57 protein-coding genes and 1 tRNA gene (1 of these 58 running past the window's edge) are annotated in these 53,828 nt (G+C 66.9%); 25 read left to right on the forward strand and 33 right to left on the reverse strand.

Features of this window, described 5'->3' with window-relative positions; genetic code table 11:
- On the forward strand, nt 1–333 hold a 333-nt coding region (locus tag MH112_RS02395; RefSeq protein WP_296563302.1), incomplete at its 5' end, for a phosphotransferase.
- 140 nt (nt 334–473) lie between these two features.
- Here the strand turns inward: MH112_RS02395 and MH112_RS02400 are convergent.
- From MH112_RS02400 to MH112_RS02415, 4 genes are all read right to left on the reverse strand, one after another.
- A complete protein-coding gene (locus MH112_RS02400) occupies nt 474–1,454 on the reverse strand; it encodes a small ribosomal subunit Rsm22 family protein (protein WP_296563305.1) in 981 nt (326 codons plus the stop codon).
- On the reverse strand, nt 1,451–3,391 hold the full coding sequence (gene acs / locus MH112_RS02405) for an acetate--CoA ligase (protein WP_296563308.1): 1,941 nt from the start codon (nt 3,389–3,391) through the stop codon (nt 1,451–1,453). Before acs ends, MH112_RS02400 begins: the two co-directional genes overlap by 4 nt.
- A 253-nt stretch (nt 3,392–3,644) precedes the next feature.
- On the reverse strand, nt 3,645–4,703 hold the full coding sequence (locus MH112_RS02410; RefSeq protein WP_296563310.1) for a deoxyhypusine synthase: 1,059 nt from the start codon (nt 4,701–4,703) through the stop codon (nt 3,645–3,647).
- A gap of 102 nt (nt 4,704–4,805) precedes the next feature.
- Nucleotides 4,806–6,059, reverse strand: coding sequence for a type III PLP-dependent enzyme (locus tag MH112_RS02415; protein ID WP_296563312.1), 1,254 nt, complete (start codon nt 6,057–6,059; stop codon nt 4,806–4,808).
- 297 nt (nt 6,060–6,356) lie between these two features.
- Here MH112_RS02415 and phnC point away from each other — a divergent pair, with 297 nt between their 5' ends.
- The 3 genes from phnC (at nt 6,357) to phnE (ending at nt 9,079) form a co-directional block, all read left to right on the forward strand.
- Entirely contained in the window at nt 6,357–7,151 is a 795-nt protein-coding gene (gene phnC, locus MH112_RS02420; RefSeq protein WP_296563316.1) for a phosphonate ABC transporter ATP-binding protein, read from the forward strand.
- Nucleotides 7,148–8,212 carry a phosphate/phosphite/phosphonate ABC transporter substrate-binding protein gene (gene phnD / locus MH112_RS02425; protein ID WP_296563319.1) on the forward strand — a complete coding sequence of 355 codons (1,065 nt, stop codon included), beginning with the start codon at nt 7,148–7,150 and terminating at the stop codon, nt 8,210–8,212. The genes phnC and phnD overlap by 4 nt, the downstream gene beginning before the upstream one ends.
- Nucleotides 8,213–8,299: 87 nt before the next feature.
- Nucleotides 8,300–9,079, forward strand: coding sequence for a phosphonate ABC transporter, permease protein PhnE (gene phnE, locus MH112_RS02430; protein ID WP_296563952.1), 780 nt, complete (start codon nt 8,300–8,302; stop codon nt 9,077–9,079).
- A 35-nt stretch (nt 9,080–9,114) separates the two neighbouring features.
- On the opposite strand, the gene lpdA is transcribed toward phnE, so the two are convergent.
- The 6 genes from lpdA to MH112_RS02460 form a co-directional block, all read right to left on the reverse strand.
- On the reverse strand, nt 9,115–10,515 hold the full coding sequence (gene lpdA, locus MH112_RS02435) for a dihydrolipoyl dehydrogenase (RefSeq protein ID WP_296563321.1): 1,401 nt from the start codon (nt 10,513–10,515) through the stop codon (nt 9,115–9,117).
- Nucleotides 10,516–10,586: 71 nt separating this feature from the next.
- Entirely contained in the window at nt 10,587–11,795 is a 1,209-nt protein-coding gene (gene odhB, locus MH112_RS02440) for a 2-oxoglutarate dehydrogenase complex dihydrolipoyllysine-residue succinyltransferase (RefSeq protein ID WP_296563324.1), read from the reverse strand.
- Nucleotides 11,796–11,840: 45 nt separating this feature from the next.
- Complete coding sequence (locus tag MH112_RS02445) at nt 11,841–14,792, reverse strand: 2-oxoglutarate dehydrogenase E1 component (RefSeq protein WP_296563327.1); 2,952 nt, start codon at nt 14,790–14,792, stop codon at nt 11,841–11,843.
- Nucleotides 14,793–14,867: 75 nt separating this feature from the next.
- Nucleotides 14,868–15,746: a succinate--CoA ligase subunit alpha gene (gene sucD / locus MH112_RS02450; RefSeq protein WP_296563330.1), complete on the reverse strand. Its 879-nt coding sequence runs from the start codon at nt 15,744–15,746 to the stop codon at nt 14,868–14,870.
- On the reverse strand, nt 15,746–16,945 hold the full coding sequence (gene sucC, locus MH112_RS02455; protein WP_296563333.1) for an ADP-forming succinate--CoA ligase subunit beta: 1,200 nt from the start codon (nt 16,943–16,945) through the stop codon (nt 15,746–15,748). The genes sucD and sucC overlap by 1 nt, the downstream gene beginning before the upstream one ends.
- Before the next feature lie 127 nt (nt 16,946–17,072).
- Nucleotides 17,073–17,639, reverse strand: coding sequence for a DUF2306 domain-containing protein (locus MH112_RS02460; RefSeq protein ID WP_296563335.1), 567 nt, complete (start codon nt 17,637–17,639; stop codon nt 17,073–17,075).
- Nucleotides 17,640–17,776: 137 nt separating this feature from the next.
- Here MH112_RS02460 and MH112_RS02465 point away from each other — a divergent pair, with 137 nt between their 5' ends.
- Nucleotides 17,777–18,565, forward strand: a complete 789-nt coding sequence (locus MH112_RS02465; RefSeq protein WP_296563338.1) for a LytTR family DNA-binding domain-containing protein — start codon at nt 17,777–17,779, stop codon at nt 18,563–18,565.
- Here the strand turns inward: MH112_RS02465 and MH112_RS02470 are convergent.
- Nucleotides 18,562–19,137: a GNAT family N-acetyltransferase gene (locus MH112_RS02470; RefSeq protein WP_296563340.1), complete on the reverse strand. Its 576-nt coding sequence runs from the start codon at nt 19,135–19,137 to the stop codon at nt 18,562–18,564. The genes MH112_RS02465 and MH112_RS02470 overlap by 4 nt on opposite strands.
- A gap of 98 nt (nt 19,138–19,235) precedes the next feature.
- On the opposite strand from MH112_RS02470, the gene MH112_RS02475 reads away from it, so the two are divergent.
- Nucleotides 19,236–19,964: a lysozyme inhibitor LprI family protein gene (locus MH112_RS02475; RefSeq protein WP_296563344.1), complete on the forward strand. Its 729-nt coding sequence runs from the start codon at nt 19,236–19,238 to the stop codon at nt 19,962–19,964.
- A gap of 91 nt (nt 19,965–20,055) precedes the next feature.
- Here MH112_RS02475 and MH112_RS02480 read toward each other — a convergent pair whose 3' ends face one another.
- Complete coding sequence (locus MH112_RS02480) at nt 20,056–21,045, reverse strand: malate dehydrogenase (RefSeq protein ID WP_296563348.1); 990 nt, start codon at nt 21,043–21,045, stop codon at nt 20,056–20,058.
- Between the two features lie 113 nt (nt 21,046–21,158).
- Here MH112_RS02480 and MH112_RS02485 point away from each other — a divergent pair, with 113 nt between their 5' ends.
- Nucleotides 21,159–21,596, forward strand: coding sequence for an HIT domain-containing protein (locus MH112_RS02485; RefSeq protein WP_296563351.1), 438 nt, complete (start codon nt 21,159–21,161; stop codon nt 21,594–21,596).
- Nucleotides 21,597–21,607: 11 nt separating this feature from the next.
- Here the strand turns inward: MH112_RS02485 and MH112_RS02490 are convergent, their stop codons facing one another.
- Both MH112_RS02490 and MH112_RS02495 read right to left on the reverse strand, forming a co-directional pair.
- The gene (locus MH112_RS02490; protein ID WP_296563354.1) at nt 21,608–22,348 is read right to left on the reverse strand and encodes a hypothetical protein; all 741 of its coding nucleotides are present in this window, start codon (nt 22,346–22,348) and stop codon (nt 21,608–21,610) included.
- A 32-nt stretch (nt 22,349–22,380) separates the two neighbouring features.
- Nucleotides 22,381–23,268 carry a CoA ester lyase gene (locus MH112_RS02495; protein WP_296563358.1) on the reverse strand — a complete coding sequence of 296 codons (888 nt, stop codon included), beginning with the start codon at nt 23,266–23,268 and terminating at the stop codon, nt 22,381–22,383.
- Nucleotides 23,269–23,319: 51 nt separating this feature from the next.
- Here MH112_RS02495 and MH112_RS02500 point away from each other — a divergent pair, with 51 nt between their 5' ends.
- Complete coding sequence (locus MH112_RS02500; RefSeq protein ID WP_296563361.1) at nt 23,320–23,700, forward strand: DUF2237 domain-containing protein; 381 nt, start codon at nt 23,320–23,322, stop codon at nt 23,698–23,700.
- On the opposite strand, the gene thpR is transcribed toward MH112_RS02500, so the two are convergent.
- Nucleotides 23,701–24,237, reverse strand: coding sequence for an RNA 2',3'-cyclic phosphodiesterase (gene thpR, locus MH112_RS02505; RefSeq protein WP_296563954.1), 537 nt, complete (start codon nt 24,235–24,237; stop codon nt 23,701–23,703).
- 147 nt (nt 24,238–24,384) lie between these two features.
- Here thpR and MH112_RS02510 point away from each other — a divergent pair, with 147 nt between their 5' ends.
- Complete coding sequence (locus MH112_RS02510; protein WP_296563365.1) at nt 24,385–25,137, forward strand: Bax inhibitor-1/YccA family protein; 753 nt, start codon at nt 24,385–24,387, stop codon at nt 25,135–25,137.
- A 107-nt stretch (nt 25,138–25,244) separates the two neighbouring features.
- Here MH112_RS02510 and MH112_RS02515 read toward each other — a convergent pair whose 3' ends face one another.
- From MH112_RS02515 to ftsY, 3 genes are all read right to left on the reverse strand, one after another.
- Nucleotides 25,245–25,862, reverse strand: coding sequence for a MarR family transcriptional regulator (locus tag MH112_RS02515; protein WP_296563368.1), 618 nt, complete (start codon nt 25,860–25,862; stop codon nt 25,245–25,247).
- 109 nt (nt 25,863–25,971) lie between these two features.
- Nucleotides 25,972–26,562, reverse strand: coding sequence for an inner membrane-spanning protein YciB (locus MH112_RS02520; protein ID WP_296563370.1), 591 nt, complete (start codon nt 26,560–26,562; stop codon nt 25,972–25,974).
- Nucleotides 26,559–27,494, reverse strand: a complete 936-nt coding sequence (gene ftsY / locus MH112_RS02525) for a signal recognition particle-docking protein FtsY (protein ID WP_296563373.1) — start codon at nt 27,492–27,494, stop codon at nt 26,559–26,561. The genes MH112_RS02520 and ftsY overlap by 4 nt, the downstream gene beginning before the upstream one ends.
- Before the next feature lie 95 nt (nt 27,495–27,589).
- On the opposite strand from ftsY, the gene MH112_RS02530 reads away from it, so the two are divergent.
- The gene (locus MH112_RS02530; protein WP_296563376.1) at nt 27,590–28,225 is read left to right on the forward strand and encodes a trimeric intracellular cation channel family protein; all 636 of its coding nucleotides are present in this window, start codon (nt 27,590–27,592) and stop codon (nt 28,223–28,225) included.
- 153 nt (nt 28,226–28,378) lie between these two features.
- On the opposite strand, the gene mtaB is transcribed toward MH112_RS02530, so the two are convergent.
- The gene (gene mtaB, locus MH112_RS02535; RefSeq protein ID WP_296563379.1) at nt 28,379–29,659 is read right to left on the reverse strand and encodes a tRNA (N(6)-L-threonylcarbamoyladenosine(37)-C(2))-methylthiotransferase MtaB; all 1,281 of its coding nucleotides are present in this window, start codon (nt 29,657–29,659) and stop codon (nt 28,379–28,381) included.
- A complete protein-coding gene (gene dapF / locus MH112_RS02540; protein WP_296563381.1) occupies nt 29,656–30,486 on the reverse strand; it encodes a diaminopimelate epimerase in 831 nt (276 codons plus the stop codon). The genes mtaB and dapF overlap by 4 nt, the downstream gene beginning before the upstream one ends.
- A gap of 368 nt (nt 30,487–30,854) precedes the next feature.
- Here dapF and MH112_RS02545 point away from each other — a divergent pair, with 368 nt between their 5' ends.
- From MH112_RS02545 to MH112_RS02555, 3 genes are all read left to right on the forward strand, one after another.
- Nucleotides 30,855–32,672 carry a prolyl oligopeptidase family serine peptidase gene (locus MH112_RS02545; RefSeq protein WP_296563384.1) on the forward strand — a complete coding sequence of 606 codons (1,818 nt, stop codon included), beginning with the start codon at nt 30,855–30,857 and terminating at the stop codon, nt 32,670–32,672.
- Between the two features lie 92 nt (nt 32,673–32,764).
- Nucleotides 32,765–32,854 (forward strand) — tRNA-Ser (locus MH112_RS02550).
- Between the two features lie 198 nt (nt 32,855–33,052).
- Nucleotides 33,053–33,655, forward strand: a complete 603-nt coding sequence (locus MH112_RS02555) for a hypothetical protein (protein WP_296563388.1) — start codon at nt 33,053–33,055, stop codon at nt 33,653–33,655.
- 532 nt (nt 33,656–34,187) lie between these two features.
- On the opposite strand, the gene MH112_RS02560 is transcribed toward MH112_RS02555, so the two are convergent.
- A complete protein-coding gene (locus MH112_RS02560) occupies nt 34,188–34,835 on the reverse strand; it encodes a class I SAM-dependent methyltransferase (protein WP_296563390.1) in 648 nt (215 codons plus the stop codon).
- Nucleotides 34,836–34,977: 142 nt separating this feature from the next.
- Here MH112_RS02560 and MH112_RS02565 point away from each other — a divergent pair, with 142 nt between their 5' ends.
- Together MH112_RS02565 and MH112_RS02570 are read left to right on the forward strand one after the other, a co-directional pair.
- Nucleotides 34,978–35,313: a thermonuclease family protein gene (locus tag MH112_RS02565; protein ID WP_296563392.1), complete on the forward strand. Its 336-nt coding sequence runs from the start codon at nt 34,978–34,980 to the stop codon at nt 35,311–35,313.
- Between the two features lie 40 nt (nt 35,314–35,353).
- The gene (locus MH112_RS02570; RefSeq protein WP_296563394.1) at nt 35,354–35,842 is read left to right on the forward strand and encodes an SRPBCC family protein; all 489 of its coding nucleotides are present in this window, start codon (nt 35,354–35,356) and stop codon (nt 35,840–35,842) included.
- Here MH112_RS02570 and MH112_RS02575 read toward each other — a convergent pair.
- Nucleotides 35,839–37,152, reverse strand: a complete 1,314-nt coding sequence (locus MH112_RS02575) for an NAD(P)/FAD-dependent oxidoreductase (protein WP_296563397.1) — start codon at nt 37,150–37,152, stop codon at nt 35,839–35,841. The two genes, MH112_RS02570 and MH112_RS02575, sit on opposite strands and share 4 nt — an antisense overlap.
- A 239-nt stretch (nt 37,153–37,391) precedes the next feature.
- On the opposite strand from MH112_RS02575, the gene MH112_RS02580 reads away from it, so the two are divergent.
- The gene (locus MH112_RS02580; RefSeq protein WP_296563398.1) at nt 37,392–39,893 is read left to right on the forward strand and encodes a TonB-dependent receptor; all 2,502 of its coding nucleotides are present in this window, start codon (nt 37,392–37,394) and stop codon (nt 39,891–39,893) included.
- A 30-nt stretch (nt 39,894–39,923) separates the two neighbouring features.
- Here MH112_RS02580 and MH112_RS02585 read toward each other — a convergent pair whose 3' ends face one another.
- Both MH112_RS02585 and MH112_RS02590 read right to left on the reverse strand, forming a co-directional pair.
- Nucleotides 39,924–40,739, reverse strand: a complete 816-nt coding sequence (locus tag MH112_RS02585) for a class I SAM-dependent methyltransferase (protein WP_296563400.1) — start codon at nt 40,737–40,739, stop codon at nt 39,924–39,926.
- A gap of 112 nt (nt 40,740–40,851) precedes the next feature.
- Nucleotides 40,852–41,406: a DUF1003 domain-containing protein gene (locus tag MH112_RS02590; protein WP_296563402.1), complete on the reverse strand. Its 555-nt coding sequence runs from the start codon at nt 41,404–41,406 to the stop codon at nt 40,852–40,854.
- Nucleotides 41,407–41,572: 166 nt separating this feature from the next.
- Here MH112_RS02590 and MH112_RS02595 point away from each other — a divergent pair, with 166 nt between their 5' ends.
- Nucleotides 41,573–41,995: a hypothetical protein gene (locus MH112_RS02595; RefSeq protein WP_296563405.1), complete on the forward strand. Its 423-nt coding sequence runs from the start codon at nt 41,573–41,575 to the stop codon at nt 41,993–41,995.
- A 32-nt stretch (nt 41,996–42,027) separates the two neighbouring features.
- Here the strand turns inward: MH112_RS02595 and MH112_RS02600 are convergent, their stop codons facing one another.
- From MH112_RS02600 to MH112_RS02610, 3 genes are all read right to left on the reverse strand, one after another.
- On the reverse strand, nt 42,028–42,318 hold the full coding sequence (locus MH112_RS02600) for a hypothetical protein (protein WP_296563407.1): 291 nt from the start codon (nt 42,316–42,318) through the stop codon (nt 42,028–42,030).
- A 96-nt stretch (nt 42,319–42,414) separates the two neighbouring features.
- Nucleotides 42,415–43,272, reverse strand: coding sequence for a transglutaminase family protein (locus tag MH112_RS02605; RefSeq protein ID WP_296563412.1), 858 nt, complete (start codon nt 43,270–43,272; stop codon nt 42,415–42,417).
- 16 nt (nt 43,273–43,288) lie between these two features.
- On the reverse strand, nt 43,289–43,417 hold the full coding sequence (locus MH112_RS02610) for a hypothetical protein (protein WP_296563415.1): 129 nt from the start codon (nt 43,415–43,417) through the stop codon (nt 43,289–43,291).
- 331 nt (nt 43,418–43,748) lie between these two features.
- Between MH112_RS02610 and MH112_RS02615 the strand changes: the two genes are divergently transcribed.
- The 3 genes from MH112_RS02615 (at nt 43,749) to MH112_RS02625 (ending at nt 46,350) form a co-directional block, all read left to right on the forward strand.
- Nucleotides 43,749–44,078 carry a hypothetical protein gene (locus tag MH112_RS02615; RefSeq protein ID WP_296563418.1) on the forward strand — a complete coding sequence of 110 codons (330 nt, stop codon included), beginning with the start codon at nt 43,749–43,751 and terminating at the stop codon, nt 44,076–44,078.
- A gap of 70 nt (nt 44,079–44,148) precedes the next feature.
- The gene (locus MH112_RS02620) at nt 44,149–44,919 is read left to right on the forward strand and encodes a TylF/MycF/NovP-related O-methyltransferase (RefSeq protein WP_296563421.1); all 771 of its coding nucleotides are present in this window, start codon (nt 44,149–44,151) and stop codon (nt 44,917–44,919) included.
- 93 nt (nt 44,920–45,012) lie between these two features.
- The gene (locus MH112_RS02625; protein ID WP_296563424.1) at nt 45,013–46,350 is read left to right on the forward strand and encodes an amidohydrolase family protein; all 1,338 of its coding nucleotides are present in this window, start codon (nt 45,013–45,015) and stop codon (nt 46,348–46,350) included.
- Nucleotides 46,351–46,381: 31 nt separating this feature from the next.
- Here MH112_RS02625 and MH112_RS02630 read toward each other — a convergent pair whose 3' ends face one another.
- Nucleotides 46,382–47,455, reverse strand: coding sequence for a PLP-dependent cysteine synthase family protein (locus MH112_RS02630; protein WP_296563426.1), 1,074 nt, complete (start codon nt 47,453–47,455; stop codon nt 46,382–46,384).
- A gap of 222 nt (nt 47,456–47,677) precedes the next feature.
- Here MH112_RS02630 and MH112_RS02635 point away from each other — a divergent pair, with 222 nt between their 5' ends.
- Together MH112_RS02635 and xth are read left to right on the forward strand one after the other, a co-directional pair.
- A complete protein-coding gene (locus MH112_RS02635) occupies nt 47,678–48,334 on the forward strand; it encodes an outer-membrane lipoprotein carrier protein LolA (protein WP_296563431.1) in 657 nt (218 codons plus the stop codon).
- A gap of 222 nt (nt 48,335–48,556) precedes the next feature.
- Nucleotides 48,557–49,363 (forward strand): exodeoxyribonuclease III, encoded by an 807-nt coding sequence (gene xth / locus MH112_RS02640; protein WP_296563433.1) that lies wholly within the window; start codon nt 48,557–48,559, stop codon nt 49,361–49,363.
- Here xth and MH112_RS02645 read toward each other — a convergent pair.
- The 3 genes from MH112_RS02645 to MH112_RS02655 form a co-directional block, all read right to left on the reverse strand.
- Nucleotides 49,360–49,776 (reverse strand): PIN domain-containing protein, encoded by a 417-nt coding sequence (locus tag MH112_RS02645; protein WP_296563436.1) that lies wholly within the window; start codon nt 49,774–49,776, stop codon nt 49,360–49,362. The two genes, xth and MH112_RS02645, sit on opposite strands and share 4 nt — an antisense overlap.
- The gene (locus MH112_RS02650) at nt 49,773–50,147 is read right to left on the reverse strand and encodes a hypothetical protein (protein ID WP_296563438.1); all 375 of its coding nucleotides are present in this window, start codon (nt 50,145–50,147) and stop codon (nt 49,773–49,775) included. Before MH112_RS02650 ends, MH112_RS02645 begins: the two co-directional genes overlap by 4 nt.
- Nucleotides 50,148–50,327: 180 nt before the next feature.
- A complete protein-coding gene (locus tag MH112_RS02655; protein ID WP_296563440.1) occupies nt 50,328–51,014 on the reverse strand; it encodes a response regulator transcription factor in 687 nt (228 codons plus the stop codon).
- A 57-nt stretch (nt 51,015–51,071) separates the two neighbouring features.
- Here MH112_RS02655 and MH112_RS02660 point away from each other — a divergent pair, with 57 nt between their 5' ends.
- Entirely contained in the window at nt 51,072–51,590 is a 519-nt protein-coding gene (locus tag MH112_RS02660) for a L,D-transpeptidase family protein (RefSeq protein WP_296563443.1), read from the forward strand.
- Nucleotides 51,591–51,594: 4 nt separating this feature from the next.
- On the opposite strand, the gene MH112_RS02665 is transcribed toward MH112_RS02660, so the two are convergent.
- Nucleotides 51,595–52,269: a YggS family pyridoxal phosphate-dependent enzyme gene (locus MH112_RS02665; RefSeq protein WP_296563447.1), complete on the reverse strand. Its 675-nt coding sequence runs from the start codon at nt 52,267–52,269 to the stop codon at nt 51,595–51,597.
- Between MH112_RS02665 and MH112_RS02670 the strand changes: the two genes are divergently transcribed.
- A complete protein-coding gene (locus MH112_RS02670) occupies nt 52,268–52,900 on the forward strand; it encodes a thiamine phosphate synthase (protein WP_296563450.1) in 633 nt (210 codons plus the stop codon). The two genes, MH112_RS02665 and MH112_RS02670, sit on opposite strands and share 2 nt — an antisense overlap.
- Before the next feature lie 7 nt (nt 52,901–52,907).
- Here MH112_RS02670 and MH112_RS02675 read toward each other — a convergent pair whose 3' ends face one another.
- Nucleotides 52,908–53,246, reverse strand: a complete 339-nt coding sequence (locus MH112_RS02675; protein ID WP_296563453.1) for an NtrZ family periplasmic regulatory protein — start codon at nt 53,244–53,246, stop codon at nt 52,908–52,910.
- Nucleotides 53,247–53,549: 303 nt separating this feature from the next.
- On the opposite strand from MH112_RS02675, the gene MH112_RS02680 reads away from it, so the two are divergent.
- Nucleotides 53,550–53,828, forward strand: partial view of a DUF3576 domain-containing protein gene (locus MH112_RS02680; protein ID WP_296563456.1) — the 5' portion only. 198 nt of this gene lie beyond the right edge of the window; only the first 279 of its 477 coding nucleotides appear in the window; its start codon is at nt 53,550–53,552; the stop codon falls past the right edge of the window.

The following is a 53,828-nucleotide window of genomic DNA, read 5'->3' on the forward strand; positions in this document are numbered from 1 at the left end:
TCCACCCACTGGAACCGCCCGCCGGTCTGGATCCACGGGGACGTGGCGCCGGGCAATCTGCTGGTCCGGAACGGCCGGCTGGCCGCGGTGATCGACTTTGGGACCTGCGGGGTGGGCGATCCGGCCTGTGACCTGGCGTTTGGCTGGACCTTCCTGGATGAAACCGCCCGCGAGACCTTCCGCCGGCGCCTAGGCCTCGACGACGCCTGCTGGCTTCGGGGCCAGGCCTGGGCGCTCTGGAAGGCGCTGATCGTCGTGGCCGGCGCCCCTGGTGTCCACACCCATGAGCGCGACCTGCACCTGCGGGTGCTGCGGCGGCTGGGGGTGATGTGAGGTGCCCGGCGCATAGCGCCGGAAGACAATCCACCACCAAGAACACAAAGTTCACCGAGGGTCCGTCGGCGCGGCGTCTTTGTGCCCTTCGTGTCCTTGGTGGTTCATTCCTTTTTGGTGCCTGCGGCGCGTGGGGCCCCTCAGATCGTGTCGCCCCAGTCGAGGCGGCGAGCCTGGGCGAAGGCGGGCTTATCGCGGCGGGGGACGAAGCGGGGCTCCAGGGCGCCGGTGTCGACGCAGAGCTTCAGGTCGATGCCGGGCTTGGCCTGGTGGGGCGGGGCAAGAACCCTGGCCGCGAAGGGCGCGATCGTCACACCCGCCCGCGCCGCAGCCAGCCAGATGAATTTCTCGTCCTCGAAGGGCGCCTCGGCCCCCTTGGCCAGGCGGTGATCGCGGGAGCGGGGCAGACGCTGAACGAAGTGGCACCAGTCGGGCTCCGTCAGCGGACAAGCCTGGGCGTGGGGGCAGGGTCCCGCCAGCCGGGCGCCGGCGTCGATCAGCTGGGCCCGCGCGTCCAGGATGCGCTGATAGCCCGCTGGTGTGCCCGGCTCCACCAGCACCAGCAGCCCCTCGCAGGCGTCCCATAACCGGTCCACCAAGGGGCCTTGAGCCTGCGCCGGGATCTCGGCCAGGACGTAGGAGGCCACCACCAGCTCAGCCCTTGGCCAGGGCTCGACCTGGGCCGCCGTGAGATTGGTCCGCCGCCGCTCAGCGCCGGCGATCACCGGGGGTCCGGCCTCCGCCAGAATACGGGCCAGATCCAGGAAGGGGCCGCTCTCGTCCAGCATCAGGGCCGCCTCGATCTGCGGCCAGACTTCGAGCGCAGCCCAGCTGGCGGTGCCGGGACCTGCGCCGGCATCCAGCAGGGTGGCCGGTGCAAAGTCTGGGCAGGCCTCTGCGACAGCGGAGAAGGCGGCGATGTCGGCAGCATAGGTGGCCGGCAGGCGGGCCAGGGCATAGGCCAGGGCGTCGTCCGGGGTCAGCACCACGCCGGCTGAGCCCCCGCCCCCACGATAGGCAGCCGAGACCCGGGCGGCCCGTTCGGCGAGATCGCGGCGGGAGACGCCCTCCAGCCGCACGGCGATGGCGGCCCTCAAGGGGCCGGGAAGGTCGGGGCTCAAACCGCGACGCGATTCTGCACGAGGTCGTCCACCACGCCGGGCTCCGCCAGGGTGGAGGTGTCGCCCAGCTGGTCGGTCTGGTTCTCGGCAATCTTGCGCAGGATGCGGCGCATGATCTTACCCGACCGGGTCTTGGGGAGGGACGGCGCAAACTGCAGGGCGTCCAGCGCCGCAAAGGCCCCGATCTCCCGGCGCACCCAGCCCTTGATGTCGGCGGCCAGGATGTCGGTGAGCTCCACATCGGACTTCAGCGTCACAAAGGCATAGATGCCCTGGCCCTTGATGTCGTGCGGATAGCCGACCACGGCGGCCTCGGCCACGGCCTCATGGCCGACGAGGGCGCTCTCGATCTCGGCGGTGCCCAGCCGGTGGCCCGAGACATTGATCACGTCGTCCACCCGACCGGTGATCCAGTAATAGCCGTCTTCGTCCCGGCGGCAGCCATCGCCGGTGAAATACTTGCCGGGATAGGTGGTGAAATAGGTCTGGATGAACCGCTCATGGTCCCCATAGACCGTGCGCATCTGGCCCGGCCAGGAGTCGGTGAGGCATAGATTGCCGCTGGTCGCCCCCTCGAGCACCTTGCCCTCGGCATCCACCAGCTGGAACTTCACCCCGGGCAAGGGCTTGGCGCAGGAGCCCGGCTTGGCCGGCGTCGCGCCGGGCAAGGGTGTGGCGAGGCAGGCGCCGGTCTCGGTCTGCCAATAGGTGTCCACCACCGGGCAGCGGCCCTCGCCCACCACCCGGTGATACCAGAGCCAGGCCTCGGGATTGATCGGCTCCCCCACCGTGCCCAGCAGGCGCAGGGACTCCCGGCTGGTGCTCTGCACCGGGGCGTCCCCGTCGCGCATCAGGGCGCGGATGGCGGTGGGCGCGGTGTAGAAGATCTCCACCTTGTGCTTGTCGATGACCTGCCAGAACCGGGAATTGTCCGGATAGGTGGGCACGCCCTCGAACATCACTGTGGTCGCCGCATTGGCCAGGGGGCCATAGACCACATAGGAGTGGCCGGTGACCCAGCCCACATCGGCGGTGCACCAGAACACCTCGCCGGGCCGGTAGTCGAACACCAGCTCATGGGTGTGGGCCGCCCAGGTGAGATAGCCGCCGGTGGTGTGCAGCACCCCCTTGGGTTTGCCTGTGGAGCCGGAGGTATAGAGGATGAACAGCGGGTCCTCGGCGTTCATCGGCTCCGGATCGCAGGTGTCGGCGACGGTCTTTTTCAGCTCGCCATAGAAGGCGTCGCGCCCCGCCACCATGGGCACATCGGCCTTGGTGCGGCGTACGACGATCACGTCGGTGACATCGGGGCAGGCCTTCAGGGCTTCGTCCACATTGGCCTTCAGCGGCACGATACGTCCGCCGCGCACGCCCTCGTCGGCGGTGATGACGATGCGGGAGTCACAGTCCTGAATGCGGCCGGCCAGGCTGTCGGGGGAAAAGCCACCGAACACCACCGAATGCACAGCCCCGATCCGCGAGCAGGCCAGCATGGCCACGGCGGCCGCCGGGATCATCGGCAGATAGATGGTGACCCGGTCGCCCTTTTTGACGCCCTTGGCCTTGAGCACATTGGCCATGCGGCAGACTTCAAGATGCAGCTGGGCATAGGTCAGGGTGTCGTAGATTTCAGGGTCATCGCTTTCCCAGATGATCGCCACCTGGTCGGCGCGGTCTGGCAGGTGCCGGTCGATGCAGTTGACGCTGACATTGAGCTCCCCGTCGGCGAACCAGCGGATATGCAGGTCATTGGCGGCGAAGGAGACGTCCTTGATGGTGGTGAAGGGCTTGGACCAGTCCAGGCGACCGGCGACCTTGCGCCAATAGCTGTCCGGGTCCTGGTCGGCCTGCAGGCAGGCCGCGTCATAGCCGGCCGCCGTCATGTGCGTCCGCGCAGCCCAGGCCTCGGGGACCGGAAAAATCTCGCCTTCACTCACGGCGCAACTCCCTCAATCGACTTTGGCGCGGAGTATGCGGAGTGAGGGGCCTGTGGCAACCGTTGAGCGCGAGCGCTCGGCCTGGACATCATCAAGGCGAGAGACGAAGACCACAAAGGGACGCGAAAACCACAAAGGGGAGGCCACCCATCCTTCCGGTCCTTGGCTGGCTTTGCGTCCTTTGTGTCCCCTCTGTTTTGAGGCAAGGCGACGCAGCCAAAGAAAAAGGCCCCGCCGGGGCGGGGCCTGATCCTTAGGCCGTCTTTTCGAACAGCTTGTTCCAGCGGCGGCGTTCGCGGGTCTTCCATGAACCCCTGTGCCAGGCGTCCGAAGCGATCAGGGGCACCACGGTGGTGGCTTCGGCAAACACCATCTGTTCCCAGGTGACGTCGACCTTGCCCCAGGAGCAGGCCTCCTGCAGCGTCGAGGACGAGCAGGCGCCGTCGCGCACATCGGCCACCGTCAGCTGGATGGCGTATTTGTGCATGTCGACCTCCTCCCCCAGGATCTCGGCGCAGACCACCGTGTCCTGGGCGAAGTTCTTCGGCACGCCGCCGCCAACCATGAACAGGCCCGTGGTGCCCGCGGCGATCTTCACATCGGTGAGCTCACGGAAGTCAGCGATGGAGTCGATGGTCAGGTAAGGCTTGCCGGCCTTCATCCGCTCCACCTGATGCTTGACCAGGCCAAAGCCCGCCGAGGAATCGGTGAAGGCCGGGCAGAAGATCGGCACGCCTTCTTCATAGGCGGTCTGGATGAGGGAGCCGGGCTTCTTGGCGTTGCCGGCCGCCAGCCACTTACCCATTTCCCAGATGAATTCCCGCGAGGAATAGGGCCGCGGCTCCAGCTGATCGGTGATGTCCTTGATCACCGCGTCGCAGGTCTGCAGGTCTTCCTCGTCGATATAGGTGTCGTAGATCCGGTCGATATAGAGGGCGCGCAGGTCCCGGTCGTCCACCGGCTCCTTGGCCTGGTAGTGCTTGAAGCCCAGGGCCTCGAAGAAATCCATGTCGACGATGGAGGCGCCGGTGGCGACCACGGCGTCGATCAGGCCGTACTTCACCATGTCGCGGTAGATGTGCATGCAGCCGCCGGCGCTGGTCGATCCGGCCAGCGTCAGCCAGGTGGAGCAGGACGGGTCTTCCAGGGCCATGGAGAAGATGTCGGCGGCCCGGGCGGTGTCGCGGCTGGTGAAGCTCATCTGACGCATGGCGTCGATGATCGGACGGGCGTCGTACTGGTCGATGGCCACATGCTCGACCGTGGACGACAGCAGCTCGGCCTTACGGTTGGACTGAACCTCAGCGTTCATTCTCTTGGAGTCCTAGAGTTTGAGCGCCCGTCCATGGATGAAGGACGCGACCGGGACGGAGCGACCGGTCGCGTCTTTGGGTCTGCGTGCAGTTCGAACGCCTTAACGTCGACGGCGCTTCTTGCCTCGGGCCCGCGACAGCTTGACGACATTGTGGTTCTCGGTGCGGGGCACCGGGATGGAGCGCCGGGCCAGGCCATACATCGACGCCATGGGCGCGTCATTGACCACCACGGTCTCGGTGTCGCCAAACCCGTTGAAGCGGGTGTTCATGGCCACGCCGTAGGCGCCGAGCATGCCGATTTCCACATAGTCGCCTTCGCGCACGTCCTCCGGCAGCCAGAAGGGGCCGGGCATGTGGTCGAGGGAGTCGCAGGTCGGGCCATAGAAGCGGTAGGGCTTGAGCGGCCCTTCGACCTCCCGGGCCACCCCGTCCTCGCACCGGATCAGCTTCACCGGGAAAGGCCACTTGGTGTGGGTGGCGTCGAACAGGCTGCCATAGGCACCGTCGTTCAGATAAAGCGCGTCGCCCTTGCGCAGCTCCACAGCCGTCAGCACCGAGGAGGCTTCCGCCACCAGGGCCCGGCCAGGTTCGCACCAGAGCTCGGTGGTCTCATGGACCATCATCTCGGCAAAGCCGCGGTCGATGGAATCCATGTAGTCGGCCAGCGCCGGGGGCACCATGCCGGGATAGACCGAGGGGAAACCCCCGCCCACATCCACCACATCGGCAAATACACCGGCCCGGACCAGGGCCCGGGAGGCCTGGCTCATGGCCGCCTGATAGGCGGTCGGCCGCATGCACTGGCTGCCCACATGGAAGGAGACGCCCATCAGATCCTGGGTCGCCCGCCGGGCGGCCAGCAGCAGTTCGGGGGCCTCGTGGGCATCGACGCCGAACTTGCCCGACAGGGAATAGGCCGCGCCCTCGGCGGCAACCCCCAGGCGGACCATCAGGTTGAGGTCCCGCGCATGGCCGGTGGCGTCGAGAATCTTGGCCAGCTCTTCGTGGGTATCGAGCGCAAAGGTGCGCACCCCATGGTCGAAATAGGCCGTGGAAATGGCGCGGCGGCTCTTGACCGGATGCATGAACGCCATGCGTGAGCCCGGCGCGTGCTGCGACACCAGCTCGATTTCCGGAATCGACGCCACGTCGAAAGCCCGCACGCCGTTCGCCGCGAGGGTTTCGAGCACCCACGGCGAAGGGTTGGCCTTCACAGCGTAGAAGACGTCGCCTTTGAAATTATCCTGGAACCAGCGCGCCGCTAGGGCCACGGCGTCCGGTCGCGCAAAGGCGACAGGACGTTCCGGTGACCGCTCACGGACCAGGTCCAGGGGCGTATGGTACGTTTGCACCTCACGCAGCCCCCAACAGATTGTTGAACCCAATCCGGCGTTAGCAGCGCTTAGGACAACGGGGTCCGCCGGAGCGGTGGCAGTTAGGGCAATGTCGCCCCGTTGTAAAGAGCCGGTGCCCAAAAACCTTGCAGGGCTTGGCCTCGCCCTACCCCTTTAGGGGGTCATGTGAGCGCACACACCCGCCGGGTTTGCTGGACCGCGCCGGGTGCCCATGCCATGAAACGCCCTTGGGGCTCGGCGCGCAAACGCGGCTGAGAGTTGGGCTGCCAAACGACCAGGGGATGTTCGCCATTCATGTCTGACGCTGCCGTTCTTTCGGTGCGCCAAGTGTCGAAGAGCTTCGGGTCCCGCCGCGCGCTGGATTCGGTCTCCCTCGATGTCGCCCGTGGCGAGATGATCGCCCTGATCGGTCCCTCGGGATCGGGCAAGTCTACCCTTCTGCGGGCCATCAACGGCCTGGCACCGATCGACAAGGGCCCCGGCCGTATCGAGGCCTTCGGCGGCGGGGTGCAGGCTGATGGCCGGGTGGACCGGGACGTGCGCCGCACCCGTATCCGCATCGGCATGATCTTCCAGCAGTTCAATCTGGTGGGCCGACTGACCCTGTTCACCAATGTGGCCATGGGGTCGCTGGGGCGGATCGGCTTCCTTCGCGGTCTTCTGGGATTCTGGCCCGCTGAGACCAAGGGTGCCGCCATGGCCGCCCTGGCCAGGGTCGGGGTCGCCGAATATGCCGGCCAGCGGGCGGGCACCCTCTCGGGGGGCCAGCAGCAGCGCGCCGCCATCGCCCGGACCCTGGTCCAGAAGGCCAAGATCATCCTGGCCGACGAGCCGGTAGCCTCCCTTGATCCCGTGGCCGCACGCAAGGTCATGGAGATCCTGCGGGAGCTGAACCGGGCCGACGGTCTGACCCTGATCGTCACCCTGCACCAGGTGGACTACGCCATGCGCTATTGCGACCGGGTGATCGCACTCAAGGCTGGCCAGGTGGTCTATGATGGCCCGCCGCAAGGCCTGACCCGCAAACAGCTTATCGACATCTACGGTCCGGAATTCGAAGACGTCTTCTGGGAAGGAGCTCCCCAATGATCCGTCGCAGCCTGATCGGCGCTGGCCTTACCCTGGCCCTGGCCTTGACCCTGTCGGCCTGTTCCGAACGTGAGCCCCAGGCCGGGGATCAGCCGGAGGTGCTGAACTTCTCGATCCTGGCCACCGAGAACTCCACCAGCCTGGACGCCTTCTGGCGGCCGATCCTGGACGACATGGAGAAGGAGATCGGCATTCCGGTGAAGCCCTTCTATGGGTCCAACTACACCGCCCTGATCGAGGCCCTGAGGTTTGGCCAGACCGATGTGGGCTGGTTCTCCAACCTGTCGGGGCTGGAAGCGGTCCGCCGGGCCGACGCCGAGGTATTTGCCCGTACCTTCGATCCCTCCGGCGAAGACGGCTATCGCTCCGTGGTGATCACTGGCGCCAATAGCGGCCTGACCATCGAGGACGTGCTCAAATGTGACGGGACCCTGGACTTCGGCATCGGCGACGCCAAGTCCACCTCGGGCACCCTGGCCCCCATGACCTATCTGTTCGCGCCCAAGGCCATCGAGCCCGAGCGCTGCTTTGCCCAGGTCAGGGCCGCCAACCATCAGGCAAATCTGTTCGCCGTGGCCAATGGCGTCCTGGACGTGGCCACAAACAACTCTACCGCCATCCGCCTGCAGACCGAGCGGGATGTGGATAACCGGGCCAATGGTCAGCCGACGGTCAGTGACAAGGTCAAGGTGATCTGGGAGTCGCCCAAGCTGCCGGAAGATCCCATCGTCTGGCGCAAAAACCTTGACCCTGTCGTCAAGGAGAAGGTCCGCCAGTTCTTCCTGACCTATGGCAAGGGCGAAGGTCCCGAGGCCGAACGCCAGCGCAAGCTGCTGGCCGCCATCTCCATCGGCGGGTTCCTGCCCGCTGACGCCAGCCACCTGCTGCCGGTGCGGGAAATGGAGGCCACAGAGGCCCTGATCAATGCTCAGAATAGCCGAGATCAGGCCGAGATCACCAAGGCCCAAGCGGCCTTGGACAGCGTTCGCGCCGAGCGCGAGGCCCTGGACGCCCGGGCCGGGGAAGCCCCCCTGGCACCAGTCGCCCCCGCAGCCAAGTGATCGCCGCCTCTGCAGCTTGAGACGCCCTGAAGTTCCGACGCCGAGAGTCAGACGCCTGTGACCGCCACCGCGCCCAGCGCCGCCGCCCTGAAGCCGCCCACGCGCCCGCTTGGCCAGTGGATTTTCGACGTGCTCCTGTGGGGCGGCATCGCCGTGGTCCTGGCCATCAGCTTTGGCCCCGCCGAGATCGAGAAGACGCCGCTGCTGTTCACCGGCTCGGACAATATGCGCGAGTTCGGGCGGGCCTTCGTCAATCCGGACTTCGAGCTTCTGCCCTTCTTCATCGCCCAGATGTGGCTGACCATTCAGATGGCCATGTGGGGCACGGTGCTGGCGGTGTTCCTGGCGGTGCCCCTCGGCCTGTTGGGGGCCCGCAACATCGCCCCGGCGGCCATCCAGTGGCCCGTGCGGCGGATCATGGACATCCTGCGCTCGGTGCCTGACCTGGTGATCGGCATGGTGTTTGTGGTCGCCGTGGGGCTTGGCCCCTTCGCCGGTGTCATGGCCCTGGCGCTCAACACCGGCGGGGTGCTGGGCAAGCTGTTCTCAGAGGCCGTGGAATCCATCGACAAGGGCCCGGTGGAAGGGGTTCGGTCCACCGGCGCGCACAAGCTGCAGGAAATCGCCTGGGGCGTGGTCCCGCAGGTTGCGCCGCTTTGGACCTCCTATGCCCTCTACCGGTTTGAATCCAACAGCCGGGCCGCCACGATCCTGGGCCTCATCGGGGCTGGCGGCATCGGGCAGATCCTGTTCGATAGCCTGAACAGCTTCAACTATTCCCGCGTCGCCGCCATCGCCGTGGTGATCGTCGTCGCCGTCACCCTTATCGACCTTCTGTCCCAGGCGATCCGGTCACGGTTGATCTAGGGACCGCCCCGTCCGCATGGTGATCGGGGAGTGCCCTAGGACTGCATGGTCCAGCCTTCGACGCCCATGGCGGCCTGACGGCCGGCTTCGGAGCGGGTCGGGTGGGGGTGGCTGGTGCGGGCGATGTCTTCACTGGCGGCCTTGAAGGCCATGGCCACGCAGTATTCGCCGATCAGTTCGCCGGCCTGGGGGCCGATGATGTGGACCCCGAGGATCTCGTCGGTCTTGGCATCAGCAAGAATCTTGGCGAAGCCGTCGGTCTCGTGATTGATCTTGGCCCGGCTGTTGGCGGTGAAGGGGAACTTGCCGACCTTGTAGGCCACGCCGGCCTCCTTCAGCTGCTCCTCGGTCTTGCCAACCCAGGCCACTTCGGGGGCCGTATAGACCACGCTGGGCACCAGATTGTAGTCCACATGGCCCGCCTTGCCGGCGATCAGCTCGATGCAGGCCACAGCGTCTTCCTCGGCCTTGTGGGCCAGCATGGGGCCGTGGACGGCGTCGCCGATGGCCCAGACGCCAGCCGCTGCGGTCTTGAAGTGGTCGGTATCGATGACCCCGCGCTTGTCGGTGGTGACGCCGACGCTCTCAAGGCCCAGGCCCTCGGTGTAGGGCCGCCGGCCGATGGCCACCAGGACGTAGTCGGCTTCCAGGGTCTCGGCCTCGCCGCCGGCCACCGGTTCGACGGTGAGCTTGACGCCGGATTTCGAAGCTACCGCCCCGGTCACCTTGGCCCCCAGCTTGAAGACGATGCCCTGTTTGGTCAGGGTGCGCTGGAAGGTCTTGGCCGTCTCGGTGTCCATGCCCGGCGTAATGCGGTCGAGGAACTCCACCACCGTCACCTCGGCACCCAGACGGCGCCAGACCGAGCCGAGCTCCAGGCCGATGATGCCGGCCCCGACCACGATAAGCTTCTTGGGGACTTCCGGCAGGGACAGGGCGCCGGTGGAATCAACGATCCGCTTGCCGTCAATCTGTACGCCCGGCAGCGGGGTGGGCTCTGAGCCCGTGGCGATGACGATGTGCTTGGCGTCCAGGGTCTGAACTGTCCCGTCAGCGGCGGTGACCTCGACCTTGCCGGGGCCGGTGATCTTGCCCGCGCCCTTGATCCAGTCGGCCTTGTTCTTCTTGAACAGAAACTCGATGCCCTTGGTCAGCTGGGTCACGGAGTCGGCCTTCTGGGCCATCATCTGCGACAGGTTCAGCTTGGGCTTCACCTCGATGCCAAGGGTGGCGAATTGTTTGCCCATGGCCGCGTCGTACAGCTCCGACGCATGCAGCAGGGCCTTGGAGGGCATGCAGCCGACGTTCAGGCAGGTGCCGCCCAGGGTCTCGCGCTTCTCGACGCAGGCGACCTTCAGCCCCAGCTGACCGGCCCGGATGGCCGCGTTGTATCCGCCGGGGCCGCCCCCGATGATGACGACGTCGTATTGGGACATGGGACTGCAATCCGTAGGTCAGAGGGTCTTCAGAGCCGAAAAGGGCGCGGTTCCCCGCGCCCCTGGCTGTCTTAGAGGTCCAGCAGCAGACGCTGGGGATCTTCGATGGCGTCCTTGACCTTGACCAGGAAGGTCACGGCCCCCTGGCCGTCCACCACGCGGTGATCGTAGGACAGGGCCAGATACATCATCGGGCGGATCACCACCTGGCCCTTTACGACCATCGGGCGGTCCTGAATCTTGTGCATGCCCAGGATGCCCGACTGCGGGGCATTCAGGATCGGGGTGGACATCAGCGAGCCATAGACCCCGCCATTGGAGATGGTGAAGGTGCCGCCTTGCAGGTCATCGAGGGCCAGCTGGCCGTCCCGGGCCTTCTTGCCCATGGCACCAATGGCCTTTTCCACGCCAGCCAGGCTCATGTCGTCGGCGTCGCGGATGACCGGAACGACCAGGCCCTTCTCGGTGCCGACAGCGACGCCGATGTCGTAGTGGTTCTTGTAGATGATGTCCTGGCCGTCGATCTCGGCGTTCACATCCGGCACCTGCTTCAGGGCGGCGATACAGGCCTTCACGAAGAAGCTCATGAAGCCGAGACGCACCCCGTGGCGCTTTTCGAACACGTCCTTGTATTCGTTGCGCAGGGCCATGACCGCGCTCATGTCCACCTCGTTGAAGGTGGTCAGCATGGCGGCGTTGTTCTGGGCTTCCTTCAGGCGGCGCGCGATGGTCTGGCGCAGACGGGTCATGCGGACCCGCTCCTCGCGCTGGTGCAGCTCGCGGGGCGCAGCCGGCGCAGGGGCAGCGGCCGGAGCGGCCGCGCGGGCTTCCAGGGCGGCCAGGGCGTCGCCCTTGGTCACCCGGCCGTCCTTGCCGGAACCGGCCACCTTGGCCAGGTCGAGCTGGCTTTCAGCCGCAATGCGCTGAGCCGACGGCGCAGCGGGCTTGGCCGCCTCGGCCTTGGCCGGCGCAGGCGCGGCAACCGGGGGGGGCGGTGCGGCTTGCGCCTTTGCGGCCGTCTTGGCCGGGGCGGCGGCAGCGGCGGCACCGGCCGCCATCTTGCCCAGAACCGTGCCGGGCTCCACCGTCTCGCCTTCGGCGGCGAGGATTTCGCTGAGCACCCCGTCGGCGGGGGCGGCGACTTCCAGGCTCACCTTGTCGGTTTCAAGCTCCACCAGGATTTCGTCCTTACGGACGGCATCGCCTGCCTTCTTGGTCCAGCGCGCCACCGTCGCCTCGGTGACGGACTCGCCCAGGGCGGGGGTCATGATGTCGGCCATAGTTGCAGATTCCTGTTCTTATTGTGGTCTTAGACAGACGACGCCCTAGGCGAAGGCTTCGTTGAGGAAGGTTTCAAGTTCGGCCAGGTGACGGCTCATCAGGCCTGCGGCGGTGGACGCCGAGGCCGGACGACCCACATAGCGAGCCCGGCGGGACTGGACATCCAGCCGCTCCAGGGTCAGCTCCAGCCAGGGGTCGACGAAGGTCCAGCCCCCCATGTTCTTGGGCTCTTCCTGGCACCAGACCAGCTCGGCCTCCTTGAAGCGCTTGAGCTCGTGGGACAGGGACTTCACCGGCCAGGGATAGAACTGCTCCAGGCGCAGGATATAGACATCGTCGATCCCCTTGGCCTCGCGGGCTTCCAGCAGGTCATAGTAGACCTTGCCCGAGCACAGGATCACCCGACGGATCTTGTCGTCGGGGACCAGACTGACCGTGGTGTTTTCGCCCCGCTCGGCGTCGTCCAGCAGCACCCGGTGGAAGGACGAGCCCTCCGACAGATCGGTGAGGCGCGACACCGCCTTCTTGTGCCGCAGCAGGCTCTTGGGCGTCATGATGATCAGCGGCTTGCGGAATTCCCGCAGGAGCTGCCGACGCAGGATGTGGAAATAGTTGGCCGGGGTGGTGCAGTTGGCCACCTGCATATTGTCCTCAGCGCAGGACTGCAGGAAGCGCTCCAGGCGGGCCGAGGAGTGCTCCGGACCCTGGCCCTCATAGCCGTGCGGCAGCAGCATGACGAGGCCGCTCATCCGCAGCCACTTGCGTTCGCCCGAGGAGATGAACTGGTCGATGACCACCTGGGCACCATTGGTGAAGTCCCCGAACTGGGCCTCCCAGAGAGTCAGCGTCCGGGGCTCGGCCAGGGAGAAGCCGTACTCAAAGCCCAGCACCGCCTCTTCCGACAGCGCCGAGTCCAGCACCTCGAAATGGGCCTGGTTCGGCGAGAGATTGCGCAGGGGGAAGTAGGTGTCTTCGGTCTCCTGGTCGACCAGGGCCGAGTGGCGCTGGGTGAAGGTGCCGCGGACGCTGTCCTGGCCCGACAGGCGGACGGGATAGCCCTCGTCGAGCAGGGTGGCGAAGGCCATGTGCTCAGCCGTGGCCCAGTCCAGCCCCTCGCCCGTTTCGATCGCCTCGCGGCGGGTTTGCAGAACCCGGGCGACAGTCTTGTGGATATTGATCCGCTCCGGGGCGGCGGTGATCTTCAGGCCCAGATCGACCAGCTTTTGAAGGGGTACAGCGGTGTCGCCCCGGCGGTCCTCGGTGGTGGGCAGGGTCAGACCCGACCACTTCCCGTCCAGCCAGTCGGCCTTGTTGGCCTTGTAGACCTTGCCCGCATCGAATTCCTTGTCGAGGAAATCGGCAAACTCGGCGATCCAGCCGTCGACCTCCTCGGCGGTGACCACCGCCTCGTCGACCAGGCGCTTGGTGTAGATCTCGCGGGTGGAGGGGTGGCCCTTGATCTTGGCGTACATCAGGGGCTGGGTCATCGTCGGGTCATCGCCCTCGTTGTGACCAAACCTGCGATAGCAGAACATGTCGATGACCACGTCCTTGCCAAACTGCTGGCGGAACTCGGTGGCCACCTTGGCGGCGAACACGACAGCTTCCGGATCGTCCCCATTCACGTGGAAGATCGGCGCCTCGACCATCAAAGCCACGTCCGAGGGATAGGGCGAGGAGCGGCTGTTCTTCGGGCTGGTGGTGAAGCCGATCTGATTGTTGACGATGAAGTGGATCGAACCGCCGACCCCGTAGCCCTTCAGGCCCGACAGGGCGAAGCACTCGGCCACAACGCCCTGGCCGGCGAAGGCCGCGTCCCCGTGCAGCAGCAAGGGCAGGACGTGGTGGCGGCCCGCATCGGGGTTTTCCCGCAGGGTGAAGGCCTGCTTGGCGCGGGCCTTGCCGATCACCACCGGATTGACGATCTCCAGGTGGCTGGGATTGGCGGTCAGGGACAGGTGGACGGAATTGCCGTCAAAGCTGCGGTCCGAGGACGCCCCCAGGTGATACTTCACATCCCCTGAGCCCTCGATGTCGGTGGGCAGGGACGAGCCCCCCTGGAACTCGTGGAAGATGACCTGGTAGGGCTTGCCCATCACCGCGGCCAGGACGTTCAGACGCCCCCGGTGGGGCATGCCAAGCACGATGTCGCGGACGCCGAGCGCGCCGCCACGCTTGATGATCTGCTCCAGGGCCGGAACCATGGCCTCGCCCCCGTCCAAACCGAAGCGCTTGGTGCCCGGGAACCGGCGGTGCAGGAAGCGTTCGAAGCCCTCGGCCTCGATCAGCTTCTTGAGGATGGCGACCTTACCCTTGGGGGTGAATTCGATTTCCTTGTCGCGGCCCTCGATGCGCTCCTGCAGCCAGGCCTTCTGGGCCGGATCGGAGATGTGCATGTACTGCACCCCCAGATCGCCGCAGTAGGTGCGCCGGAGGATGGCAAGGATCTCGCGGACCGTGGAGGTCTCCAGGCCCAGGACATAGTCCAGGAAGATCGGACGGTCGTAGTCAGACTCGGTAAAGCCGTAGGAGGCGGGGTCGAGCTCGCTGGCGTCGCCTGGGACGATGGCGATGCCCAGGGGATCGAGATTGGCCCGCAGATGCCCGCGCATCCGGTAGGCCCGGATCATCATGATGGCGCGCAGGGAATCCAGGGTGGCGGCGCGGACGGCGTCCACGGAGGCGGCCGGGGCACGCTCGGCGACCTTCTTTTCCAGCTTGGCCTCAACCGCTGGCCAGAGGCCGTCCAGGGCTGAAAGCCAGTCGGGGCGCGGGGCCGGCGCATCGGGGCGCACCCAACCGGGCTTGGCCGCCGCAGCCTTGATCTCCTCGGCCCGTTCCTGGAGCGAGGCGAAGAAGGCCCGCCAGGAGGGCTCAACCGAACCGGGATTCTCCGCCCACCGGGCGTAGAGGTCCTCTACGAAGGCGACATTGCCGCCATAGAGAAAAGAGGTCTCGGCGAGCACCTCGTTGATCAGACCTGCGTCGTCCGCCATGCTTCCGCTTCCAGACGGTCCGCGAAGCTTCTTGGTGAGAGGAGCCGACGGCGGACCGCCATACGCTTGATTGTGTCAGGCGCCCTTGAGCACCTGGAGCAAGGTTTCACCGAGTTTCGCCGGCGAAGGTGAAACGCGGATGCCCGCATCTTCCATCGCCGCGATCTTGTCCTCGGCGCCGCCCTTGCCGCCCGAAATGATTGCGCCTGCGTGACCCATCCGCCGCCCGGGGGGAGCGGTGCGTCCCGCAATGAACCCGACCATAGGCTTCTTCTTTGGTGAATTCTTGATGAATTCTGCCGCGGCTTCCTCGGCCGCGCCGCCGATCTCGCCGATCATGATGATCGATTCGGTCTCGTCGTCGTCGAGGAACATCTGAAGAATGTCGATGAACTCGGTGCCCTTGACCGGGTCGCCGCCGATGCCGACCGCGGTGGTCTGGCCCAAGCCCACCTGGGTGGTCTGGAACACGGCTTCGTAGGTAAGCGTGCCTGAGCGGGAGACAACACCCACCGAGCCGCGCTTGAAGATATTTCCCGGCATAATGCCGATCTTGCACTCGTCGGGGGTCAGCACGCCGGGGCAGTTGGGCCCGATCAGGCGGGACTTAGAGCCCGACAGGGCGCGCTTGACCTTGACCATGTCGGCCACGGGGATGCCCTCGGTGATGCAGATGATCAGGGGGATTTCAGCCTGGATGGCCTCCAGGATCGAGTCCGCAGCGAACGGCGGCGGGACATAGATCACGCTGGCTTCGGCACCGGTCTCACAGACCGCCTCGCCGACGGTGTCGAACACCGGCAGGCCCACATGGGTCGTGCCGCCCTTACCCGGGGTGACGCCGCCGACCATCTTGGTGCCATAGGCGATGGCCTGTTCGGAGTGGAACGTGCCCTGGCTGCCGGTAATGCCCTGGCAGATGACGCGGGTTTCTTTTCCGATGAGGATGGACATTAAGCGGCTCCCCGAACGGCCTTGACGATCTTTTCTGCGCCGTCCGACAGGTCGTTGGCGGACACAACGTTCAGGCCGCTCTCGGCGATGATCTTCTTGCCGAGCTCGACATTGGTGCCTTCCAGACGGACCACCAGGGGCACCTGCAGGCCGACTTCCTTCACCGCCTCGACCACGCCCTCGGCGATGATGTCGCAACGCATGATGCCGCCGAAGATATTGACCAGGATCCCCTTCACGCTGGGATCGGCGGTGATGATCTTGAAGGCCGCGATGACCTTCTCCTTGGTGGCGCCGCCGCCGACATCAAGGAAGTTGGCGGGTTCAGCGCCATAGAGCTTGATGATGTCCATGGTCGCCATGGCCAGGCCCGCGCCATTGACCATGCAGCCGATCTCACCGTCGAGGGCGATGTAGGAGAGGTCGTACTTGGACGCCTCGATTTCCTTCTCGTCTTCTTCGCTGGTGTCGCGCAGGGCCACCACGTCGGGGTGACGGTACATGGCGTTGCCGTCGAAGCTGACCTTGGCATCCAGCACCCGCAGGTGATCGTCAGCCGTGACGATCAGCGGGTTGATCTCGAGCATCTCCATGTCCTTGGCCACAAAGGCCCCATAGAGCTGACCGAGCAGGGTCGCGGCTTCCTTGGCGAGACCGCCGGTCAGGCCCAGGGACTTGGCCAGGTTACGCCCGTGGTGGGGGAATACGCCGGTGGCCGGGTCGATGGAGAAGCTGATGATCTTCTCTGGGGTCGAGGCGGCGACCTCTTCGATGTCCATGCCGCCTTCGGTGGAGGCGACCACCGAGACACGGCTGGTGTCGCGGTCCACCAGCAGGGAGAGATAGAGCTCCCGGGCGATGGCGGCCCCTTCTTCGATGTAGAGGCGGTTGACCTGCTTGCCCTTGGGCCCGGTCTGGTGCGTCACAAGCACCCGACCCAGCATTTCCTCGGCGTTGGACCGCACCTCGGCGGCGGACTTGACCACCCGGACCCCGCCCTTGGCGTCGGGACCGAGGCCTTCGAATCGGCCCTTGCCCCGTCCGCCGGCATGGATCTGGGATTTGACGACCCAGACCGGGCCCCCCAGCTGCTCGGCGGCCTTGGCGGCCTCGTCGACGGTGAAGGCGGCGAAGCCGCGCGGGACCGCCACGCCGAACTCTGCGAGGACGGCTTTGGCTTGATGCTCGTGGATGTTCATGAGGCCGCGATTTGTCGCTAAAATCGTCTCGCCCGGACCGGCGAGTTCTCGGGCTTATAGGCGCCGCCTCGGAGCGTGGCAACCCGCTAACCTGACGTCACACCCCAACGAAAGTGACATGAGCACCTCAGCCAAAGAATAGGCGCCACAGGGTCCGCCCGGGAATGAAGGTGAAGGCCAGATTAAAGACGAAGGCGCCGTAGAACAGACCCATCATCGCGCGACGGTGCGCGGCCACGTTTCGCCGCCTCGCCCACATCACCGCCATCGGTAAAATGATCAGGGTCCAGCCGGTGAGAAGATGGATCAACGACCAGCGGCCAGGGTTCAGGCTGGTGATGAACAGGGTCGAGACCGCCGTGGTCATGACCAGCGCCACCCACGTCCAGCCTGCGACCCGATGGAAGGTCCGGCCTTTGCGCATCACCATCAGCACAGCACCGAGCACCAGCGCAGCCAGGGCCGTGTAGAGGTGGACCTGGATGACCGGCGACAGGCTGGCCAGCAGGGCGAAGTCAGGGGCATGGAGCCGGGCTGTGATGAGGGCTCCCCAGATGGCCGGCCATATCCCCCCCATGGCACCGGCGAGGATTGCGAGCACCACCACCAGGCTCAGCGCGAAGCCGCGGCCGAAGGTCCAGCCCCCCAGCGTTGAACGGCTTTGCGGGAAGTGATCTTGCGGGGCGAGGGACATCGGGTATCTCCTGAGGCTGCGGCTAGGCCGCGATCTGGGGGAGACAAGGCTTGAGGACCGGCAAGCGACCAGTGCGGTTTCGTGGACTGACGTCTGGCCGTCGTGAAACGCCGCCCCTGGCCGTTGGCGAAACGTCGATGACGCGCCGGCCCTGGGCCTTTGGTCCCTATGAGGATTTGGCTGGCTGGCTCCGGGGGCTCGGCCTCGCCCTGGGGGTCGGCGGGTTCCTGGCCCTGTCAGGCGCCTTCGTCGATGAGGGGGCTGGGCTTGGCCTGCGCTTGGCCTACTGGCTGCCGGTGATGGGCATCGGCACCCTGTGGGGCGGATTGGTGGCCAGAGCCCTCTTTCCTGACCATGAGGGGCAGGAGGGCCCGCCCGACGGGGTGTGGCTGAGCTGCCTGTGGGCCGCCCTGGCCATGGCCGCGCCGTTCACCGGACTGGCCTGGCTGGCGACGTGGCTGGCCTTCGGACGCCAGATTCCCTTGGCTGGCGTACCCTACCTGTTTGGCAGCGTCTTTCTGCTGTCTCTGGCCATGACGGTATTGAACACCCTGGTGGAAAGCCGCCGGCAGGCGATGCGACGGCTAAGCATGGTTCCGGCCCCACCGCGGCCCATCCGGTTCCTCGAGCGGTTACCGCCGCGCCTCCGGGGGGCCGATCTTCATGCCATCGAGGCGCAGGACCACTATCTGCGCCTGCACACCTCCCGGGGTCAGGATCTGATTCTCATGCGCCTGGGCGATGCGATCGAGGAGCTGGAGGGCCTGGAGGGGGCTCAGGTCCACCGGTCCTGGTGGGTGGCACGGGCGGCGGTCGAAGACGTGCGCCGGAGCGATGGTCGCGCGGTCCTGACCCTGACTGGCCGTGTGGAGGTCCCCGTCAGCCGCACCTATTCGCGCCAGTTACGTTCAGCAGGCTGGTACTAGCCCAGCTTGCCCCGCCGGGCGCGCCAGGCGTCCCGACCCTGGCCCCACACATCGACCTGCACATCCATGGGCGCTGGCAGACGGGCCTGGCGAAGTATGCTGGACCCCAGCCGCCGGGCAACCGCCTGAGAATTGGCGTTGATCGGTTCGATGGTGTGGACCACCTCGTCCCAGCCCAGCTGGTCGAAGGCGAAGTCCATGGCCGCAGCCGCGCCCTCGGTGGCGTAACCCCGGCCCCAGCAGTCGCGGATAATCCCCCAGCCCACCTCAGGCCCGGGCCAGCCGTGGGGGCGCCAGGGGCCGAGCCGGCCGATCCAGCGACCCGATTCCTTCTCGATCACCGAGAACATGGAGAAGCCCTCCAGGGCCCAGGACCCGGCGATGGTCATCATGGAGCGCCAGACCTGAGCCGGGTTCATGGGCCCGCCGATGTAGCGGGCCGCCTCCTCGTCGGCGGAAAAGGCGCACCAGGCCTCGAAATCGGCCATGGCCGGCGGCCGCAGGACAAGCCGGGCGGTCTCCAGGGTTGGCCCGAGGGTCTGACCATCTTGCGACAGCGTCGTCTGGACCATGGATGACCCCTTTCGGTGGGTGGCGTTCAGCTGCAATTCAGGCCCAAGGGACCAGCCTTGTCGAGCCTGATCCGAACCCTCATAAGCGCGGCGCGCCCATGACCCAAGATGCCCCTGACCCCCCGGCCGAATCGAAAGTCTCTCCGCCCCCTGAGTCGGCGGCGGAAACCCTGAGCCTTGGACCCAGGGCCCCGCGCCCGCGACGCCGGGGCCTCTGGCTCACCGGGACCGCCGGCCTGGCCCTGGCGGGGATTGTCGCCCTCATCCTCATGGGACGGTCGCCGATGAGCCCGGCGCCAGGGGACCAGACCTTGAGCATCCAGGTGGCGGAGCGGTCGCAGGCGGCCGCCCCTGACCCCGCGCCCGGCGCCCCCCTCGAGGTCCTGCCAGAGGACATGGCCCAGGCGGCGCCCCACAGTCCGCCCCTGATTCCGGAGACCCCGCTGGAGACCGCCGCCACGTCCGCATCGGAGGATCTTGGCCCTTCGTCTGACACCATGAGCCTTCAGCCCGCCAGCCTGGCCTTCTCCCCCAGTTTTGACTGTCGCCAGGCTCGAACCCATGCCGAGCGGGTGGTGTGCGCCGATCCGGTCCTGGCCGAGGCCGACCAGAGGCTGGCCAGCGCCTATAGCCAAGCCCTGGCCGCCGGCGTGCCCGGCTGGCGACTGGAGCGCCAGCAGCGGCGCTGGCTGCGCGCCCGGGAAGATGCCGCCCACGCGGCACCCGCCGCCGTGGCGGAGGTCTATGCCGTCCGCATCGCCGAACTGGAGGACATGGCCGATATCTTTGCCCCAGAGGAGGGCCCGCCCTGGCCCGCCTCCTGGTGAACCCAACGCGGCGCGCGGCCAAAAGATAAGGGCGGCACCGGTCCCCCGGGCCGCCCTTTGTTCTGTTCAGATCTGTCCGCGCTGACGGCAATCAGCCCAGCATGTCCTTGACGGTGTCGCGCTCGCCCACCAGCTCGTCATTGGTCAGGGCGATCTTCGACTTGGCGAAGTCGTCCATCTCGTAGGTGGTGACCACCTCATAGGCACCCGGCGTCGTGGTCTTCACCGGCATGCCAGCCCAGAGCCCTTCGGCGAAGCCATAACGACCCTCGCTGTTGATCGCCACCGAGTGGACCTTGCCCGGGGTAACCAGGTCACGGATGTGGTCGATCAGGGCGTTGGCGGCCGAGGCGGCCGAGCTCTGGCCACGGGCCTCGATGATGGCCGCGCCACGCTTGCCGACTGCGGGCAAGTAGTCGTTCTTCAGCCACGTCTCGTCACCGATCACCTGGGCGGCGGGCTTGCCGCCGATCTTGGCGTGGGTGAAGTCGGCGAACATGGTCGGGCTGTGATTGCCGTAAATGTAAAGGTCGGAGACCTCATTGATCGACACGCCGGCCTTCTTGGCCAGCTGGGCGCGGCCACGATTCTCGTCCAGGCGCACCATGGCGGTGAAGCGATCGGCCGTGAGGCGCTTGGCCTGGCTGGCGGCGATCATCACATTGGTGTTGCAGGGGTTGCCGACCACCGCGATGCGGGCGTCATCGGCGGCCACTTCATCGATGGCGCGGCCCTGGGCGATGAAGATCTTGCCGTTATCCTTCAGAAGGTCAGCGCGCTCCATGCCGGGACCCCGGGGCTTGGAGCCCACCAGCAGGCTCCAGTTGGCGTCCTTGAAGGCCACCTTGGGATCGTCGGTCAGCACCATGTCGGCCAGCAGCGGGAAGGCGCAGTCGTCCAGCTCCATGGCCACGCCCTTCAGGGCCTTCTGGGCACCCTCGGTGGGGATTTCCAGCATCTGCAGGATGACCGGCTGGTCCTTGCCCAGCATGTCGCCCGAGGCGATGCGGAAGAGCAGGGCGTAACCGATATTGCCGGCCGCGCCGGTGACCGCGACGCGGATCGGGGTCTTGCTGGTCATGGGGATATCTCCTGGCTTGGGCCGACGGGTGTTGGCGGTCCCTAACCCAAGCAACGCCCCGGCGGCAAGGCCGCTGGCTTGTGGTCCTGGCCTCGGGGCGGCAGTCTTGGGCCATGTTCACCCTCGACCCGGCCTTTGTCGCCACCTCACACCCCCTGGCCGACCTGCCCCTGTGTACGGCCAGGCTGCAGGACGACGGCCGTTACAGCTGGATCGTCCTGATCCCGAAAAGGGCGGGTGCCCGGGAGCTGGAGGATCTGTCCTCCGATGATCGCACCCAGCTGATGGCTGAGATCCTGGCGGCCGGGCATGCTGTTCGGGCGGTGGGTGAGGCCCTGGGGCGAGCCGTGGAGAAGCTGAACATCGGGGCCTTGGGCAATGTGACCCCACAGCTGCACATTCATGTGGTGGGCCGCCGCTCGGATGATCCGGCCTGGCCAGGTCCTGTGTGGGGCCACAGCCCCGGGGTCGCCTACAGAACAGACGCCCTGGCCCTGGGTCTGGGGGCCGCGCAGAAGGCCTTTGCCGCGCGGCTGACGGTCCTCAGCTGAGCGAACGCGCCTCAGCGGCGACGCATGACCACGCTGCGCGGAACCCCATTTTCCGTCAGATCCCCCGACCAATGCCCATCAGGGGTGGCTGAAAGGGTGATGACCGTCGGCGGGGCCCCTTGACGGGGGCTGAACCGGAGGGTCACCGCGCCGCCACGGCGGTCCACTTCGTCAAGAAACCCGAACCCGTCATGGGCGCCGGGGCGCCGGGAGTCCCGCCAGGCCCCCTCCAGGGGGCCTGAACCCCGATCCACAAACCGGAGGGCATAGAGGTCCTGGCCGGCCAGGGTCAGCAGCACCCACCCCCCGTCCAGGGGCCCCTGCAGCCCTTGGGCGGAATTATAGGACGCCCGCAGGCGCTCCTCATAACTGCGCTCTTCGGCGCTGAGCTGACCGGCTACGGCCTGACGTTCGTCCAGGAACACCGGCTGTGACGCGATGGTGGCTTCTGGCCGACGCACGGCGGGCGGCGCGATCACTGGCGCTGGCGCGGGACTCGGGGCCGCCGCCGGGCGGGGCTGAGCCGGCGGAGGTTGGGCAACCGAGGTTGCGGGCGGCGGTGGCGAGCTTTGGGCAGGCAGCTCTGTGACGGTCGGCGGGGCAGTGGCCACCGGTCCGCCGGCACCGAGCAAATCACCGATCGGATCAGCCTCCTGGGCCTGAGCCGAGCCCGCCGCCAGGAGCGCGGTCAGCGCCGCGAGCATGGCTCCGCGACGGCGGAACAGGCGGTGGCGCGGGGCGGTCCATCCCATGGGGCGAGGCTCCTTGGTCCTGCGGACGAGGTTCAGGCCGCGGCGATGGCGTCAGCCACCGCCAGCAGACGGCGCGCCTGTTCCCAGTGCAGCCGCTCCACCATACGTCCCTCGACCCGAAGAACGCCCCTAGCCGCATTTTCCGGCATTTCAAAGGCCTCCGCCACCGTCCTCGCCCAAGCTACAGCCTCGGGACCTGGGGTGAAGGCGCGGTTGGCGGCCTCGATCTGGCTGGGATGGATCAGGGTCTTGCCATCAAAACCGAAGGCTTGGGCCTGATCACACTGGCGGGCGAGGCCCTCGGCGTCCTCGAGGGCGTTGAACACCCCATCCAGGATCACAAGTCCGTGCGCCCGGGCTGCGGCCACCATCAGCGAGAGGGGCCCCAGCAACGGCGCGCGCTCGGTATCGAGACGGCAGCCCATTTCCTTGGCCAGGTCATTGGTCCCAGCCACCAGAACACTCAGGCCGTGGGCCCGCGCGCCGGCCCCCAGGACGTCCAGACGGAACAGGACCTGGCAGGTCTCCACCATGGCCCAGAGCGCCACCCCATCTGGCAAGGCGCTGGCATAGGGGGCCAGATCGTCGGGCCCATTGATCTTTGGCACCAGGACCGCGTCTGGCCGCGCCTGGGCCGCAGCGGCCAGATCTGCGGGGCCCCACTCGGTGTCCAGGGCGTTGATGCGGATCACCACCTCCCGAGCCCCGAAGCCGCCCGCTGCGACCGCAGCGCAGGCGGCCTGCCGGGCCTGATCTTTGGCGTCAGGGGCCACGGCGTCCTCCAGGTCGAGGATCACTCCGTCACAGGGCAGGGTGCGGGCCTTGGCCAGGGCCTTGGGGTTGGCCGCCGGCATATAGAGCACGCTGCGCCGGGGGCGGGCCGGCGATGGCGGGGCTGGACTGGCGGAAGGCGGCCTCATGCTGCGGGACTCCCTTGGCGCAGCGCCCGTCTTAGCGTCTAGAATAGGGCCATGACCATCCGATACGACGCCGAAGCCAAGAACGTTCTGGGGGGCGAGCTCGTCCGCTGTTCCATGGACCCCGTTACGGGGTTCTTCCGCAACGGCTGCTGCGAGACCGGGCCCCACGACCTGGGCCTGCACACGGTCTGCGCCGTGATGACCGCAGAGTTCCTTCAGTTCTCCCGGTCCCGGGGCAACGACCTGTCCACCCCGGTTCCCGACAGCGGGTTTCCTGGCTTGCGCCCCGGGGATCGCTGGTGCCTGTGCGCCCCCCGCTGGAAGGAGGCCCTGGACGCCGGTTGCGCCCCGCAATTGGTGCTGGAGGCGACCCATGAGGAAACCCTGGCCATCGTGCCGCTGGGGGTCTTGCGGGACTATGCCGTCGCCTGATCAGCTCAGCCGATAGTCCCGCTCCAGCTGGTAGGCTGGGCCATCCTCCCCCCGGTGGCTGGAATAGAGACCAAAGCTCGTAACGGAAAAGGGCGGCGACTTCAGGAGGTTGTGCCGCTGGATCCAGGCCGCCACGGCGGGCGGCTCAGGGCGCGACAGATAGGCCAGCGTCACATGCGGCCGATAGTTGCGGCGATCAGGGGCCAGGCCCGCGCGCCGGGCGGCGGCCTCACACCGACGGGCCAACTGGCGAAGCTCTGGGTTTTCCGCCACGCCCGCCCAGACCGCGTGAATGTCCCGGCCTTCCCCAAAGGCCCCGGCCCCCTCCAGGGCGATCTGCAGCGGCCGCCCGGTGATCTGGCCCAGCTCGGCATCCAGATCATCGGCCTGATTTTCGGGAATCTCGCCGAAAAACCGCAGGGTGATGTGCAGGGCCTCCCGCGGGCGCCAGCGGGCACCGGCCAGATCCCTTTGCCGGGCGCTCAACGCAAGGGCGATGTCGTCGGGGACGGACAGGGCGGCGAACAGGCGAAGCATGATCCCGTGCATAGCCCAAGGGGCTCAGAGGCTCCAACCCAGGGCGTCAAAGGCCCGCTTTCCGGTTCTCCTTGTCAGAAGCCCCAAGGGCCACGATATTAGAGGGGCGTCCGATCTTGGACGCGCACAAGAAAGGGCTTTGCCTCGATGAGCGACTTCAACCGTGCCCACGCGCGCTCGATCCCCGCGGATCGCGCCGACATGTCGGTGGACGCGGGTCTTCGCGCTTTCATGCTTGGCGTCTACAACAAGGTGGCGCTTGGTCTTGTCCTGTCGGCCGCACTGGCCTTCGTGACCGGCCAATTCCCCCCTGTCCGCGACCTGATGTATTCGGTGACGCCGGACGGACGCCTGGCCGGAATGACCCTCCTGGGGATGATTGTGGCGTTTGCGCCGCTGGCCGTGATGCTGTTCGGGGCTTTTGCCCTGCGCAACGCCTCGCCCAAGACCTCCGGGATGCTCTACTGGACCATCGTCGCCCTGATCGGCGCCGGCATGGGCGTGCTGACCCTGGTTTACACCGGCGGATCCATCGCCTCGACCTTCCTGATCACGGCCACGGCCTTTGGCGGCCTGTCGCTGTTTGGCTACACCACCAAGAAGGACCTTACGGCCTTCGGCAGCTTCCTGATCGTTGGCCTGTTCGGCCTGATCATCGCTATGGTGGTCAATATGTTCATCCAGAACTCGATGATGAACTTCATCATCAGCATTCTGGGGGTGCTGATCTTCGCGGGCCTGATCGCCTTCGACACCCAGCGCCTGAAGATGACCTATTACGAACTGGGCGGCGACCAGGCGGCCATGAGCGTGGCCACCAACTACGGGGCGCTGAGCCTCTACATCAACTTCATCAACCTGTTCCAGTTCCTGCTGTCGATCTTCGGCGACCGTCGCTAGGCGGAAACAGGACAGCAAGACTGACGAAACCCCGGCGCTCCCCGCCGGGGTTTTTTCATGGCGCACACCTGGGTCTGACCGGCCGCGACCGCCGGCAGCCAATGCCGTCAGGCCGACTTCTTGGCCTTTTTCTTCTTCTTGCCTTCGCCCTTGGCCGTCTTGTCCTTGCCCGATTTCGCCGCCTTCGGAGGCTTGGGAATCTTCGGGGGCTTTGGCAGCTTGGGCGCCTTCGGCTCTGGGGGGGCCGCCTCGGCAGCAGGATCTCCGGCCGCCACCATCTGGCGCAGCTGGGCCAGGAAGGTCTCGCGCTTGGAGCCGCTCACCAGCCGCATCAGTTGCTCATCGGCCTGGGCCATCTTGGGGCGCGCGCCCTCAAGAACGGCGGCCCCAGTCTCGCTCAGCCGCACCGCATTGGCCCGGGCGTCGGACTGAGAGCGTTCGCGCACCAGCAGGCCCTTGGCGATCATCCGGGCGACCATGTCGGCCAGGGTGGAGCGGTCAATGCCGGTTGCCCTGACGAGATCGGTCTGGGTCAGCCCCTCCCGGGCCTCCACCGCCGACAGCACCGCATACTGTCTCTGGGTCAGGTCGCTGTCGCCGAAGATCTCGGCGTAAATGTCCAGGGAGACCTGCATCGCTCGGTGGAGCAGGTGGCTCGCCGAACCGTCCAGGGCCGGCACACCGGCGCTTTCGCCCGGCGATACTAGGGTCTTCGACTTCGCCATCGGCCCGCTCCGTTCGCGTCAAATCCGATCAACCGCCAGACTATAGGCGTTCTGCGTCGCTTTGACGACGGACGGTCCGTGGGCGGCGCAAGACCGCCACTGCGGCGCGTCAGCCGGGGGTCGGCGGGGGCGGGGGCTCGTCGGTCTTGGCGTACTTCATCATCAGCGGCACCTGGCTGAAGGAGAACACCAGGGTCAGGATCAGGATGCCGGGCATGCGGAACAGCACCCAGACCTCATCGCTCTGGGTGCGCCAGATGACTTCGTTAAGCGCAGCCAGAAAGGCGAAGAACAGGCCATAGCTGAGGGTCAGCTTGCGCCAGGCCTCATCGGGCAGCTGGATGCTGGAGCCCATGAGCATCTTCAGGGGGCTCTTGCCAAAGGCCAGCCCCCCCAGGAGCCCTGCCGCGAACAGCAGGTTCATGATGGTCGGCTTGATCTTCACGAAGATCGGGTCGTTGAACACCACCGTCAGGATGCCGAAGGCCAGGGCCGCACCGCCGGAAATGGCCGGCAGGGGCGCGATGCGTCGCTCGACGATCAGGCCGATCATCAGGGCCAGGGCTGAGCCGGCGATCAGCCACTTGGTGGCCTCCACCAGGTCGCGGCCCGACAGGAAGAAGCCGATCAGGAAGGCCACCAGGCCCCCATAATCGACAATGGAACGAACAGTGCGGCGCGCTTTGAGCGAAAGCCTCATGGGGTGTCCAATCCGACCAGGGACCTGGCGAAGGCCCGGGGCTCAAAGGGTTGCAGATCATCGACGCCTTCGCCAACCCCGATCAGCTTGATCGGCGAGTCAGATGCCTGGGCTACAGGCACCAGCACCCCGCCCCGGGCGGTGCCGTCGAGCTTGGTCATGACGATGCCCGACACCCCGATCTGGTTGCCGAAGATGTTCTCCTGGCTGAGCGCATTGCGCCCCACTGTGGCGTCGAGGACCAGCAGGGTCTCATGGGGGGCCTCGGGATCGACCTTCTTCAGCACCCGATTGATCTTCAGGAGCTCGTCCATCAGCCCCTGCTTATTCTGCAGACGCCCGGCGGTGTCGATCAGCAGCACGTCATAGTGCTCGGCCCGGGCCCGCTCCAGGGCGTCATAGGCCAGGCCTGCGGCGTCCGATCCCGTGGGTCTGGACATGAAATCGGCACCGGCCCGGCTGGCCCACACCGCCAGTTGTTCGACGGCGGCGGCCCGGAAGGTGTCGCCGGCCACGATCAGGACCTTGGCCCCGCGACGGGTGAGGTCGGTGGCGATCTTGCCGAGCGTCGTGGTCTTGCCCGAGCCATTCACCCCGATGAACATGACCACATAGGGCTTGGGGCCACTCAAGGGATCGAAGGTCCCGCGCCTGGCCGACAGCTCCTCGCCAATGGCTTGGGCCAGGGCTTCCTTGATCTCGGCCTCGTCGGCGGACTTGCCAAACCGGGTCTCGGCGAACCGGGCGGTGATCCGGGCAGCGGAATGGGGCCCGAGGTCGGCCTCGATCAGCATCTCCTCCAGCTCGTCGAGCTTGGCCTGGTCGAGGGGCTGTTTGACGAAGCCCGACACCACGGCCTCCGACATCTGCCGCGAGGAGCGCGACAGGCCGGTGGTGAGGCGCTGGAGCCAGGATGTCTTTTCTTCCGTCATGGGGGGCTTCTAGCCGCCGACGTCTCCGCCGTCACCTGGGCTCGCAGCCTGGGGCGTCCGGGTCTAGCATCGCGGTAAACCGAAGGGAGTCACACATGGAGGACGGCCTGGGCGCAGCCCTGACCTGGCTGGACTATGCCGCCGTGTTCGTCTTCGGCGCCTCGGGCGCCCTGGCTGCGGCCCGACGCAAGCATGACATCGTCACCTTCACCTTCTTCGCGGCGGTCACGGGGGTCGGAGGCGGCACCCTGCGCGACCTGCTGATCGACGCCCCGGTGTTCTGGGTCGGCCGGCCAGAATATCTGATTGCCCCGGTGGCGGCGGCGGTGGCCGTGTGGCTGTTCGGGGCTGGCCGGGCGCGGCTGTTGATCCTCACCTGGCTGGATGCCCTGGGGCTGTGTGCCTATGCGGTGGTCGGGGCGGCCAAGGCCCTGGCCTTCGGGGTTCCCCCCGGCGCAGCCGTAGTCATGGGGGTGCTGACCGCCACCTTTGGTGGGGTGCTGCGCGATGTGCTGGCCGAGGAGCCTTCGGTGCTTCTGAAGCGGGAGATCTATGTCACCGCCGCCCTGGTAGGTGCCGGCGTCTTCGTGATCCTGAACGTCCTGGGGGTCCCCCAACTGGCCGCCGCCCTGGCCGGGTTCGGCGCAGGCTTTGCCATCCGCGCCGGTGCGATCGTCTTCCGCTGGTCCCTGCCGGGCTTCCCCGGCCGCGCCGCGCCGGACGAGGACTAGGCGGCTCCCGTCTACGCGCCGCAGGCGCTTTCAAGAGGGGACACGAAGGACACAAAGGAGGCGCGAAGGACACGAAGACGAGGCCGCCGATCCCTTCGTGTCCTTGGCTACCTTCGTGTCCTTTGTGTCCGCTGTTTTTGAAGCGCTGCGCGCCTACTCCGCCGCCGCCAGGACGGGGACGACGGCGTGAGCCTTGCCGCCGGCGTGGCCGGTGATGCGCAAGGGCGTGATCTGGCCGACCACCGCCTCGCCCTCGTAATGGATTTCGGTGAAGTCCGGCGCGCGGGCCACGCCGGGACGCTCGATCAGGGCGTCCACCGTGCAGCCCACCTGGCGGTCAAGGTGACGAGCCAGAGCCGCCTCGCCGGCCGCGCGCAGGGCTGCGGCGCGGGCCTTGATCTCGGCTCTGGGAAGCTGCGGCATCCTCGCCGCCGGGGTGCCCGGCCGGGGGCTGAAGGGGAAGACGTGCAGGTAGGCCAGGCCCGCTTCCTCCACCAGGGCGAGGGTGTTGGCGAACATCTCGTCGGTTTCTGTGGGGAAGCCCGCGATCAGATCGGCGCCAAAGGCCACATCGGGGCGCACGGCGCGGACCTTGGCGATCAGGGCCAGGGCGTCGGCCCGGCTGTGGCGGCGCTTCATACGCTTGAGGATCATGTCGTCGCCGGCCTGCAGGGACAGGTGCAGATAGGGTGCCAGCCGCGCCTCGCCGGCAAACAGGGCCAGCAGATCAGCATCAATCTCGGCGGCATCAATGGAGGACAGCCGCAGGCGGGGCAGCTCTGGAACCAGCCGCAGGATCCGCCCCACCAGCTGGCCAAGGCTTGGCTGGCCCGGCAGGTCGGCGCCCCAACTGGTGACGTCCACCCCGGTCAGCACCACCTCGGCATAGCCCTCAGCCGCCAGGCGGCGGACCTGGTCGACCACCTCACCGGCCGGCGCCGAGCGGGAATTGCCCCGGCCAAAGGGAATGATGCAGAAGGTGCAGCGGTGGTCGCAGCCGTTCTGGACCTCCACATAGGCCCGCGCCCGGTCCTTCAGACCATCGATCAGATGGCCGGCGGTCTCGCGCACGCTCATGATGTCATTGACCCGCACCCGGCCCTCGGCCGGACGGTCGAGATAGGCGCCCGCCGCGCTCTTTTCGGCGTTGCCGAGCACGAGATCGACCTCGGCCATGGCGGCGAAGGCGGCCGGGTCGATCTGGGCCGCGCAGCCGGTGACGATCAGCTTGGCGCCGGGACGCGCGCGGCGGGCTTTACGGATCGCCTGGCGGGCCTGGCGCACGGCCTCACCCGTCACCGCGCAGGTGTTGAAGACGATGGCGTCGGACAGCCCGTCCTCAGCGGCCCGGGCGCGGATGACCTCGCTCTCATAGGCGTTCAGGCGGCAGCCGAAGGTGACGATATCCACGCCGGGCGTGGTCTCCCCGCTCACGGCAGGGTTCCGGAGTAGTCCAGGCTGGCCGCGCCCGTCATGATCACGTGGTTGTCGCTGGCCCGCCATTCGATGGTCAGGTCGCCCCCGTCCAGCTCCAGTCTGGCTGTCCGGTCGGTGAGGCCGCGACGGACGCTGGCCACCAGGGCCGCACAGGCGCCGGTGCCGCAGGCCTTGGTCAGGCCCGCCCCCCGCTCCCAGACCCGCAGGCGGATGCGGTCGCGGGCCTTGATCTGGGCGAAGCCCACATTGACCCCTTGGGGGAACAGCCGGTGATGCTCGATCATCGGGCCGACCTCGCGCACCGGGGCGATGTCGGCGTCCTCGACGAAGAACACCACATGGGGATTGCCCATGGAGACGCAGCCAGGCGTATGCAGCAGCGGCGCGTCGATGGGGCCGACCTGCAGTTCGATGCCCCGGGTGTCCATGGGCTCGTCCAAGGGGATATCGGTCCAGTCCAGCCCTGGCTCGCCCATGTCGACACTGACTAGTCCCTCCCCGGCCCGCTGGGTGCGCAACAGCCGGTCGCCCACCTCCAGCACAGCAGCGTCCCGGCCTGTGGCCTCCATCACCAGCCAGGCCACGCAGCGCGAGCCATTGCCGCAGGCGGTGATTTCCTCGCCGTCGGCGTTCCAGAACCGGACCCGGATATCGGCTTCCGTGGTCGCCGGCTCCAGGACGATCAGCTGGTCGCAGCCGATCCCGCGCTCGCGGTCGGCGATGGCGCGCACCTCTGCCGCGCTGGGCGCGAAGGGCTGGCTGCGGGCCTCGACCACGACAAAGTCGTTGCCGAGCCCGTTCATCTTCAGGAACGGACGGCTCATGGCGGGGGTCATATAGGGCAGAAGCCTCACCAAATCATCTTGCCTGCGCAGGAGGGGCAGACAATTTGGCCCCTCGGCCTCTAGATAAGGGGCATGAACCGTCTGCTTCCCCTGGTCTGCGCCGCCCTGCTCATGCCCACCGCAGCCCTCGCCCAGTCCGAAGGCCCGCCCCGCGCCGGCGCCCCCGACCCTTTCCTGTGGCTGGAAGAGGTGGACGGGCCCCAGGCCACGGCCTGGGTGGCGGGACAGAACGCCAAGGCTGAGGCCCGCCTGACCGGCGACCCCCGGTATGAGACCCTGCTGGGGAGGCCCGGGCGATCTTCACCGCCAAGGACCGCATCGCCACCCCGGGTTACCGGGCCGGCGGGGTGGACAATCTCTGGCAGGACGACGCCAACCCCCACGGCCTGTGGCGCCATGCGAGCCTGGAGACCTATGCGGCCGGCGCGGCCGCGTGGACCACGGTGCTGGACCTCGACGCCCTGGCCAAGGCCGAGGATCGCAACTGGTTCTTCCATGGCGCCAGCTGTCTGAAACCCGCCGAGACCCAGTGTCTGGTGGAACTGTCGGACGGGGGCGGCGACGCCGTCGAAATCCGCGAGTTCGACACCCTCGCCAAGACCTTCGTCGCCGGCGGCTTTTCCCTAGCCCAGGGCAAGCAGAGCGCGGTCTGGCTTGACCCCGACACCCTGCTGGTCGCCCGGGAATGGACGCCCGGCGAGGTCACCGAGTCCGGCTATGCCTATGTGCTGAAGTCCCTGGCCCGGGACGGGACCACCGTGGAGCTCTACCGGGGGGAAAGGACCGATGTGTCGGTGTTCCCCATCGTCCTGCGGGGCGAGGACGGTGCCCCCCTGGCGGTGATCGCCCGGCGGGGGATCACCTTCTATGAGAGCGACTTCCTGCTGCTTTCCGAGGGCGCGCCCGCCCGCCTGCCCCTGCCGAAAAAGGCCAATTTCGAGGCCTTTGTCTCAGGCCAGGTGGTGTTTTCCCTGCAGGAAGCCCACGGCGACCTGCCCCAGGGGGCCCTGGTGGCCTTTGACCTTGAGGCCCTGAAGGCCGACCCCGCCACAGCCAAGGCCCAGCTGATCTTTGCGCCGGGTCCCCGGCAGGCGATCCAGCAGGTGGGCGCCACCAAGGACCGGCTGGTCACCGCCCTCCTGGAGAACGTCAAGGGCGCTGTAGAGGTCTGGACCTTCAAGGACCGCGCCTGGACCTCGGCCAGGCTCCCCCTGCCCGGCGACGCCAATATCACCCTCACCGACCTGGCAGGCGCCGATGACACCCTGTTCCTCAAGGTCGAGGGCTTTCTCACCCCCACCAGCCTGTGGCTGGCCGACGCCGCCAGCCTCACCGCCCGTCAGGTGGCCGCCCTGCCCGACCGGTTCGATGCGTCCACCCATCTGGTGGAGCAGCATTGGGCCACCTCCAGCGACGGGACCCAGATCCCCTATTTCGTGGTCCGCCCCAAGGCCGCAGCCTTGGATGGCCAGATCCCCACCCTGATGCTGGGCTATGGGGGGTTCGAGATCGCCATGCCGCCCCGCTACATGCCCGAGGCCGGCCAGCTGTGGCTGGCCCGGGGCGGGGCCTTCGTCCTGGCCAATATCCGCGGCGGCGGCGAGTTTGGCCCGGCCTGGCACCAGGCGGTGCTGCGGGAAAACCGCCAGCTGGCCTTTGACGACTTCGCCGCCGTGGCCCGCGACCTCGCCGCCCGGCAGATCACCTCGCCCAGGCGTCTGGGCATCTATGGCCGCTCCAATGGCGGGGTGCTGACCAGCGTCGCCATGACCCAGCATCCGGACCTGTGGAACGCCGTGGTCATCGAAAGCCCGCTGATCGACATGCTGCGCTATCACCGGCTGCCGGCCGGCGCCTCCTGGATCGGGGAATATGGCGACCCCGAAGTCCCCGAAGACTTCGCCTTCATCGCCCGCTACTCGGCCTATCAGAACCTGCAGCCGGGCACGGCCTATCCTGAGGCCTATATCACCACCAACACCCGGGACGACCGGGTCCATCCGGGCCATGCGCGCAAGTTCGCCGCCGCCCTGGAGGCGCTGGGCGCGCCGGTCCTCTATTACGAGCCGAGCTTCGGCGGCCACGCCAATGACGCCGACCCCCAGCTCAACGCCGCCCGCTGGGCTAGGCACTATGTCTATCTGATGCAGCGGCTGATGGACTGAACATCCGCCGCTTGCGGAGCAAGCCCGACCTGAGTAGGTTCCGCGCCTCGCTCAGCGGGCCTGCTTCACCCCAGGTCCCCTTGCTGGCCCTAGGAGAGGTGGCTGAGTGGTCGAAAGCACCGCACTCGAAATGCGGCGTGCCTTTACGGGCACCGTGGGTTCGAATCCCACCCTCTCCGCCAGGAACTCGCCGACGCTTGGGCTTCGAAAGATTTTTGGTGGCATCGGCAACGATAATTCCCGCCGCATCGGGACGCATCTTAACCCCAGCCTATCTGGTCACCAGCCGCGTCGCGATGGAAATCAAGCTTCGCTACTTGCAGTAGGCGTGCTCATATCGATGGGCAGTATTAACGACGAAATTGGGGAAGGCGTTGGTTGTGCTGAAACGTCAACTGTGCGGTGCCTTCGTAACTCTTGTTTTGGTCACTTCAGCACCAGCTGCCCAGGCATTGACGCTAGGCACCAGATTCGCTCCCCTTTTCTCTGATGAGCGCCTACAGGGATGCTCGTTAGTTTTTGAGACCACCCAGCCCGACCATGCAAATTTGGGTGGCGCGCTGTCGCTGGCCGTGGGTTCTTTCACTGCATGGGCGATACCAGACAGAGCTCCCGTGCTCATGTTCAAGCTTGGGGTGTCAGGCCCCGGCGGCTACAACCGCCCTACGCCACCGCATGGCGTAGCGCTACAAAGCGACTTGGCTACCAACGCCGGAGATCGGATTAGCGCTGAGCATCTCGACCCTGGCTATCTGTCGACAATTTTTGCTTTCGGCGACGCAACTATCGCCTCGTTTTTCGGCGGTGTCGCAGCCGGCAAGATTGATGCGATCTACACGAGCAACGAGGGCGGCATAGCTGTGCCATTCTCAGTCGATCTTAGAATTGCAGAGCTCAACTTGAGAACTGGCCAGGTGATGCAAGGTCAAGCTGACAAGGAATTCGACTCCTGCATGGACGTCCTTCTCGCACCAACTTCCTGATTGAGATCAACACAAGAGAAATAGGGTCACACAGCGCTTGCCAAGGAGTGCTGATGGAAACGCTAGGCCACATGCTCTTCGCCATGCGCCCACGGAAGACTGTACGCATAAAATGCAGTCCTTCGCTGCGTAAGGCTGGGAGCAAGCCGCAGGTCAGTTAAACTGTATTGTCTGTATTGAGTCAGGCTCTGGCGGCAAAAACCAGGGGACTGGATGTAGAATAAGGGGGGAGTATGCGGCGCGCGGTCTTGGTGGCCGCTTTGGTCTGCCTTGCGTCATGCGGGCCAGATCAGGGCATAGAAGGGTACGACGCCCTATCCCGACACGTCGAAGGCAACCGGGTTGGAGGCGGCTCGGATCAGTGGATCGAAATGGTCACTGTCATGGGCACGTCGGAGCGGGTTGGACTAATCTTCGGCTACACGAACGACCATCAAGCCTGCCTACAGGCTATCGCGGGAATGCAAGAGGCAAACCCCGATCGCGAGTACGTCTGCACGCCCGCAAACTAGTGTAAAATCTGCTCTACGCATTACCCCCTCACCGCCACCACATAGGGCCGAAAATCCCTTACACCTGACCCGTGGCGGGCGCGCTCGAGGATCTCGAAGCCTGCGGCGGTCAGGTCGGCCTCGAGGTCGGCGGCGTTGAGGGCGGTCACGCGGGGGGCCTGGCCCAGGGCCTGCATGAGCGGCAGGACCACCAGGGCGGCGCGCAGCCACGGGCTCATCTCCTTCAGGCACGGGGTCTTTGAGATGAAGAGGCCGCCGGGTTTCAAAACCCGGTGGATGCTGCCCAGGGCGGCCCGGCGGTCGGCCACCAGATGCAGCAGGTTGAAGGCCAGGACGATGTCGAAGTGGCCGTCCGGCCAGGGTGCGGCCTCCGGCGTGGCGACCTCGAAGTTCAGGGTTTTAAGGCCCGCCGCCTCAGCCTTCTCCCGGGCGATGGCGATCATCTGGCCGGAGAGGTCGGTGGCCAGATAGTGCGACACACCAGGGGCGAGCCTGAGCGCCGTGGAGCCGGTGCCGCAGCCGAGCTCCAGGACCCGGTGGCCGGGCTGCAGGCGCTGGGCGGTCGCCTCCAGGGTGCGCTCATAGCCGGCGAGATCGGCGATGGGGTCCTGGGCGTACTTGCGCGCGGTCCTGTCCCAGAAGCGGGCGTCTTGGGTCATCTGGGTCATGGGGGGTCCGGTTTCGACGGGGGATGGGCGGCGGCGGGCCTGGCCGTGTGCAACCTAGCAGGGCGCTGAGGCGAACACCAAGGCGTGCAGACGATGCGGCGGTGGCCTAGGCCTTTCCTGCGAACAGCGTTACCGACGGCCCATGTCCGCCCTCAGCGCCCTCGCCGCCGCCGTCTTTCTGTGTGCCAGTCCAGGGGTCACCGATGGGGACACCCTGCGCTGCAAGGACAAGACCCGGGTCCGCATCTGGGGCATTCAGGCGCCGGAGCGCCATGAGCCCGGCGGGGCCGCGGCAACCCGGGCCATGTCGAGGATTGTCGGGCGGGCGGACCTGACCTGCCAGCGTAAGGGCACCAGCTATCAGCGGGTGGTGGCTCGGTGTCGTCTGCCCTCCGGCCAGGACGTGGCCGCCGAGCTGGTCCGCCAGGGCCACGCCAAGGACTGGCCCAAGTTCAGCGGTGGGACCTATGGGCGATAGGGTGCCCCATGATCACTCTGCCACGGGTCCCTCGGCCCAAATGACGACCACCGCAGGTGCCTCGCTGGCGCAGGTCTGGGCGGTCTTTGTGGCCATGGATCTGGGGCAGGTATTGGCCAGGGGCTCTGGCCCCATTCCGGCCGTCGTTCGGACCAGCGATCAGACCGGGCCGTGGGATGTGGCCGGCAGCGCCCGCCAGGTGCATCTGGCCGACGGGTCGGTGGTGACCGAGGAAATCCTGGCCAGCGATCCGACCCATGGGGCTGCGCCGTCGGGCGGGCAGGCCCGGTTTGCCTATCGGGTCGAGGGGTTCTCAGGACCCCTGGCGACCCTGACCGGCGAGGCCTTTGGCGAGTGGGCCTTTGAGGAGACCGCGCCGGGGCGGACGCAGATCACCTGGCGCTACACCTTCGTCCCCCGTTCCGCCCTGATGGCCGCGCCGCTGTCGGCGCTGATCGCGCTGTTCTGGCGGGGCTATATGCGGCAGGCAATCGAGAACGTGCGGCGGCTGGCCGAGGCGGCGGGCTAGCCCCTGGCGCGGGCCAGGATGGCGCGGCCGGCGGCCTCGCCGGAGCGCCGGGCGCCCATCACGGTCACCGCATAGGCCTTGCCGTCGCTGTCGCCGGCGAAAAACAGGCGGTGATCGATGGGGGTCCCATAGACCTGCCGGGCCCGGGCCTGGCCCACCTTCACCACGCTGTAGGCGCCCAGGGCGAAGGGGTCGCTGGTCCAGTCGGCCACCGTGGTCGCGGTGATGCGACCCCGCAGGCTCGAGCCCAGCATGGCCACGAGCGCCGCCCGCCCCGCCGCCGTCAGGGCCCCGGGGCCAGCCGTGGACAGGGCGCGGGCGTGCCGGCCCGAAAAGATCACCGTGGCCAGGGGCAGGCGGGGGTCCACATAGAGGGCGGTGGTCTCGTGGCGCAGGGCGGCGTCCATGTCGAAGGCGAACTCTGGCGCTTCGGTCAGCGGTCGGTCCAGGCGCAGACCGACCTTGATAAAGGCGCCCCCCTGCAGGGCGTCCAGGGCCGCCTGCCGCAGAACCGGCAGGGGCGGGTCAAAGGCGATGGTCCCCCTGGCCAGCACCGGGGGTGGGACGGTGATCACCACCTGGCGGGCGTCCAGGGCGCCAAAGGCCCCTGAAACCCGCACCCGGTCAGAGGCCCGCCAGTCGATCTTCTGGACCCCATGGCCGGTGCGGACCGGCACATCGGCGGCCAGATCGGCCACCAGCTGGCCAAAGCCCCCCTCGACCACATGGTCCTCGCCATCGGCCAGGGCGCCATAGTCCTGCACCGACAGCCGGTCCCGGTCCGTGGCCAGGGTAAAGGCGGCATATTCAGCGGCCACCTGCTGCATCTCATCGCCGGCCGCCTGGCCCAGGGCAAAATCGGCACCCAAGAGGCTGCGGCGCACGACCCGGCGCTCCAGCTGGGCCATGGCTGCCTCAAGCTGCGCCTCCCCGTCCTTGAGCGCCCGCCCGCCCCGCAGCAGGGTCAGACCGTCTTCGCCGCTCAGCCAGGTCCTGCGCCCCAGACGCCGAGCCTCGGCCAGGAACGGATTGACCGAAGCGCTGTGCAGCCAGTGTGCGCCCCGGTCAAAGGGCAGGCCCAGGGCAGCGGTGTCGGTATGGGCGCGGCCGCCGATCCGGTTGCGGGCCTCCAGCACCACCACCCGCCGTCCGCCTGCGCGCAGGGCCCGGGCCGCGGCCAGCCCTGCTGCGCCTGCCCCGATCACCACCACATCGGCCTCCACCGGCCGGGCCGCCCGGACGATGGCCGGGGCCCCCATCAGGGCAGCACCGGCGGCCATGAGCCGTCGTCGGGAGAACACTCCAGCCATGGGCGGTCTTTCTTGACGTCTGGGGCAAGATCTGGGGTCGCCTGAGCTTGGCGCAGAAACAGCGTTTCTGTCTGCAGAAACGTTCACTCAACTTGAGGCTGTTGTTTGCCCTTGCAAGGCTCTGGCAAAGGGCCGTTTCCGGGCCTGAAAGGCTGCGCTTTCCTGTCGCACTGTTGCGGAACTGTCATAGGTGCCTTGGCGAGGACCGCTTACCTTCAGAAACTAAATGTGAAGGCCGTATGCCCGGCCATCCGCAGGGGGACTACATGACCTATCGCGCTATTCTGTTTGCAGCGGCGTCCGCCGCCAGCCTGCTTGCCCAACCCGCCTTGGCCCAATCGGCCGCCGGCGCTGAGGTGCAGGAAGTGATCGTCACCGGCACCCGCGCCGAAGGCCGCACCCGGCTTGAGTCCCTGGCCCCCGTCGATGTGATCAGCCAGGACGCCCTCAACAAGGTTGGCGTGACCGAGCTGAACCAGGCCCTGGCCGTCTCCCTGCCCTCGTTCAACTTCCCCCGTCCGGGTCTGGCTGACGGCACCGACACCATCCGCCCGGCCACCCTGCGCGGCATGGCCCCTGACCAGACCCTGGTGCTGGTCAACTCCAAGCGCCGCCACTCGGCCGCCCTGGTCAATGTGAACGGCACCATCGGCCGCGGCTCTTCGGCGGTGGACCTCAACACCATTCCCTCGGGCATCGTGCAGTCGATCGAAGTGCTCCGCGACGGCGCCTCGGCCCAGTACGGCTCTGACGCCATAGCCGGCGTGCTGAACCTGCGCCTGCGCGAGGCCTCGCAGGGCGGCAATGTCACCGCCTCCTACGGTGCCCGCGTCACCACCGTCAGCACCCAGGTCGCGGCTGTTCCGACCGGTGCCAACTGGACCGTGGCCGACAAGGCCGAATACGACCGCACCGACGGCGAGACCCTCAATCTGTCGGGCTGGATCGGCCTGCCGCTGGGGACCGAAGGCTTCCTGACCCTGGCCGCCGAATATGTGGACCAGGAGAACACCATCCGCACCGCGCCGGACTGGCGCCAGCAGTACGCCCGGGTCGGCACGGCCTTCGACGCCCGCGAAGCGACCATCAATCGCTACAGCGCCTGGTACGGCGAGCCCAAGATCGAGCAGTGGACCCTGTTCGCCAACGCCGGCTACGACCTGTCGGACACCGCCAGCCTCTATGGCTGGGCCAGCTATCAGAACCGCGACTCCACCTCGGCCGGCTTCTTCCGTCGCCCCATTGACGACCGCAACATCACCTCGATCCATCCGGACGGCTTCCTGCCGCTGATCAATCCGGTGGTTGAGGACTTCGCCGTCGGCGGCGGTCTGGAGTGGCAGGCTGGTGCCTGGGACATGGACGCCTCCCTGGTCTATGGCTCCAACAAGATGGACTTCACCATCCGCAACACCCTGAACCGGTCCATTGGACCGACCAGCAAGACAGTGTTTGCGGCCGGCGGCTATGAGTACGATCAGGCCGTGTTCAACCTCTCCGGCGTGCGCCAGTACGACACGGGCTTGGCCTCGCCGCTCAACGTGGCGGCGGGTCTCGAGGTCCGGCACGAGGGCTACGGCATCTTCGCCGGCGAGCCGGACTCCTACCGCAATGGCGGAGTTCTGCTGAACGGCGCCCCGACCCCCGGCGGCGCCCAGGTGTTCCCGGGCTTCCAGCCGGCCAACGTGGTGGACGAGAACCGCTCCTCGGTGGGCGGCTATCTCGACATGGAAGCCAATCTGACCGACGCCCTGCTGGCCTCCGCCGCCCTCCGCGCCGAAAGCTATTCGGACTTCGGCGAGACCTTCACCGGCAAGCTGGCCCTGCGTTACGACATCAATGACAGCTTCGCCCTGCGCGCCTCGGTGCAGAACGGCTTCCGCGCCCCGTCCCTGCAGCAGCAGTTCTTCACCACCACCTCGACCAACTTCATCAACGGCGTGCCCTTCGAGATCACCACCTTCCCGGCGGAAAGCCCGGTGGCCGTGGCCCTCGGGTCCAAGTCGCTGGAGGCCGAGCAGTCGGTCAACTTCGCCCTGGGCGCCGTCCTGCGTCTCGGCGCGGTCAACATCACCATCGATGCCTACCGCATCCTGGTCGAGGACCGGATCGTTCTCTCGGAAAACCTGACCTCGCCGGCGGTGCGTAACTTCCTCACCTCCCGTGGGTTCATCGGCATCGGCGGCGGCCGCTTCTTCATCAATGGCGTGGACACCGAAACCCAGGGCGTCGACATCGTCGGCAACTACCGCCTGACCACCGATCAGATCGGTGCCTTCAACTTCACCCTGGCGGCCAACTTCAACGAAACCGAAGTGACCAAGGTGCCGGCCACGGCCCAGCTCACCGCGCTCAGCCCCTCGCCGGTGCTGTTCGACCGCGTGAACGTCCTGACCTTCGAGCAGGGTACCCCTGACTCCAAGTTCACCGGCTCGGTCGACTGGTCCATGGGCGCCTTCGGGGCCACCCTGCGCGGCACCCGCTATGGCGAGGTCCTCAGCCCCGGCACCACCGCGGCCCTCGACCTGGTGCTCAAGCCCAAGGTGGTCCTCGACCTGGAAGGCCGTTGGAACGTCACCGAGAAGGTGCGGGTCTCCGTCGGCGCCGACAACATCCTGGATGAATACCCCACCGGGACGCCGCCGGCCCTCAACACCACCTCGAACACGCCGTTCTCCAACTACGCGCCGTTCGGTCGCTCGGGCCGTTATGTCTACGGCCGCGTGTCGGTGAACTTCTGATCCCGGCGCCCCCTCAGGTCTGAGGGGGCTCTAGCCGCTGGCCACCCTGGCATGGACCAGACCCGGTGCCAGTTGATTACGAAGAGGCGGGATGGCCGACAGCCATCCCGCCATTTTCATGCGCGCAGGATAGGGCTCCGCAAAGGTCCTGACGCTTAAGGGTTCAAGCCCGGGGATCGTAGACAGAAGCCCGCCGATCGCGTCGACGCTGATCCCCCAGGGCATGGGCGGAGCCCGGTAGGCCGGGGTGACCTGATAGCCTTTCAGGGTCTTGTCCGAGAGCCAGGGCGGGATGATGTCGAAATAGATCTCCGCCCCCGGAAACCGATTGGCGATCTGGCCAAGCAGGCCGCGAACCTCCCATGGGGAGAAGTACATCAGCAGCCCGGCCGCGGAGATAAAGGGCGCCGGCGACGGCGGCACCAGGTCCATCCAGCGGGGATCGAGCACCGAACAGGGGATGTGATGGAGCCTCGGGTCCGGCGGCAGCATCGCCTTGCGGACCTCGATCGCCTCAGGAAGATCAATACTGATCCAACGGGCCGTAGGGCTATTGATCCGCCAGAACTGGGTTTCGAGCCCCTCCCCAAGGGCAATCACCGTGCCGTTCGGCGTCTGGCGCAAATAGGTCCGGATCAGGTCATCCCCAACCCGCGCCCGGATGGCATGCAGGACGTTGGGTGCCCCGAACATCCGGTGGAAGTCATAGTCAATGGCCGCCACCAGCCCTGCGGCCATGGGGTCCTCGATCAGGCGATCGCGTCGGGCATGTTCGGCAGCCCGGTTCCACAGGGGCCAGAGCATGGTTTCCGGAACACCGGTGAGATCGATCTTGACCTGGGCCATGGTCGCCACTGCTTGGGCTGGGCTTCAGCTTGTTCGCCAAGCCCCACAATAATGCGACTTATTCTTACTTGCAAATCTTTCGTGCCCCAGGGGCAGAGCGAGCCGCCCCGCCCTAACGGGTGTCCCGGGCCAGCAATGTCCTGATCAGGTCCAGTTGCGCCTGCTGGCCGGCGAGGATGGCTTCGAGCTGCTTGGCCCGCATCTGATCGAGCTTGTCATGCAGGGCCATGATCTCGATCTCCGCCTTGAGGTTCACCTCATAGTCGTGGGCGGCGCTGATCCGGTCCTTCGCGGCCTGCCGGTTCTGGCTCATCATGATGAACGGGGCCTGGATTGCCGCCAGCATGGACAGCAAAAGGTTCAGGAAAATGAACGGGAAGGGGTCAAAGGCCTCTCGCCCCAGGGTCAGGTTGAGCAGGGTCCAGACGCTGAGAAAGGCACCAAATCCCAGGATAAAGACCCACGACCCCCCCACCGCGGCAACCTGATCGGCCAGCCGCTGACCAAAGGTCTGTTCGTCGGCAAAGGTCTCGTTGATGTCCCGGCTCACCGGGCTGCGGTCGGCCGCCTTGGTCAGGACCCGGCGCTCAGCGGGGCCCAGATCCCCTTCCAGCTTGCCCAGCCACCGTCTAGCGGCCTTACCCAGACCACCTGCCTGTTCACTCATAGCTGATCCTCTCCGAAGTCCTGACTGCAGGTCCAAGGATTGGGGGCGCAGGGTCAGACCCAGCGCAAGGGATTTCGAAGACCGCAGGTCATGACCCATCATGTCATTGGACCCGGCGGACGACTGGGCCAGTCTGTCCTCAGGCAAAGCTCAGCAGGAGGTTTCGATGACGGGGTTCTGGCGACAGTGGATGGCGGCGTGGCGGCTCTCGGTGGCCGGGTTTGGCGTGATCCTGGCCGGGGGGGCCTTCGAAGCCACCAGCGGGCCGGTGCGGATGATCTTTGCCCTGGTGGGGGAGGCCCTGCCCCTGGAGATGCCTGCGACCTTGCGGTTCTCCATCGCCCTCATCGGGGCGGTGACCCTGGGCTGGTGGCTCACCCTGGAGGCGGCCTTCAAGGCCATCGACCTGCTGGGGGACCGGGCCGGGCCGGTCTGGCGATGGCTGACGGTGTCAGTGGTGGGATGGTATCTGATCGACGGGGCCCTGTCGGCGGCCACGGGGTTTGCCCTCAACATCGTCCCCAATACCGGGCTGCTGGCAGGCTATCTGATCCCCGTCCTGGCCACAGGCGTGCTGCGGAAAACCTAGGCCGCATGACCCATCAGGGTCCCCGCCAGGGTTTAGCCCTTGAGCAGGCTCAGGCAGCGGCCCACCGCCTGACCATTGGCTTCTGCGGTCTTGATCGTCAGCTTGCCGCCGATGACCAGCCCGCGCAGTCGGCTACGCATCAGCTTTTCGATATCGGAGTCAGGCTTCACATGGGGTGCCACGGTGGTGTGCATCAGCTTGCCCTCGGGCGAGAGACCGGCCGCGCACTTGTCGGCGGCCGGGTTGGCCAGGGCGGCCGTGGCGCTCAGGCTGGCGACCGCCAGGGTGGAAAGCAGCACAGCGCGGAGGCTTTGACGGGTCATGGGGCAGTCCTTGCGGGGTTCCTGTCCTTTAGCGTGCCAAAAGGTTGTGACGAGAGCAAGGCGTCAGGCCTCCCGGATCGGGCGGGCGCGGCCACGTCAGGGGGCGGGGGCAATCCGCACCTGGACATCCATGCCCAGGACATCTGACGCGTCCCCGGCGAAGCTGCCGGAAACCGGCATGATCTGGTCGCTCGCGGCCCCGACCGCCAGGGGAATGAGGCCCGCAGCGCCCAGGCGTCTGTGGGTGGGATCAAAGGCGATCCAACCAGCCCCCGGCAGATAAACCTCGGCCCAGGCATGGGTGCTATCGGCCTGCCGGTCGGTCAGGTCGGGGTCAAACATGTAGCCACTGACCGCCCGGGCGCCGAAGCCCAGCTGGCGGGCGGCGGCGATGAACAGCGCCGCCAGGTCCCGGCAGGCGCCGCTGGCCAACCGAAGAGTCTCTCCAGGGCTCTGCACCCCTTCTTCCTCCCGGACCCGGTAGGTCGCCGCCGCCAGAACCCCCGCATTGAGGTCCTTCAGTAGGGACAGGGTGTCGGTGCCGGGGCGGGCGACGAAGCCGTGGGCCCAGCGGGCCACATCGGGGTCCGGCTGGGGCAGGCAAAGGCGGGCCAGATTATCGGCGTCCTGGGGGTCATAGGCGAACGGGTAGGTGTGGGCCTCTGGCGCCAGGTTGATCACCGGCCAGGGTGGGGCGCTGGAGACCGCCCGCAGGCGGGTCTCGAGGGTCAGCTGCGCGGTGGGCTCGGCGAACCGGGCGACGGCGCAGAGGTTTCCGAACACGTCCTGGCTCCAGGCGAGATCGGCCAGGGGGGAACAGCGAAGTTGGAAGTCCACGACATCGAGCTCAAGGCTGTCGCGGGGGCGAAGCCTGAGCTGATGGGGGTGCAACACCACCGGCCGGGCGAAGCGGTAGGTGGTGAGGTGATGAATGTCGAAAGCCGCGGCGCTCACAGGCCGCGCCAGGTGATCAGCGCTTCTTTCCGGGAGCGGCCCCGGCGGGGTCGAGGAACGACCGGGTCGCCGGCTCGGGCTTGGCGGCGGCCGCCTGCTTGGGCTTGCGGACTTCACGGTTGGATTTTTTCTGGCCCTTGGCCATGGCAGGTCTCCAGGGGCGGCGCTCGCCGCGGAAAGAAGGTGGGTTGGTCGTGCAGGGAGGGCGCTCTGGGGAACGGGCGCTAGCGTCCGCGCAGACCCAAGAGGGAAAAGGCGACGGGAGCCAGAATGGCGGTGACAACGCAGAGCGCGGCCACGATCAGAAGCGGGGACATGGGAAACCGAGACTGCGCCGCATCGGAGGGGATCGACCGCCTGAGACGCGGCACACGTCCGATGACGCTTTATCCTAGATGGGGCGTCGGCGGAAAAATACCAGGGGAGCGTCAAGACGACTTGGCTTGGTGGCCCATCCATGATCGGAACCTCGCCCCATGACCGACCCCACACCCGATCCTCGCCCGCTCGACACCCGCGCTCCGGCTGGCTGGGTGGTGGCGGTCCTGCTGGAGCCCGCCGGGAGCGGCGATCAGGACCAGCGGTTCTTCGCCATTGGCCGGGCCGACCGGGCCCAGGCCGAGTGGGTGGCGGTGGATATGGCCTTGAGCCTTGGCCTGCGGGTGGCCGCCAGCCCGGCGGGGGGCAAAGAACCTGTTCAGGCCCTGGCGCCGCTCTCCCTCGTGCGGATGCGGGCCCTGGGCCTCGGAGCCGGCGAGCGGCGGGATCTGGGCGAGCGCCGCCCTCGGCGCTGGCTAAGCGCTTAACCCTTGAGAGTCTGTGGCGCACCGGTCGGGGCGTGGTAAATCAGGCTCGCCCTTAGCTTGCGGAGACGCCATGCCTGCCCTTGATGATTTCGTACACCCCACGGTGATCGTGTCCCGGGCCTTCTATGGGGTGACGAACCTCGCGCCGATCAAGACCGCCGTCGAGGGTATCGCCGAAGCCATGATCAATCCTCACGGGCTGTTTGTGGGCGACAACCTGATCACCATGGGCAAGCGCCTGGGCTTTCTGGACGACAAGATCCTGATGGACGCCTTTTTGCGCAACGCCGAGACCGTGGCCGAGCGTGGCGCCCTGTGGCGGATCGTGACCCTGGTGTGGGCGGCGCGCACAGCCCTGCGGGTCGAGGGCGATTTCGTCGAGTGCGGTTGTTACAAGGGCAACTCCGCGCGGATCGTTTCCGAGGTCGTTGGTTTCGCCGATATGCCTCGGCACTACTATCTCTACGACCTGTTCCAGCACGACGAGTCCATGCCCCATCACAGCATGCTGGAGCACAGCGAGACCCTGGTGGACCAGGTGCGCGCACGGTTCTCCGACATGTCCAATGTGACCATCACCCAGGGCCGGGTGCCTGACAGCCTGGCGGTGGCCGCACCTGAGAAGATCGCCTTCATGCATCTGGACCTGAACAACGCCGACGCCGAGATCGGCGCGCTGGAGGTGTTGTTTGACCGTATCTCGCCCGGCGGAATCCTGATCCTCGATGACTTTGGCTGGATGGCCTATCAGGACCAGATGATCGCCGAAGTGCAGTGGATGCTGAAGCGGGGCTACCGGATTTTGGAACTGCCCACCGGCCAAGGGCTGGTGATCAAGTAGCCACAGGCCCCGTCACCCTGGACCAAGGCCGGTTCGCCGCTAGACTGCCCGGCCTCTGGGCCCTTTGGGTCTGATTTCGGGATCCTGACACCCATGTTGCGCCCCATTGCCTGCGCTGCCCTGAGCCTCTGCCTGTGGGCAACCACCCACGCAGCCCTTGCAGCCCCCGCCTCAGACATCGTGATCCATGCCGGCGCCCTGCTGGATCAACCGGGGGAAGCCCCCCGGGGCCCCTCGACCCTGGTGGTGAGAGACGGGCGCATCGCGCAGGTGCTTGAGGGTCACGCCCCCGTTCCGGAGGGGGCGAGGCTGATTGACCTGAAGGATCAGTTCGTCCTCCCCGGGCTCATCGACGCCCATGTCCACATCTTCTCCGATGACGACAAGACCGCGGCGCGGCTGGAGGCCATGACCCGTGGCGCGGAGAACCGGTTCGTGGTGGGGCTGGATAATGCCCGCCGCACCCTGGCGGCCGGTTTCACCACCGTGCGCGACCTGGGGTCTGAGCCTGCGGCGATCACCGCCCTGCGCGACGGGATCGAAAGGGGGCTGATCGAAGGGCCGACGATCATCAATGCCGGGCGGATGATCTCCATCAGCGGCGGTCATGGGGACAGCGCCAATGGTCTGGCGCCCCGCTATGCCGCCCTGGAGCGGGCCGAGGCGGTCCACACCTGCGATGGTCCTGAGGATTGCCGGCGAGCGGTCCGCTTACAGGTGGCGCAGGGGGCCATGGTCATCAAGTTCGCGGCCACCGGAGGGGTTCTGTCCAATGTGGCCGGCGGGCTTGGTCGGCAGATGTTCGATGGTGAGATGAAGGCCATCGTCGAGACCGCCCACGCCTTTGGCCGTAAGGCTACCGCCCACGCCCACGGCAAGGACGGCATCGAAGGTGCCCTGCGGGCCGGGGTGGACTCCATTGAGCACGCCACCTTCACCGATGCTGAAACCCTGGCCCTGTTCCGCAAGACCGGTGCCTATCTGGTGCCGACCATGATCGCCCCGGAAGCCGCCGTCGCCCAGGCGCGGGCCGGCCAGCGCCCGCCCGCCGTGCTGGCCAAGGCCGAAGAAGCCGCCCGCATTGCCTATGCCAAGCACATCGAACAGTACGCGACGGCGGGGGTGAAGATCGCCTTTGGCACAGACACCGGGGTCTCGGCCCACGGAGACAACGCCACAGAGTTCAAGATGATGGTCGACGCCGGCATGACACCGGCCCGGGCGATTCGCAGCGCTACCCTGGACGCCGCAGACCTGCTGGGCCTGTCGGCCAGCCTCGGCACGCTGGAAGTCGGAAAGACCGCTGACATCATCGCGGTGGCGGCCAGCCCCCTGGACGATGTGACCGAGCTGGAACGGGTGACCTTCGTCATGCGCCGCGGGGTGACCCATCGTCTGGGCGGCGCCCGCCAGCCCTGGCCCGCCGACTAGTGCCGGGCCGCAAGACACTCCAAACCTAGGGTTAGATCGAAAACCGGCCGGTATCGAAAAAGGCCTCCAGGGCCGCCTCATAGGGGCCCGCCTCAATACCGGCCGCCACCAGCCAATCGGGGTTGGACAGGGTGCTGGCATAGCGCTCGCCGGAGTCGCACAGCAGGGTGACCACCGAACCCGTCTCGCCGTGGGCGGCCATGGCCTCGATAACCTGGGCGCAGGCCCAGAGATTGGTGCCGGTAGAGCCCCCGCAGGACCGGCCCAGCCGGCGCGAGGCGACCCGCGCGCCGGCGATGCTGGCGGCGTCAGGCACGGCGATAGCCCGGTCAATCAGCTCCGGATTGAAAGAGGGCTCGCAGCGGGCCCGGCCGATACCTTCGATGATCGAGCCCTTGGCGGCGCTGGTGGTTACTGCCCGGTCAGCCACATGGCGGTGGAAGACCGAGGCTTCCGGATCTGCCAGGCAGAGGTAGGTGGGGGCGCGGTTATAGCGGATAAACCGGCCCAGGGTGGCGGTGGTGCCGCCGGTGCCGGCCCCGGCGACGATCCAGGCCGGGACCGGATGCGGCTCCTGGGCCAGCTGGCTGAAAATCGACTGGGCGATGTTGTTGTTGCCCCGCCAGTCGGTGGCCCGCTCAGCGAAGGTGAACTGGTCCATGTAGTGGCCGCCGAGATCGGCGGCGAGGCGGGCGCTCGCCTCATAGACCTCGTGTGCGGCGTCAACGAAGTGGGTTTCGCCCCCGTGGAAGGCGATCTGCGCCACCTTTTCCGCCGAGGTCGACCTCGGCATCACCGCGATGAACCTCAGGCCCAGCAGGCGGGCGAAATAGGCCTCCGACACCGCCGTTGACCCGCTGGAGGCTTCAATGATCGCAGTGCGCGGGCCGATCCAGCCATTGCACAGGGCGTAAAGAAAGAGCGACCTGGCCAGCCGGTGCTTGAGACTGCCCGTGGGGTGGGTGGATTCGTCCTTAAAATAGAGGTCGATGCCCCCCGCCAGGGGTGCGCGCAGCAGATGGGTGTCGGCCGAGCGGTTGAAGTCGGCTTCGATGGTCTGAACGGCCCTGTCGATCCAGGCGCGGTCGCGGCAAAGGGTGGTCAAGGCAGGCTCCAGGCACAGGACTGAACGTCCTGGACATGACCCATTCATCGGCCCTCGGCTAGGGATGAACGCCAACAGAGGCTGCGGTGAGCTGGAACGAAGCCCAGGCGAAGCCGTTTGCCCACACCCTGGTCACAGGCCAAGCCGACAACCCCTGGCCTCCGCCCTATTGACGCCGTGCGCAGGCGATAGACTGTTTGCGCAACCCAAGGAGCCGATGTGATGATCCGCACCCCCGACCCGACCCGCCGGGCCCTGGCGCTAGGCCTCGCCACTGCGCCTCTGGTCGGGCTGATGCGCGCTGGGCCGGCCGCCGCCGCCCTGCCCGCCGCCGACCAGGCGCTGGTCAACCGCGCCGTGGCCTATCTGGAAGGGCTGACCCAAGCCAAGGGCAGCTTTGTGCAGACCGATCCCCGCGGCGTGACCACCCAGGGGGAGATCTTCCTGAAGCGTCCTGGCAAGGCGCGGTTTGCCTATGCTCCGCCGTCGGGCCTGTTGGTGGTGTCGGACGGGAACCTGGTCTCCGTGGCCAATTCCAAATTGAAGACCTTCGAGTCCTATCCCTTGGGGGCCACGCCGCTGTCGCTCTTTCTCGCCCGGCAGATTCGATTGGATCGGGGCGTGCAGGTCACCCGGGTCAACCGCCTGGCCGACGGGTTCTCGATCACCGCCCGGGACGGTAAGAAGCAGGCCGAGGGTCAGATCACGCTCACCTTCGCCAACACGCCCATGCAGCTGGTCGGCTGGACGATCACCGACCCGCAGGGCCAGGGCACCCGGGTTCGGCTGACCCGGCTGGAGAAGGTGGCCAGCCTCGATGACAATCTGTTTGTCCTGAAGGATCCGCGAAACCTGCGCCCAGGCCAGCCGCGAATGTGACAATCTGACAACAGGCAAGAATCATCATGATTCTGGCTTGACTTTTATGGTCTTCGTGGCAATTATGACACGCATCGCTGATGTAGGGCCGTGGCCCAGCGGCAGCGCCGTTCCGGAACCTATCCCCTCCCGGCGGCGGCATGAGAGACGAATGACTTAGCGCCCGGGGTTCTCCAGTCCCCGGGCGTTTTCTTATGGCTCGGCCTGGCTTAAACCCCTGCCATGCGCCTTCGTATCGCCTCCTGGAACGTCAACTCCGTCCGCCTCCGCGCCGAACAGGTCGCCCGCTTTGTCGATGAGCAGGCCCCCGATGTGCTCTGCTTGCAGGAGATCAAGTGTCAGGCGGGCGAGTTCCCCATGGCCGATTTCGTCGCCATGGGCCTGCCCCATGTGAAGATCGCCGGCCAGAAGGGCTGGCATGGGGTGGCCATCGCCTCACGCCTGCCCATTGAGGAGGCCCCCGACCTCAAGGTTTGCCGGGAGGGTCACGCCCGTTGCGTGTCGGCCAAGGTGGCTGGGATCGAGATCCAGAACTTCTATGTGCCGGCCGGCGGCGATGTCCCCGACCGCCTCCAGAACCCCAAGTTCGACCACAAGCTCGACTTCTTCGAGACCCTTACCGCCGAGATGGGCCGGCGCGACCCCAAGGCCCCCCTGGTGATCTTGGGGGATCTCAACGTGGCACCCGGGGAGTTCGATGTCTGGAGCCACCGCCAGATGTCGAAGATCGTCAGCCATACGCCGGTGGAGGTGGCCGCCATGGACACCCTGCAGAAATCCCTGGGCTTCATCGACCTGCCTCGGGCCGCGACACCGGAGCCTGAGAAGCTGTTTTCCTGGTGGAGTTACCGGGCGGCGGACTTCCGCCAGTCCAACCGCGGCCTGCGCCTGGATCACATCTGGGTCACCCCAGGCCTGCGGGAGGCGGCGTTCCGCACCGGCGCGGCCTCATCCCGGGTGCATGATGATGTCCGTGAATGGGAGCGTCCCAGCGACCACGCCCCCGTCACCGCTGACCTTGGGCTTTAGCAGGCCACCGCCCGGATATGGCCGGCCTCGGCATAGGCAAGTGCCTGGCGGTCCCGCGTCATCAGAATGAGGCCAAGCTGCCGCGCCGTGGCGATGATGATCCGGTCGGCCGGGTCGGGGGGCGGCGCGCCCGGCAGGGTGCTGGCGTGCAGCAAAATGTCTGGTGACAGCTCGCAGACGCTCAACCGCATCATTTCACAGGCCCGCATCCACCAGCGGTCAGCCGGACTGGTCAGGCTCAGCCGCCCGCGGGATTCGAGCAGGCCCAGCTCCCACGCGCTCATGGGGCAGACCCTGGGCGCGATCCCCGCCCGCCAGGTCTCGTCCAGGATTGTGCGCGCACCATCACTGACCGGCTCTCCGTTGCCGATCCAGAGCAAGGCACCGGTATCGAGCAGGATCGGGGCACTCATCCCCGCGACCCCCAGGCCGGGTCCGCCGCAGCCGCAAGATCGAGGTTGGCGGCAAACCGGATTGTGCCGCGCATGGCCCCATAGCCAGGATAGCGGTCCAGTCCCCCCGGGGCGGCGGGCAACCCCAGAGGCTTTGCCCGCCGGAAGGTGAGGCATTGGCCAGGGATATCCACCTGTTCGGTTATAAAGCCCGCTGCAAGCCAGACCCGGGTCATGGGATTGTTGGTCGGGCTGTTGCTCCACCAGGCCGGATAGCGCTTTGACGCCGGCAGTGGCCGCCCAATGACCGTCTCAATTTCGGCGAAGGTCAGCGCAACCCGGTCGCCAGGCTGCCGCTGAAGATAGGTCGCCAAAGGATCGTATTTGCTCATGGCTTCGCTCCCGATTTAGGGACGCTATGGGTGTTTTCTACACCTGTAAATCAGCTTTTGGGCGCTTTCCGATTGCGCTCCAAGGCTACCCGCATCAAGCGAGCCTTCGCTCTGGCTTCAAGGGAGTAGAGCTCAACCGCCGAGAACCACACTGGCGTCCTGGAAAGCTACAAAACAGCTTTAGGGTGCCAGGCGATAACCGCCGGCCTCGGTCAGCAGCAGGCGGGCATTGCCCGGGTCCGGCTCGATCTTCTGGCGCAGGCGATAGACATGGGTTTCCAGGGTGTGGGTGGTGACACCGGCATTGTAGCCCCACACCTCGGCCAGCAGCTCCTCCCGGGACACCGGCTTGTCGCCGGCCCTGTAGAGGTATTTCAGGATGTTGGTTTCCTTCTCGGTCAGCCGGATCTTGCGCTGACCCTGGGCGATCAGGGTCTTGGCCGACGGGCGGAACTCGTAGCCCCCCAGCTGGAAAACCGCCCCTTCGGACTGTTCGTGGCTGCGCAGCTGGGCTCGGATCCGAGCCAGCAGGACCGCGAAACGATAGGGCTTGGTGACATAGTCATTGGCCCCGGCCTCCAGGCCCTGGACCGTGTCCTCGTCGGAGGCTGCAGCGGTCAGCATGATGACGGGGGCAGAGACCCCTTGCTGTCGGAGCGCCCTGCAGACCTCCCGTCCATTCATGTCCGGCAGATCCACGTCCAGCAGGACAAGGTCGGGCCGCACGTCCTGGGCCATACGCACGCCCTCGGCACCGGTCGCCGCCTCGACAGCGACAAACTCCTCGTGCAGTTGAAGTTGTTCGGCGACGGCACCGCGCAGGTCGTCGTCGTCATCGATGATCAGCAGGGTTTTTCTCGGGGCCATGGGGCGAAACATGCACCGTATTGGTCGGTCCGGGCAAAGAGTTTTGGAGGCAGGGCTTTGATTTTCCGCGCCGATTCCGCCGGCCGCTTCAACTGGACCGGCCCAGCCCTGACCTGCGCCATAGGCCGCGGCGGCATGCGGCCCGCTGCGGAAAAGCGGGAGGGGGACGGGGCCTCACCCATCGGCATCTGGCCCCTTCGCTATGTGCTTTATCGCCCCGACCGGGGGCCTGCGCCGCGCACGGATCTGCAGGTCCGCCCCATTGGTCTGAACGACGGCTGGTGTGATGATCCCGGCCACCCGTCCTACAACCAGCCCGTTCAGCGGCCCTTCCCGGCCAGCCACGAGGCTCTCTGGCGGGAGGATGGGGTCTATGACCTGGTGGTGGTGCTGGGGCACAATGATGACCCGCCCATCGCCCCCCTGGGCTCTGCGATCTTTCTGCACCTGGCACGGCCAGACTATGCCCCGACGGAGGGCTGTATCGCCCTGTCCCGCCCGGATCTGGAGGCCGTGCTGGCCGCGGCCAAACCCGGAGACGCCCTGGAGATCGCCGCTGCGCCGCCGACAGACTAGGGCCTCAAGCGGGGGTGCGCGCGCCAAACAGGGCCGAGCCTACCCGAACGCTGGTGGCCCCGAACCGCACGGCGGTCTCATAGTCGCCGCTCATGCCCATGGAGAGCTTGGACAGACCATTGCGCGCCGCGATCTTGGCCAGAAGGGCAAAGTGAGGACCCGGGGGCGCATCGGCAGGCGGGATGCACATCAGGCCCTCAAGGTTCAGCCCAAGCGCGTTCCGGCACAGGGCGATGAAGTCATCGGCCTCGGCGGGGGCGACGCCCGCCTTCTGGGGCTCCTCGCCGGTATTGACCTGAACATAGAGTCGAAGGGTCTTGCCCCCTTTACGGAATTCCTCAGCCAGGGCCCGGGCCAGTTTCTCTCGGTCCAGGGTCTCGATCACATCGAACAGGGCGACCGCCTCGGCGACCTTGTTGGTCTGCAAGGGCCCGATCAGGCGCAGCTCGACTCCCTGCCGATGATCTCCCCAGCGGGCCTGCGCCTCCTGGACCCGGTTCTCGCCAAACACGGTCTGGCCAGCGGCGAGGACCTGAGCCACCGGCTCCCACGGCTGTTGCTTGGAAACCGCCACCAGGGTCACATCGCTCGGCGGGCGGGCACGGGCCGTGGCGGCGGCAGCAATCTTGTCCAGCACCTGGGCGCGAGCGGCGGCGGAATCAAAGGGGGCGTCGGGCATGGGGGCTGATTTCGACTTCTGGGACCTGCAGCGGACCGCCTGGTCCTTAAGCCGCCAGGCGCGCCGGCAAAAGCCCCTGCCGCCGCTGTTGCTGTTTACCGACCCGGTCCGCACTCCCGACCCATTGGCTGCCGCCGCCGCCCTTCCCCCTGGGGCAGCTGTGGTCTTCAGAGCGTTTGGGGCCGCCGATGGCCTGCAGGTGGCCCAGGACCTGCGGCGACTGACGAGGGCAAAAGGCGTCAAGCTGCTGATCGGGGCCGACGCCACCCTGGCGCTGGCCTGCCGCGCCGATGGGGTGCATCTGCCCGAGCGTCTAGCGCACAGGGCCCGGGGCCTGCGCCAGGCGCAACCAGGCTGGATCGTGACAGCGGCGGCCCACAGCCTGGCTGCGGCCCGGACCGGCTTGGCCCGTGGCGCTCATGCGGTGGTGGTCTCGGCGATTTTCCCCAGCAAGAGCCCCAGTGCAGGCGCACCCCTTGGCTCCCTGCGGCTGGCGGCCCTGACGCGGGCGGCCCAGGGGCCCGTCTATGCCCTCGGGGGCATTCATACGAAAAACGCCCGGCGGCTGCTGGCCTCGGGCGTTGTGGGTCTGGCGGCGGTGGAAGGGCTTATGCCCAGGCGCAAATCCTAATGCAGCCCTAGAACTTCAGGGCCGTCTCAAGCCGCACCCGCGGTGTGCCGTCGGTGGGCTGGGTTTTCTTGAACGTCGGCTCTTCCTGTTCGCCCAAGGCGACCGCGCCCCCGACCCGCAGGCTACGGGTGACGCTGAAAAAGGCGCCGGCTTCCACGTCATTGAGCTGAACATCGCGTCCGCTGGGCTGGCCGAGATTGAGCGACACACCCCAACGTCCGTTCTGCAGGCCCCACTTCAGGGTCTTTCCCCCCTGCGGCAGAGCCTCACTGCGGACGGTGAAATCCATGCCCTTGGACCGATCGGTCTGGGCATGCGCCGCCGTCGACCCGAGAAGGGTCGCCACGGTCACGCTCAAAACCAAGGTCCGAATGGACAACTTCACCGTCTCAAGGGCCCCCTGCGCCCCATTGGCTGCTTCTGGTTCTTCCGTCGGCAGCCGTTATGCCGATTAGAGGGGCGCCGAGGCCGGGGTCAACCAACCATGGCGAGACTGACACCCCCGCACAGAATAAAGGCCCGTTCATGTGGCGCCGGGGCCACGCGATTCCTGTTTGGCGCCTGCAATCGGGTTGTTATAGAGGGCGCCGGCGCGGGGCGGCGCCGCGGCGCGACGACGACGCGGAAATCTAGACTGGAGACGGATAACATGCCGTTTGTGCGCGGAGCTCGGTTCTCCAAGATCTCGGTCGGTGTTGCAGCCCTGAGCCTGATTTCGCTTTCGGCCTGTGCGTCGAACAGCGAAGGCGAGCGCCGGGGCCTGTTTGGCCGCGGGGACGCGCCAGCGGCCCAGACCGCCGCCATCTCGGTGAACGGTTATCTGTGGCGCGCCAGCCTGGACACTCTGACCTTCATGCCCCTGGTCTCGGCCGACCCCTTTGGCGGCATCATCATCACCGACTGGTACACTGTCCCGGAAACCCCCAAT

This window comes from Phenylobacterium sp., assembly GCF_022402485.1.
Taxonomy (GTDB): Bacteria; Pseudomonadota; Alphaproteobacteria; order Caulobacterales; family Caulobacteraceae; genus Phenylobacterium.

What these genes read in the sequence shown, in the direction of transcription:
- MH112_RS02615 (WP_296563418.1), top strand. Translation starts at nt 43,749, where the DNA reads ATGACCGACCCCACACCCGATCCTCGCCCGCTCGACACCCGCGCTCCG.
- MH112_RS02565 (WP_296563392.1), top strand. Translation starts at nt 34,978, where the DNA reads ATGTCCGCCCTCAGCGCCCTCGCCGCCGCCGTCTTTCTGTGTGCCAGT.
- MH112_RS02600 (WP_296563407.1), bottom strand. Translation starts at nt 42,318, where the DNA reads ATGACCCGTCAAAGCCTCCGCGCTGTGCTGCTTTCCACCCTGGCGGTC.
- odhB (WP_296563324.1), bottom strand. Translation starts at nt 11,795, where the DNA reads ATGGCCGACATCATGACCCCCGCCCTGGGCGAGTCCGTCACCGAGGCG.
- dapF (WP_296563381.1), bottom strand. Translation starts at nt 30,486, where the DNA reads ATGAGCCGTCCGTTCCTGAAGATGAACGGGCTCGGCAACGACTTTGTC.
- MH112_RS02530 (WP_296563376.1), top strand. Translation starts at nt 27,590, where the DNA reads ATGGAGGACGGCCTGGGCGCAGCCCTGACCTGGCTGGACTATGCCGCC.
- MH112_RS02500 (WP_296563361.1), top strand. Translation starts at nt 23,320, where the DNA reads ATGACCATCCGATACGACGCCGAAGCCAAGAACGTTCTGGGGGGCGAG.
- MH112_RS02490 (WP_296563354.1), bottom strand. Translation starts at nt 22,348, where the DNA reads ATGGGATGGACCGCCCCGCGCCACCGCCTGTTCCGCCGTCGCGGAGCC.
- MH112_RS02580 (WP_296563398.1), top strand. Translation starts at nt 37,392, where the DNA reads ATGCCCGGCCATCCGCAGGGGGACTACATGACCTATCGCGCTATTCTG.
- MH112_RS02570 (WP_296563394.1), top strand. Translation starts at nt 35,354, where the DNA reads ATGACGACCACCGCAGGTGCCTCGCTGGCGCAGGTCTGGGCGGTCTTT.
- MH112_RS02635 (WP_296563431.1), top strand. Translation starts at nt 47,678, where the DNA reads ATGATCCGCACCCCCGACCCGACCCGCCGGGCCCTGGCGCTAGGCCTC.
- MH112_RS02485 (WP_296563351.1), top strand. Translation starts at nt 21,159, where the DNA reads ATGTTCACCCTCGACCCGGCCTTTGTCGCCACCTCACACCCCCTGGCC.
- MH112_RS02465 (WP_296563338.1), top strand. Translation starts at nt 17,777, where the DNA reads ATGACGCGCCGGCCCTGGGCCTTTGGTCCCTATGAGGATTTGGCTGGC.
- MH112_RS02670 (WP_296563450.1), top strand. Translation starts at nt 52,268, where the DNA reads ATGGGGGCTGATTTCGACTTCTGGGACCTGCAGCGGACCGCCTGGTCC.
- MH112_RS02475 (WP_296563344.1), top strand. Translation starts at nt 19,236, where the DNA reads ATGACCCAAGATGCCCCTGACCCCCCGGCCGAATCGAAAGTCTCTCCG.
- sucD (WP_296563330.1), bottom strand. Translation starts at nt 15,746, where the DNA reads ATGTCCATCCTCATCGGAAAAGAAACCCGCGTCATCTGCCAGGGCATT.
- MH112_RS02460 (WP_296563335.1), bottom strand. Translation starts at nt 17,639, where the DNA reads ATGTCCCTCGCCCCGCAAGATCACTTCCCGCAAAGCCGTTCAACGCTG.
- phnD (WP_296563319.1), top strand. Translation starts at nt 7,148, where the DNA reads ATGATCCGTCGCAGCCTGATCGGCGCTGGCCTTACCCTGGCCCTGGCC.
- MH112_RS02665 (WP_296563447.1), bottom strand. Translation starts at nt 52,269, where the DNA reads ATGCCCGACGCCCCCTTTGATTCCGCCGCCGCTCGCGCCCAGGTGCTG.
- MH112_RS02620 (WP_296563421.1), top strand. Translation starts at nt 44,149, where the DNA reads ATGCCTGCCCTTGATGATTTCGTACACCCCACGGTGATCGTGTCCCGG.
- MH112_RS02480 (WP_296563348.1), bottom strand. Translation starts at nt 21,045, where the DNA reads ATGACCAGCAAGACCCCGATCCGCGTCGCGGTCACCGGCGCGGCCGGC.
- MH112_RS02655 (WP_296563440.1), bottom strand. Translation starts at nt 51,014, where the DNA reads ATGGCCCCGAGAAAAACCCTGCTGATCATCGATGACGACGACGACCTG.
- MH112_RS02625 (WP_296563424.1), top strand. Translation starts at nt 45,013, where the DNA reads ATGTTGCGCCCCATTGCCTGCGCTGCCCTGAGCCTCTGCCTGTGGGCA.
- phnC (WP_296563316.1), top strand. Translation starts at nt 6,357, where the DNA reads ATGTCTGACGCTGCCGTTCTTTCGGTGCGCCAAGTGTCGAAGAGCTTC.
- MH112_RS02560 (WP_296563390.1), bottom strand. Translation starts at nt 34,835, where the DNA reads ATGACCCAGATGACCCAAGACGCCCGCTTCTGGGACAGGACCGCGCGC.
- MH112_RS02510 (WP_296563365.1), top strand. Translation starts at nt 24,385, where the DNA reads ATGAGCGACTTCAACCGTGCCCACGCGCGCTCGATCCCCGCGGATCGC.
- sucC (WP_296563333.1), bottom strand. Translation starts at nt 16,945, where the DNA reads ATGAACATCCACGAGCATCAAGCCAAAGCCGTCCTCGCAGAGTTCGGC.
- MH112_RS02585 (WP_296563400.1), bottom strand. Translation starts at nt 40,739, where the DNA reads ATGGCCCAGGTCAAGATCGATCTCACCGGTGTTCCGGAAACCATGCTC.
- lpdA (WP_296563321.1), bottom strand. Translation starts at nt 10,515, where the DNA reads ATGTCCCAATACGACGTCGTCATCATCGGGGGCGGCCCCGGCGGATAC.
- MH112_RS02445 (WP_296563327.1), bottom strand. Translation starts at nt 14,792, where the DNA reads ATGGCGGACGACGCAGGTCTGATCAACGAGGTGCTCGCCGAGACCTCT.
- MH112_RS02595 (WP_296563405.1), top strand. Translation starts at nt 41,573, where the DNA reads ATGACGGGGTTCTGGCGACAGTGGATGGCGGCGTGGCGGCTCTCGGTG.
- MH112_RS02575 (WP_296563397.1), bottom strand. Translation starts at nt 37,152, where the DNA reads ATGGCTGGAGTGTTCTCCCGACGACGGCTCATGGCCGCCGGTGCTGCC.
- MH112_RS02645 (WP_296563436.1), bottom strand. Translation starts at nt 49,776, where the DNA reads ATGAGTGCCCCGATCCTGCTCGATACCGGTGCCTTGCTCTGGATCGGC.
- MH112_RS02520 (WP_296563370.1), bottom strand. Translation starts at nt 26,562, where the DNA reads ATGAGGCTTTCGCTCAAAGCGCGCCGCACTGTTCGTTCCATTGTCGAT.
- MH112_RS02515 (WP_296563368.1), bottom strand. Translation starts at nt 25,862, where the DNA reads ATGGCGAAGTCGAAGACCCTAGTATCGCCGGGCGAAAGCGCCGGTGTG.
- MH112_RS02590 (WP_296563402.1), bottom strand. Translation starts at nt 41,406, where the DNA reads ATGAGTGAACAGGCAGGTGGTCTGGGTAAGGCCGCTAGACGGTGGCTG.
- MH112_RS02410 (WP_296563310.1), bottom strand. Translation starts at nt 4,703, where the DNA reads ATGAACGCTGAGGTTCAGTCCAACCGTAAGGCCGAGCTGCTGTCGTCC.
- MH112_RS02470 (WP_296563340.1), bottom strand. Translation starts at nt 19,137, where the DNA reads ATGGTCCAGACGACGCTGTCGCAAGATGGTCAGACCCTCGGGCCAACC.
- thpR (WP_296563954.1), bottom strand. Translation starts at nt 24,237, where the DNA reads ATGCTTCGCCTGTTCGCCGCCCTGTCCGTCCCCGACGACATCGCCCTT.
- ftsY (WP_296563373.1), bottom strand. Translation starts at nt 27,494, where the DNA reads ATGACGGAAGAAAAGACATCCTGGCTCCAGCGCCTCACCACCGGCCTG.
- MH112_RS02610 (WP_296563415.1), bottom strand. Translation starts at nt 43,417, where the DNA reads ATGGCCAAGGGCCAGAAAAAATCCAACCGTGAAGTCCGCAAGCCCAAG.
- xth (WP_296563433.1), top strand. Translation starts at nt 48,557, where the DNA reads ATGCGCCTTCGTATCGCCTCCTGGAACGTCAACTCCGTCCGCCTCCGC.
- MH112_RS02650 (WP_296563438.1), bottom strand. Translation starts at nt 50,147, where the DNA reads ATGAGCAAATACGATCCTTTGGCGACCTATCTTCAGCGGCAGCCTGGC.
- MH112_RS02495 (WP_296563358.1), bottom strand. Translation starts at nt 23,268, where the DNA reads ATGAGGCCGCCTTCCGCCAGTCCAGCCCCGCCATCGCCGGCCCGCCCC.